General features: G+C 38.8%; 53 protein-coding genes and 1 riboswitch (2 of these 54 running past the window's edge). Of the genes, 29 read left to right on the forward strand and 24 right to left on the reverse strand.

Annotated elements, in window-relative coordinates:
- The 3 genes from AC27GZ_RS01965 to hemL all read left to right on the forward strand — a co-directional run.
- On the forward strand, nt 1-1,996 hold the 3' portion of the coding sequence (locus tag AC27GZ_RS01965; protein ID WP_487093197.1) for a trypsin-like serine protease. It extends 95 nt beyond the left edge of the window; the window shows 1,996 of its 2,091 coding nt (coding positions 96-2,091); the start codon falls outside the window, past its left edge; the stop codon is at nt 1,994-1,996.
- A gap of 120 nt (nt 1,997-2,116) precedes the next feature.
- A complete protein-coding gene (locus tag AC27GZ_RS01970; RefSeq protein WP_487093198.1) occupies nt 2,117-3,127 on the forward strand; it encodes an aspartate carbamoyltransferase in 1,011 nt (336 codons plus the stop codon).
- Between the two features lie 87 nt (nt 3,128-3,214).
- A complete protein-coding gene (gene hemL, locus AC27GZ_RS01975; protein WP_487093199.1) occupies nt 3,215-4,522 on the forward strand; it encodes a glutamate-1-semialdehyde 2,1-aminomutase in 1,308 nt (435 codons plus the stop codon).
- 34 nt (nt 4,523-4,556) lie between these two features.
- Here hemL and AC27GZ_RS01980 read toward each other — a convergent pair whose 3' ends face one another.
- Complete coding sequence (locus AC27GZ_RS01980) at nt 4,557-4,943, reverse strand: hypothetical protein (RefSeq protein ID WP_487093200.1); 387 nt, start codon at nt 4,941-4,943, stop codon at nt 4,557-4,559.
- Nucleotides 4,944-5,054: 111 nt separating this feature from the next.
- Nucleotides 5,055-6,305: a molybdopterin molybdotransferase MoeA gene (gene moeA, locus AC27GZ_RS01985; protein WP_487093201.1), complete on the reverse strand. Its 1,251-nt coding sequence runs from the start codon at nt 6,303-6,305 to the stop codon at nt 5,055-5,057.
- A gap of 187 nt (nt 6,306-6,492) precedes the next feature.
- A riboswitch (molybdenum cofactor riboswitch) is annotated at nt 6,493-6,660 on the forward strand.
- Between moeA and moaA the strand changes: the two genes are divergently transcribed.
- From moaA to AC27GZ_RS02035, 10 genes are all read left to right on the forward strand, one after another.
- Nucleotides 6,647-7,618: a GTP 3',8-cyclase MoaA gene (moaA, locus tag AC27GZ_RS01990; RefSeq protein WP_487093202.1), complete on the forward strand. Its 972-nt coding sequence runs from the start codon at nt 6,647-6,649 to the stop codon at nt 7,616-7,618. (Overlaps the previous riboswitch by 14 nt.)
- Before the next feature lies 1 nt (nt 7,619).
- Nucleotides 7,620-8,249, forward strand: a complete 630-nt coding sequence (mobA, locus tag AC27GZ_RS01995) for a molybdenum cofactor guanylyltransferase (RefSeq protein ID WP_487093203.1) — start codon at nt 7,620-7,622, stop codon at nt 8,247-8,249.
- 21 nt (nt 8,250-8,270) lie between these two features.
- The gene (gene moaB, locus AC27GZ_RS02000) at nt 8,271-8,813 is read left to right on the forward strand and encodes a molybdenum cofactor biosynthesis protein B (protein ID WP_487093204.1); all 543 of its coding nucleotides are present in this window, start codon (nt 8,271-8,273) and stop codon (nt 8,811-8,813) included.
- Nucleotides 8,813-9,316, forward strand: a complete 504-nt coding sequence (gene moaC / locus AC27GZ_RS02005) for a cyclic pyranopterin monophosphate synthase MoaC (RefSeq protein ID WP_487093205.1) — start codon at nt 8,813-8,815, stop codon at nt 9,314-9,316. Before moaB ends, moaC begins: the two co-directional genes overlap by 1 nt.
- 67 nt (nt 9,317-9,383) lie before the next feature.
- Nucleotides 9,384-9,632 carry a molybdopterin converting factor subunit 1 gene (moaD, locus tag AC27GZ_RS02010; protein WP_487093206.1) on the forward strand — a complete coding sequence of 83 codons (249 nt, stop codon included), beginning with the start codon at nt 9,384-9,386 and terminating at the stop codon, nt 9,630-9,632.
- A 19-nt stretch (nt 9,633-9,651) separates the two neighbouring features.
- On the forward strand, nt 9,652-10,116 hold the full coding sequence (gene moaE, locus AC27GZ_RS02015; protein WP_487093207.1) for a molybdopterin synthase catalytic subunit MoaE: 465 nt from the start codon (nt 9,652-9,654) through the stop codon (nt 10,114-10,116).
- A 3-nt stretch (nt 10,117-10,119) separates the two neighbouring features.
- Nucleotides 10,120-10,962, forward strand: coding sequence for a molybdate ABC transporter substrate-binding protein (gene modA, locus AC27GZ_RS02020; protein WP_487093208.1), 843 nt, complete (start codon nt 10,120-10,122; stop codon nt 10,960-10,962).
- Entirely contained in the window at nt 10,959-11,651 is a 693-nt protein-coding gene (modB, locus tag AC27GZ_RS02025) for a molybdate ABC transporter permease subunit (protein ID WP_487093209.1), read from the forward strand. The genes modA and modB overlap by 4 nt, the downstream gene beginning before the upstream one ends.
- On the forward strand, nt 11,641-12,759 hold the full coding sequence (gene modC / locus AC27GZ_RS02030) for a molybdenum ABC transporter ATP-binding protein (protein WP_487093210.1): 1,119 nt from the start codon (nt 11,641-11,643) through the stop codon (nt 12,757-12,759). Before modB ends, modC begins: the two co-directional genes overlap by 11 nt.
- Nucleotides 12,760-12,776: 17 nt before the next feature.
- Complete coding sequence (locus tag AC27GZ_RS02035; RefSeq protein ID WP_487093211.1) at nt 12,777-13,541, forward strand: HesA/MoeB/ThiF family protein; 765 nt, start codon at nt 12,777-12,779, stop codon at nt 13,539-13,541.
- A gap of 147 nt (nt 13,542-13,688) precedes the next feature.
- Here the strand turns inward: AC27GZ_RS02035 and rmf are convergent, their stop codons facing one another.
- Together rmf and AC27GZ_RS02045 are read right to left on the reverse strand one after the other, a co-directional pair.
- The gene (gene rmf / locus AC27GZ_RS02040) at nt 13,689-13,862 is read right to left on the reverse strand and encodes a ribosome modulation factor (protein WP_487093212.1); all 174 of its coding nucleotides are present in this window, start codon (nt 13,860-13,862) and stop codon (nt 13,689-13,691) included.
- Between the two features lie 444 nt (nt 13,863-14,306).
- Nucleotides 14,307-14,531: a DUF3820 family protein gene (locus AC27GZ_RS02045; protein WP_487093213.1), complete on the reverse strand. Its 225-nt coding sequence runs from the start codon at nt 14,529-14,531 to the stop codon at nt 14,307-14,309.
- Between the two features lie 72 nt (nt 14,532-14,603).
- On the opposite strand from AC27GZ_RS02045, the gene AC27GZ_RS02050 reads away from it, so the two are divergent.
- Nucleotides 14,604-15,794 (forward strand): DUF3083 family protein, encoded by a 1,191-nt coding sequence (locus AC27GZ_RS02050; RefSeq protein ID WP_487093214.1) that lies wholly within the window; start codon nt 14,604-14,606, stop codon nt 15,792-15,794.
- Nucleotides 15,795-15,821: 27 nt separating this feature from the next.
- Here the strand turns inward: AC27GZ_RS02050 and AC27GZ_RS02055 are convergent, their stop codons facing one another.
- Nucleotides 15,822-16,355, reverse strand: coding sequence for a response regulator transcription factor (locus AC27GZ_RS02055; protein ID WP_487093215.1), 534 nt, complete (start codon nt 16,353-16,355; stop codon nt 15,822-15,824).
- A gap of 12 nt (nt 16,356-16,367) precedes the next feature.
- Nucleotides 16,368-17,612 (reverse strand): ATP-binding protein, encoded by a 1,245-nt coding sequence (locus AC27GZ_RS02060; protein ID WP_487093216.1) that lies wholly within the window; start codon nt 17,610-17,612, stop codon nt 16,368-16,370.
- A 99-nt stretch (nt 17,613-17,711) separates the two neighbouring features.
- Here AC27GZ_RS02060 and msrA point away from each other — a divergent pair, with 99 nt between their 5' ends.
- A complete protein-coding gene (gene msrA, locus AC27GZ_RS02065; protein ID WP_487093217.1) occupies nt 17,712-18,278 on the forward strand; it encodes a peptide-methionine (S)-S-oxide reductase MsrA in 567 nt (188 codons plus the stop codon).
- Between the two features lie 40 nt (nt 18,279-18,318).
- Here msrA and AC27GZ_RS02070 read toward each other — a convergent pair whose 3' ends face one another.
- The 3 genes from AC27GZ_RS02070 to AC27GZ_RS02080 are packed head-to-tail and all read right to left on the reverse strand — an operon-like array spanning nt 18,319 to nt 20,252.
- On the reverse strand, nt 18,319-18,744 hold the full coding sequence (locus AC27GZ_RS02070; protein ID WP_487093218.1) for a GNAT family N-acetyltransferase: 426 nt from the start codon (nt 18,742-18,744) through the stop codon (nt 18,319-18,321).
- A gap of 58 nt (nt 18,745-18,802) precedes the next feature.
- The gene (nadC, locus tag AC27GZ_RS02075) at nt 18,803-19,678 is read right to left on the reverse strand and encodes a carboxylating nicotinate-nucleotide diphosphorylase (RefSeq protein ID WP_487093817.1); all 876 of its coding nucleotides are present in this window, start codon (nt 19,676-19,678) and stop codon (nt 18,803-18,805) included.
- Between the two features lie 52 nt (nt 19,679-19,730).
- Nucleotides 19,731-20,252: a retropepsin-like aspartic protease family protein gene (locus AC27GZ_RS02080; RefSeq protein WP_487093219.1), complete on the reverse strand. Its 522-nt coding sequence runs from the start codon at nt 20,250-20,252 to the stop codon at nt 19,731-19,733.
- Nucleotides 20,253-20,290: 38 nt separating this feature from the next.
- On the opposite strand from AC27GZ_RS02080, the gene ampD reads away from it, so the two are divergent.
- The 6 genes from ampD (at nt 20,291) to lpdA (ending at nt 29,163) form a co-directional block, all read left to right on the forward strand.
- Nucleotides 20,291-20,908, forward strand: a complete 618-nt coding sequence (gene ampD / locus AC27GZ_RS02085) for a 1,6-anhydro-N-acetylmuramyl-L-alanine amidase AmpD (RefSeq protein WP_487093220.1) — start codon at nt 20,291-20,293, stop codon at nt 20,906-20,908.
- 119 nt (nt 20,909-21,027) lie between these two features.
- Nucleotides 21,028-21,984 (forward strand): beta-lactamase regulator AmpE, encoded by a 957-nt coding sequence (gene ampE / locus AC27GZ_RS02090; RefSeq protein WP_487093221.1) that lies wholly within the window; start codon nt 21,028-21,030, stop codon nt 21,982-21,984.
- Between the two features lie 423 nt (nt 21,985-22,407).
- Nucleotides 22,408-23,154: a pyruvate dehydrogenase complex transcriptional repressor PdhR gene (pdhR, locus tag AC27GZ_RS02095; protein WP_487093818.1), complete on the forward strand. Its 747-nt coding sequence runs from the start codon at nt 22,408-22,410 to the stop codon at nt 23,152-23,154.
- A gap of 106 nt (nt 23,155-23,260) precedes the next feature.
- Nucleotides 23,261-25,936, forward strand: a complete 2,676-nt coding sequence (gene aceE, locus AC27GZ_RS02100) for a pyruvate dehydrogenase (acetyl-transferring), homodimeric type (protein ID WP_487093222.1) — start codon at nt 23,261-23,263, stop codon at nt 25,934-25,936.
- A 24-nt stretch (nt 25,937-25,960) separates the two neighbouring features.
- Nucleotides 25,961-27,628 (forward strand): dihydrolipoyllysine-residue acetyltransferase, encoded by a 1,668-nt coding sequence (gene aceF, locus AC27GZ_RS02105; protein ID WP_487093223.1) that lies wholly within the window; start codon nt 25,961-25,963, stop codon nt 27,626-27,628.
- A 98-nt stretch (nt 27,629-27,726) separates the two neighbouring features.
- The gene (gene lpdA / locus AC27GZ_RS02110) at nt 27,727-29,163 is read left to right on the forward strand and encodes a dihydrolipoyl dehydrogenase (RefSeq protein ID WP_487093224.1); all 1,437 of its coding nucleotides are present in this window, start codon (nt 27,727-27,729) and stop codon (nt 29,161-29,163) included.
- Between the two features lie 107 nt (nt 29,164-29,270).
- Here lpdA and AC27GZ_RS02115 read toward each other — a convergent pair whose 3' ends face one another.
- The 7 genes from AC27GZ_RS02115 to AC27GZ_RS02145 all read right to left on the reverse strand — a co-directional run bounded on the left by AC27GZ_RS02115 (nt 29,271) and on the right by AC27GZ_RS02145 (nt 36,505).
- The gene (locus AC27GZ_RS02115) at nt 29,271-29,873 is read right to left on the reverse strand and encodes a hypothetical protein (RefSeq protein ID WP_487093226.1); all 603 of its coding nucleotides are present in this window, start codon (nt 29,871-29,873) and stop codon (nt 29,271-29,273) included.
- Between the two features lie 157 nt (nt 29,874-30,030).
- Nucleotides 30,031-31,236, reverse strand: a complete 1,206-nt coding sequence (locus tag AC27GZ_RS02120; protein ID WP_487093227.1) for an alginate export family protein — start codon at nt 31,234-31,236, stop codon at nt 30,031-30,033.
- 50 nt (nt 31,237-31,286) lie between these two features.
- Complete coding sequence (locus tag AC27GZ_RS02125) at nt 31,287-32,162, reverse strand: ABC transporter ATP-binding protein (protein WP_487093229.1); 876 nt, start codon at nt 32,160-32,162, stop codon at nt 31,287-31,289.
- A gap of 10 nt (nt 32,163-32,172) precedes the next feature.
- Nucleotides 32,173-33,120, reverse strand: a complete 948-nt coding sequence (locus AC27GZ_RS02130; RefSeq protein ID WP_487093819.1) for an ABC transporter permease — start codon at nt 33,118-33,120, stop codon at nt 32,173-32,175.
- 116 nt (nt 33,121-33,236) lie between these two features.
- Nucleotides 33,237-34,622, reverse strand: coding sequence for a CmpA/NrtA family ABC transporter substrate-binding protein (locus AC27GZ_RS02135; protein ID WP_487093230.1), 1,386 nt, complete (start codon nt 34,620-34,622; stop codon nt 33,237-33,239).
- A 352-nt stretch (nt 34,623-34,974) separates the two neighbouring features.
- On the reverse strand, nt 34,975-35,613 hold the full coding sequence (locus AC27GZ_RS02140) for an ANTAR domain-containing response regulator (protein ID WP_487093231.1): 639 nt from the start codon (nt 35,611-35,613) through the stop codon (nt 34,975-34,977).
- Nucleotides 35,614-35,806: 193 nt separating this feature from the next.
- Nucleotides 35,807-36,505, reverse strand: a complete 699-nt coding sequence (locus AC27GZ_RS02145; protein WP_487093232.1) for a PilZ domain-containing protein — start codon at nt 36,503-36,505, stop codon at nt 35,807-35,809.
- Between the two features lie 301 nt (nt 36,506-36,806).
- Here AC27GZ_RS02145 and AC27GZ_RS02150 point away from each other — a divergent pair, with 301 nt between their 5' ends.
- The gene (locus AC27GZ_RS02150; protein WP_487093233.1) at nt 36,807-37,166 is read left to right on the forward strand and encodes a hypothetical protein; all 360 of its coding nucleotides are present in this window, start codon (nt 36,807-36,809) and stop codon (nt 37,164-37,166) included.
- Between the two features lie 154 nt (nt 37,167-37,320).
- On the opposite strand, the gene AC27GZ_RS02155 is transcribed toward AC27GZ_RS02150, so the two are convergent.
- The gene (locus tag AC27GZ_RS02155; RefSeq protein WP_487093234.1) at nt 37,321-40,134 is read right to left on the reverse strand and encodes a bifunctional aconitate hydratase 2/2-methylisocitrate dehydratase; all 2,814 of its coding nucleotides are present in this window, start codon (nt 40,132-40,134) and stop codon (nt 37,321-37,323) included.
- Between the two features lie 509 nt (nt 40,135-40,643).
- On the opposite strand from AC27GZ_RS02155, the gene trhO reads away from it, so the two are divergent.
- The gene (trhO, locus tag AC27GZ_RS02160; protein WP_487093235.1) at nt 40,644-41,660 is read left to right on the forward strand and encodes an oxygen-dependent tRNA uridine(34) hydroxylase TrhO; all 1,017 of its coding nucleotides are present in this window, start codon (nt 40,644-40,646) and stop codon (nt 41,658-41,660) included.
- Nucleotides 41,661-41,804: 144 nt separating this feature from the next.
- Here the strand turns inward: trhO and AC27GZ_RS02165 are convergent, their stop codons facing one another.
- From AC27GZ_RS02165 to AC27GZ_RS02180, 4 genes are all read right to left on the reverse strand, one after another.
- Complete coding sequence (locus tag AC27GZ_RS02165) at nt 41,805-42,287, reverse strand: potassium channel family protein (protein WP_487093236.1); 483 nt, start codon at nt 42,285-42,287, stop codon at nt 41,805-41,807.
- Nucleotides 42,288-42,375: 88 nt separating this feature from the next.
- Complete coding sequence (locus AC27GZ_RS02170) at nt 42,376-43,128, reverse strand: substrate-binding periplasmic protein (protein ID WP_487093237.1); 753 nt, start codon at nt 43,126-43,128, stop codon at nt 42,376-42,378.
- Nucleotides 43,129-43,199: 71 nt separating this feature from the next.
- The gene (locus AC27GZ_RS02175; protein WP_487093238.1) at nt 43,200-45,122 is read right to left on the reverse strand and encodes a DNA topoisomerase III; all 1,923 of its coding nucleotides are present in this window, start codon (nt 45,120-45,122) and stop codon (nt 43,200-43,202) included.
- 68 nt (nt 45,123-45,190) lie between these two features.
- On the reverse strand, nt 45,191-46,015 hold the full coding sequence (locus AC27GZ_RS02180) for a hypothetical protein (RefSeq protein WP_487093239.1): 825 nt from the start codon (nt 46,013-46,015) through the stop codon (nt 45,191-45,193).
- A 271-nt stretch (nt 46,016-46,286) separates the two neighbouring features.
- On the opposite strand from AC27GZ_RS02180, the gene AC27GZ_RS02185 reads away from it, so the two are divergent.
- The 3 genes from AC27GZ_RS02185 (at nt 46,287) to AC27GZ_RS02195 (ending at nt 50,989) form a co-directional block, all read left to right on the forward strand.
- On the forward strand, nt 46,287-48,491 hold the full coding sequence (locus tag AC27GZ_RS02185; RefSeq protein ID WP_487093240.1) for a molybdopterin oxidoreductase family protein: 2,205 nt from the start codon (nt 46,287-46,289) through the stop codon (nt 48,489-48,491).
- A gap of 89 nt (nt 48,492-48,580) precedes the next feature.
- Nucleotides 48,581-50,503 (forward strand): DmsC/YnfH family molybdoenzyme membrane anchor subunit, encoded by a 1,923-nt coding sequence (locus tag AC27GZ_RS02190; RefSeq protein WP_487093820.1) that lies wholly within the window; start codon nt 48,581-48,583, stop codon nt 50,501-50,503.
- Nucleotides 50,504-50,581: 78 nt separating this feature from the next.
- Nucleotides 50,582-50,989: a hypothetical protein gene (locus tag AC27GZ_RS02195; RefSeq protein WP_487093241.1), complete on the forward strand. Its 408-nt coding sequence runs from the start codon at nt 50,582-50,584 to the stop codon at nt 50,987-50,989.
- A 15-nt stretch (nt 50,990-51,004) separates the two neighbouring features.
- On the opposite strand, the gene AC27GZ_RS02200 is transcribed toward AC27GZ_RS02195, so the two are convergent.
- Nucleotides 51,005-51,382 (reverse strand): HsmA family protein, encoded by a 378-nt coding sequence (locus tag AC27GZ_RS02200; protein WP_487093242.1) that lies wholly within the window; start codon nt 51,380-51,382, stop codon nt 51,005-51,007.
- Nucleotides 51,383-51,423: 41 nt separating this feature from the next.
- Entirely contained in the window at nt 51,424-53,319 is a 1,896-nt protein-coding gene (locus AC27GZ_RS02205) for a beta-ketoacyl synthase (protein WP_487093243.1), read from the reverse strand.
- 151 nt (nt 53,320-53,470) lie between these two features.
- Between AC27GZ_RS02205 and AC27GZ_RS02210 the strand changes: the two genes are divergently transcribed.
- The 3 genes from AC27GZ_RS02210 to AC27GZ_RS02220 all read left to right on the forward strand — a co-directional run bounded on the left by AC27GZ_RS02210 (nt 53,471) and on the right by AC27GZ_RS02220 (nt 56,265).
- On the forward strand, nt 53,471-54,508 hold the full coding sequence (locus AC27GZ_RS02210) for a GlxA family transcriptional regulator (protein WP_487093244.1): 1,038 nt from the start codon (nt 53,471-53,473) through the stop codon (nt 54,506-54,508).
- A gap of 241 nt (nt 54,509-54,749) precedes the next feature.
- Nucleotides 54,750-55,397, forward strand: a complete 648-nt coding sequence (locus AC27GZ_RS02215) for a dUTP diphosphatase (protein ID WP_487093245.1) — start codon at nt 54,750-54,752, stop codon at nt 55,395-55,397.
- Between the two features lie 217 nt (nt 55,398-55,614).
- Complete coding sequence (locus tag AC27GZ_RS02220) at nt 55,615-56,265, forward strand: DUF2726 domain-containing protein (protein WP_487093246.1); 651 nt, start codon at nt 55,615-55,617, stop codon at nt 56,263-56,265.
- 93 nt (nt 56,266-56,358) lie between these two features.
- On the opposite strand, the gene AC27GZ_RS02225 is transcribed toward AC27GZ_RS02220, so the two are convergent.
- Nucleotides 56,359-57,671, reverse strand: partial view of a M13 family metallopeptidase gene (locus AC27GZ_RS02225; RefSeq protein ID WP_487093247.1) — the 3' portion only. It continues 772 nt past the right edge of the window; the window shows 1,313 of its 2,085 coding nt (coding positions 773-2,085); its start codon lies off the right edge, out of view; it ends in the stop codon at nt 56,359-56,361.

Genomic DNA, 57,671 nt, shown 5'->3' on the forward strand with positions numbered 1-57,671 from the left:
GATAAAGCCTAAAATAGTTGGTGGAGAAGCAGCCAACATATCTGCTTGGCCGTGGATGTCTGCATTAGTCTACACCTTTGACGAAATATCTACCTCCCTAACAGTGGCTAATACAAATTATGAATCCCAACCTTTCAGCTATGGCGTAGCAGGCTCTGCTACAGGTGACATTGTTGATTGTGGCATTGGTGATACTGCATGTACCGCTGCTGACCAAAATATTTGTTTGATTGAGCGTGGCGATATTAACTTTTCGGTTAAAGTAGACAATTGCGAAGCTGGCGGCGGCATTGGCGCGATCATATATAATAATGTTGATGGTATTATTAATGGCACCTTAGGAGAAGAATATACCGGCACTATTCCCGTTGTAGCTGTCACTCAAGATGACGGAGCTACTCTGCTCAATTCCATTGGCATGGCAGCAACGGTAACTGTTTCTGAAGCCGTGTCACTTGCCCAAACCCAAACCTGTGGCGGTTCATTTTTAGGTGATAAATGGGTATTAACTGCCGCCCATTGCGTAGACGGTGTCAGTACCAACCAATTAAAAGTTAATGTTGGAGAGTGGGACTTAAGCAATGGTGCTGCCAATGCAATAGCCATTAAACGTATCTACGTTCACAGTGATTATCAAAAAGATATTGAACTTGATAATGATATTGCCCTCATTGAATTAAGTGAAAGTGTTAACAATGAAGCGATTACGCTCGTGGGTTTAGCCGAAACATCACAACTAGCCATAGAAAACAGTACAGCTACGGTCATTGGCTGGGGTGGTAGAGAAGGTTATGATCCCGACAACGGACCAACATCTGATTTCCCCAACATATTGCACCAAGTTGATTTGCAATTGATGACCAACCAAGTTTGTAAGACGACATTAGCGCAATCATATAGCGAAATTTATGAAGGTAATTATTCAGCTAATGCTGTCGGCATTACGGATGCCATGATTTGCGCTGCAGTGCCTGGAGGCAATAAAAGCTCATGCCAAGGAGACAGTGGTGGGCCATTAATGGTAAACACTAATGAAGGCTGGCAACAAATAGGTATTGTCAGCTGGGGTGTTGGGTGTGCTGCCGAAGGATTCCCAGGCGTATATACTCGCTCAGCATTATTTATCGACTGGATAGATCAGATCACCAAAGGAGTTGCTACAGAGCAAAATGTAGATTTTGGCATTCAAGCACAAAGTATCTCTGAAAGTACACAAATCACTTTAGTCAACAATAGTGACTTAACTGCAAATTTAACCTTCAACATTACAGGTAGCAGCCATTTCACTATAACCAATAATGTTTGTTCAATAATAACCGCTGGCAGCACATGTGAGCTTGAAGTGACTTACGATGCTAGACAAGTTGGCAGCCATAGTGCTCAGCTTATTATCACCTCAGATAATACTGACATAGCGACGAGTAGCAGTGCTTTATCTGCCGACACTATTGCGCTATCCAATACGATAAAAACACAACTTACAAGTAATGATGAAGCTTTAACTTGGTATACAGGTGGCAACGCAAGTTGGCAGCTTGACAATACCCAAGCAGCCATTGTCAGTGGCTCTATTTCAGGTGAGCAGCAAAGCGCTGTGATGGTGACCTTTACAGGTGCAGGTGAATTATCCTTCGAGTGGGCTGTGTCTTCTGAAGAAAATACTGAGGATCCAAGTGATCCTTTTGATGCTTTATATGTTTACCTAGACAATGAGTTAATTAACTTTATTTCTGGCGAGGTTGCTTACACAAGTGAAACCATTGAATTTGCCGAAGGTGACCACAAAATAACTTGGGTATATGCTAAAGATCCCTTTGTTTCAGAAGGTGATGATAACGCTCATATTCGCAATATCATTTTTACCCCCACGCAAACAGACGATCCTCAAGATAGCTCACCAAGCACGCCATCGAACGACAACTCAAGTTCAGGAGGTGGCAACATTGCTTGGTTATCATTATGGTTGATTGCATTAATGTTTATTCGTAAAAAGTAAACGGGCTAGATTATGACTAGTCAATGAGGATTAGCTTGATATCCTTATTGGCTAGCATTTTAAAAACTACAATTTTGTGCTATATTCCTGCCAAATTTTCTGCGGAAACTTCTTTTTAAAATGATGACATTTCAAGGCAGCCACATTCTGTCAGTTTCACAATTTGACCGTGATGCAATTGCAAGAATTCTAGATATTTCAGCACAAATGGCTCCTTATGCCGCGAGGAAGAAGCGTTGTTACGTACTCGAAGGCGCAATATTAAGTAACCTATTTTTTGAACCAAGTACTCGAACTCGCGTAAGTTTTGGCACGGCCTTTAACTTGCTCGGCGGCTTTGTTCGTGAAACGGTTGGTCAAGAAAACTCATCCTTGAGTAAAGGTGAATCTCTATTTGATACGGCGCAAGTGATTAGTGGCTATAGCGATGTTATAGCAATGCGACACCCACAAATGCACTCGGTTGAACAATTCGCCCAAGGCAGTACAGTGCCAGTGATCAATGGTGGTGATGGCGCCAATGAACACCCAACGCAAGCCTTACTCGACTTATTCACTATTCAGTCTGAAATGATGCACTATCAAAAAGGACTAGATAACCTTGATATTGTCTTAATGGGTGATCTAAAACATGGCCGTACTGTACACTCATTATCTAAATTATTGAGCCTGTATAACAACGTTAAAGTCACCATGGTTTCGCCACCTGAGCTACAAATGCCTGATGGCGTTGTATCAACATTAGAAAATGCCGGCCATCAAGTGATTATCACAGACACCATGGCTGGTAATTTATCCTGCGATGTGATTTACCAAACCCGTATTCAGCAAGAACGTTTTGCCAGCAAAGATGAAGCAGATTTATATCGTGGTCACTTCAGCTTAAACAGAAGTATCTATAAACAGTATTGCCGTGAAAATACTGTCATCATGCACCCTTTACCTCGAGATTCTCGCCCTGAAGCAAATGAATTAGACATAGATTTAAACGACCTAGACAGCTTAGCTATTTTTAGGCAAGCACAAAATGGTGTTTTAGTCAGAATGGCATTATTTGCATTAACTTTAGGTGTTGAAGATCAATTAACGCAATACGAAAAAGAAGTAAACTGGCACACGAACAAGCGTTAGCTTTCAATCGCCTAATAATAATTTCTGCGCGACACTTGGCTTGATAGTTAATTGAGTAAGCCGCAAACCTAAAAAAGAGTTTTGACTATGAATGGAACAACTAATTTTTCAACCAGTAATTCTGAGCAATTATTCGCTCAAGCAAAAACAATTATCCCTGGTGGCGTAAATTCACCTGTACGAGCATTTAATAGTGTGGGCGGCACACCGTCTTTTATCAAACGCGCACAAGGTGCTTATATTTATGATGCTGATGATAATGCTTACATTGATTATGTTGGCTCTTGGGGGCCAATGATTTTGGGTCATAACCACCCAAGCATTTTAGAAGCGGTTATTAATACCGCTCAAAATGGTCTTAGTTTTGGTGCGCCAACGGAATTAGAAATCACCATGGCTGAGAAAGTACGTGAATTAGTGCCCTCTATGGAATCACTACGCATGGTAAGCTCTGGCACTGAAGCCACCATGAGTGCAATACGTTTAGCTCGAGGTTTTACTGGCCGAGACAAAATATTAAAATTTGAAGGCTGTTATCATGGTCACGCCGACTCATTACTCGTTAAAGCGGGCTCTGGCGCCTTAACCTTAGGTGTGCCAAATTCGCCCGGTATTCCTGCTGACTTTGCAAAACATACATTAACGGTTAGTTATAACAATCTAGAAGAAGTTAAAGAAATTTTTGCAAAATACCCAGATCAAATCGCCTGTATTATTGTTGAGCCTGTAGCGGGTAATATGAACTGTGTACCTCCTGTTAAAGGCTTCCTTGAAGGGCTTCGTGAGGTTTGTGATGAATTTAATTCCGTGCTTATTTTTGATGAAGTAATGACGGGATTTCGCGTTGCTTTAGGCGGTGCACAAGCGCATTACCAAATTAAGCCTGACTTAACCACTTTAGGTAAGGTCATTGGTGGCGGTATGCCTGTTGGTGCATTTGGTGGTAAGCAAGAGATAATGGACTACATTGCGCCTGTAGGGCCAGTTTACCAAGCAGGTACGCTTTCAGGTAACCCTATTGCGATGGCTGCAGGGTTAGCTTCATTAACAGAGTTATCAAAAGGTGAAAAACACCAACAACTTAGTGCTGCCACTGAAAAACTTGCGATGGGTTTAAAAGCCGCAGCAGAGCGTCACGGCATTAACCTAACAATTAATTATGTAGGTGCAATGTTTGGCTTCTTCTTCACTAATGATGAAGGACCTATTACTAGCTTTGAACAAGTTATGGCGTGTGATAGTGACAAATTTAAACGCTTCTTCCACTTGATGTTAGAGCAAGGTGTTTACTTAGCACCTTCAGCGTTTGAGGCGGGCTTTTTATCTACTGCACATACGGATGAAATTATTGAGGAAACGTTAGAAGCTGCAGCGAAGTGCTTTGCGCAACTTTAATGTATTAATGAAATAAAATGCAACAAAAGAACTATCACTCACTTGATAGTTCTTTTGTTAACCAATCAAACCCTTGCTGCCAGCCCAGCTCTAAGCCCGCAAATGTTTTCATATTCAAATCATCCATTTCTCGTAGTGAGGCTATGCGTTTACTTTGCTTAACACCAGCATCATGATAATTAATCACAGCAATGGCTTTAAGTTTTTCATGAGAACCCATAGTTAACTTAGCTTCATAGCTATATTGATAACTATTAACTTTATTGACTAAAAGACCAAAACTGTCAAAAAAGTGCTCCGAAAAAAATTGTTCACATTCTTCAACCATTTCTAAGGTCATTTCAATATTTTTATTAATGATAACTTCGGCAATGTTGTTATTATAAATTTTAATATTACCGAAACTAAGTTGATGCTTCATAGTCTGTTCCTATCTAAGATAATTTCAGTCTAGTTCAACATTTTTATTTTGTAAATGATTCTCATTTAAAATCATTTACACTACAAATTTATTACATTTTGTTTACACATTTCATTGCAAAAATTGATCAAACAATTGTACAGTCACGGTTTCTCCTGCACTGACTCTCCCTTGCTCAGCCGCCAGTACAATAAAACAATTAGCATTGGCTAAACTGGATAAAATACCTGAGCCTTGAGCTCCTGTAGATGAAACAACATTTTCACCCTGCTCATTTATCATTAATATGCCGCGCTGAAAATCCATACGGCCAGGTGATTTTTTTAGGTCATGAATACATTTAACCTGTAAATGAGTTCGCTTTAACGCAGCAGCATTTTGCATTTTAGTTAATGCGACAATAGCTAACTGATGAAAAGTGACTAAGGCGGACACAGGGTTACCTGGCAATCCGAAAAAGACACTGTTCGATAACTTACCAAAAGCAAAGGGCTTACCTGGTTTCATGGCTATTTTCCAAAAACCTATTTCACCCAGTTCATCCAATACAGTTTTCGTATAATCAGCATCGCCTACAGATACACCACCAGATGAAATAACAGCATCCGCTTGACTATCAGCACTTACAAAAGCGGCTTTTATAGCTTCAAAGTCATCTTTGATAATGCCAAAGTTGATCACCTCAATATGTAATTTTTCCAGCATTGCTTGTAAGACAAAGCTGTTACTTTCGTAGATATCACCTGAATTAAGTGTTTGACCCGGCATTTTTAATTCATCACCAGTGGCAATTAACGCTACTTTTAATCGACGAAAAACGCTCACTTCACTTACGCCAAGTGAGGCTAAAATGCCAATATCAACGGCTGATAATTTCTGCCCGCGACTTAACACTGGCTGACCAAGTTTAATATCTTCACCTGCTTTACGCACATGAGAGCCTAACTGCCTTTCTTTGAAACTTTTTCCAGCCGAAAAAGTAATTTGATCTGCCTCAACTTCTACATTTTCTTGCATTTCAACACTATCACAACAAGCTGGCATTTTTGCGCCAGTCATAATACGAATGCATTCACCTGACTTACACTCGCCCTGAAAAGGCGCACCAGCCATAGAGCGCCCTACCAAAGTTAAGGTATTGCTTTGAGATAAGCTATCTAGTGCAAAAGCGTACCCGTCCATAGCAGAGTTATCATGATTTGGTACATTCAAGGGGCTAGCAATATCTTGCGCTAAAACATAATCTAACGCTTGTGTAATCGGTAAGGTTAAGGTTTCTACTACCGGCGTTATTTGGGACAGCATTTTTTCTAACGCACTGTCAAAGGGCAACAGTCCTGGAGCAGAACAACAATCAGACATGGCAAACTCGCTTAATTTTTTTCTAAAAACTCAAAAGGTGAATGGCGTTATTATTACTTAAATAAAGGCGTTAGTGATAGTCATTTAATCTGACATTTATAGATATATATCAAGTATTGATAAATCAAAAAAATGATACTATCACTCTCATAAAATGATATATACTTAGAAGAAGCCATTTGGTTTTAAAAGTATTTTACACCGAGCTGGAATAACTAACGCACTGTTTTTTACTAAACAGCTATGTTATTTCAAGCCGTAGCAACTGTGTTATGAAAAAACGCTTTGCTGCCAGGGTTAACAAGGAAACGCGTTAGCCTCCCGACATTTGGAAAGGTGATATGTTAACAGACAACTACGGCCGTAGGTTTTATTACCTGCGTCTATCTATTACTGACGTTTGCAATTTTAAGTGCAACTACTGCTTGCCTGACGGTTATCAATGTGATCAACCTCGCGACTTTTTGTCGCTTGCTGAAATTAAGCGAGTTACGTCAGCCTTTGCCAGTCTTGGCACAGAAAAAATTCGAATTACCGGTGGTGAGCCTTCCCTTCGTAAAGACTTACCTGAAATAATTGCGGCATGTAAGCAAACCCAAGGCATTAAGAAGGTTGCAATAACCAGCAATGGTTATAAATTACCTGAGCACCTTCCTCACTGGTTAGATGCAGGTATTGATGCAATAAACATCAGCATAGACAGTTTAGATCCAAGACAGTTTCTTGCCATTACAGGTCACAACAAGCTTGATACAATTTTAAAAGGCGTTGATATGGCCTTAGCTGATGGCCGACCAAGTATCAAAATTAATACCGTGTTAATGCGTGAATATAGCGGTAAAGATATTCAAAGCTATTTAGACTGGTTAAAAGACACACCAGTAACATTACGCTTTATAGAATTGATGCAAACTGGCGATAACCAAGCCTTCTTTGATGCTCAACACGTGCAAGGCTCTCGTATCAAACAAAACTTAATTTTAGATGGCTGGCTGCCTGTTATTCAAGACAAAGCTGCTGGTCCTGCACAAGAGTTTTACCATCCAGACTATCAAGGCAGAATCGGTTTAATCATGCCTTACTCAAAAGATTTTTGTGACAGCTGCAATAGATTACGAGTTAGCTCTTCAGGTAAATTGCATTTATGCTTATTCGGTGACAGTGGTTTATCGTTACGTGAACAATTGCAATGTGATGATATTGAACCGTTACAAGCTAAAATTTTATCTTTGCTTGGCGATAAGAAAGCTTCACATTTTCTGCATGATAAACTTACTGGCGGCACTAAGCACTTGGCAATGCTAGGCGGTTAATATGACGACCTTATCAATTCATGACTCATTTAGCGATGACTGTTTAGGTGTTGTACTTGCTGGCGGTTTATCGTCACGAATGGGGGAAAATAAAGCCTCCTTGACCCGTAACCATACTTCTATGCTTGAATTTTCTAAACAATTATTAGCAGATTCAGGTATTCAGCATATTGTTGTCAGCGGTGATGATTATGACGTAGCTGATCAAATCAAAGACGCTGGCCCAGTTGGTGGCATTCTGAGTGTTTTATCACGTTTTCCTCAAGCTAAGTCACTATTAATTTTACCGGTCGACTTACCTTGCATGACGGTACAAGCGTTAACTGAGTTACGCTTAAAAGGGGAATTAAGCCAAAAAGCAACACACTTTACCGGCCATAATATTCCATTGTATTTACCGAACAACGCTTATTTAGAGCTGTTTTTACAGCAAGCTTTTAATCAAGCAGTTTCAACAGAAGCAGAGTCAGCAAAAGCCAAAAGCACTCGATTTAAAAACAAAGGGCCATCAATAAACAGTTTATTAAAACAAGTCCCCCATCAAGCCATTAACATAGCAGATGAGCAGGCACTTTTTAACACCAATACGCCCGAACAATGGCAACAAGCAAAACAGTTATTCAGTCAATAAATATTTTTCAAAGGAACAATTATGTCAGCACACGGCGGCAAAACTTTTACCCCTTTAAACATAGCAGTACTAACAGTGTCAGATACTCGCACTGAAGAAAACGATACCTCAGGTCAGGCATTAGTTGAGCGTCTCACTGACACTGGTCACAACTTAGCTGATAAAGCGATTGTTATTGATGACGTGTATCAACTACGAGCAAAAGTATCTCAATGGATAGCTGATGATAGTATTAACGTCATTATTTCAACAGGTGGCACAGGTTTTACTGCCCGTGACAATACCCCTGAAGCTTTAATGCCTTTGTTTGATAAAAATATCGAAGGTTTTGGTGAAATATTTCGCCATATATCGCTCACTGAAATAGGCACTTCTACCATTCAATCACGTGCCTTTGGCGGTATTGCCAACAAAACCGTAGTGCTGTGTGTGCCAGGATCAACCAATGCTTGTAAAACCGCTTGGGATAAAGTGATTAAAGAACAACTAGATGCCAGTCACAGGCCGTGCAATTTTGTCCCGCATTTAAACCTCCGTGCTGAGCAATGTGAGACTCGCAGCTAATGACAGATTCAACAAACGCTACACAATCACCGACGCTAAGCCACTTGAATCAGCAAGGTGAAGCCAATATGGTTGATGTCACTGAAAAAGCCATGACATCCCGCACCGCAACAGCGCAAGGTTTTATTAAAATGAATGCGGCAACCTTTGAGCTCATCACTACAGGTAAGCATAAAAAAGGGGATGTTTTTGCTGTAGCACGTATTGCCGGTATTCAAGCAGCGAAAAAATGCAGCGACTTGATCCCGCTATGTCACCCATTGATGTTAAGTAAGGTACAAGTTGACTTCACACTTGATGAAGAAAACACACAAGTGAAGGTTACAAGCCTATGTCGTTTGACTGGTCAAACTGGCGTTGAAATGGAAGCCTTAACGGCTGTTTCAGTGGCTTGTTTAACGTTATTTGATATGTGTAAAGCCGCTGATCCCGCGATGGAAATTCACGGTATTAAAGTACTCACCAAAGAAGGTGGCAAATCAGGCAGTTGGCAATCAGCATAGAAACGAATCGAAACGAATGACTGGTGTGCATCTCCATTAGCTCATTTTTAAACAAGAGAAAATTATCATGATCAAAGTTGTTTTTTTTGCCGCATTACGAGAGCAGTTAGCCTGCAGTGAATTATCAATTGATAATGACAAGATTGACACAGTTGCTGATTTAAAAGCTTTGCTTGCCAGTAAAAGCAAAAATTGGCAGCAAGTGTTTGCAAACAACGCACTATTAGCGGCAGTCAATCACGATATGGTGGGTAGTGAGCAAACGATTAATTCAGGTGACGAAGTGGCATTTTTCCCACCTGTTACCGGCGGATAAACCTTCGGCTAAAGCTATTATGACAACAAATCATCACCCAGAAATATCGATACAAACCGCAGACTTTAGCTTAGCTGATGAAGTTGCTTTACTTGAGCAAGACAACGCCATAGACGGTGCTGTAGTGACCTTTACCGGCCGGGTACGAAATAAAAATGAAGGTAAACATGTCACCAGTTTAACGCTGGAGCACTACCCAGGTATGACAGAAAAGTCATTAGCCAAAATAATTAACACTGCCAAAGAGCGATGGCGTATTAACCGTGTAAAAGTGATACATCGCGTAGGTGAATTAAATATTGGTGAACAAATCGTCTTTGTGGGCGTTACCAGTATGCATCGTCAAGATGCTTTTGCCGCCAATGAGTTCATTATGGATTATTTAAAAGTTCAGGCGCCTTTTTGGAAAAAAGAAGCCAGTGAAGATGGCTCAAATTGGCTTGATGCCAAAGCCAGTGACGAAAATAAAGCAGCTAAGTGGTAATTTATGCAGCTAGGCTTTTCAACTGAATCAACTGCTAAATCAGCCACTAAAGTCACTATTTTTTGGCTTGTAACCGCTTTGCTGTTTGCAAGTGCGGTTTTTAGCGAACAAGCCTTAAGTAAAGTTAAACAAGTTGATCAGCCTTTACGCATTGCAGTCGCCTCAAATTTCACTCCCGTATTAAAAAAATTATTGGTGGAGTTTCATCAACAAAGCCAAATTAGCACGCAAATTATCAGCGGTGCTACTGGCGCATTATTTCTACAAATTAACCATGGCGCACCTTTTGACATTTTTATTGCCGCCGACACCACAAGACCTAAACAGCTTGAGCAGCAAGGATTAATTGTTAGCAATAGTCGGAAAACCTATGCCCATGGCCAGTTAGCTTTATTCTCTATAAGCAAAAAAGCAACATTACAAGATTTACAATCTCAGCTAAACAACACACCAGCACATTTGGCTATTGCTAACCCTGATATTGCCCCTTACGGAAAAGCTGCTAAACAAACCCTTGAAAATTTAGGCTTGTGGCAACAATATCAAGCAAACCTTATTCAAGGCATCAATGTTACTCAAACCTTTACCCAAGTGCGCAGTCAGGCAGTCAACTTAGGATTAGTCGCTAATAGTCAATTAGTGTTAAATGACTTAACTGGGACAATTATTCCAGCAAATTATCATGACCCTATTGCTCAGCAATTGGTGATCATAAAAAACAGCAACAATAAAAACAAAGCTCAAAAGCTAAGTGACTACTTACTTTCAAAAAGTACTCAACAACGTATCATTGACTTTGGTTATGCAAATGTTCAAGCAGCATCAACAAGCGTGGGGACAGAATGAACCCTGACTTACTTGCCTTAACCACCACACTAAAAATGGCGGCCTTAACCACCATTATTTTACTGTTAATTGGCACGCCACTGGCGTGGTTCCTTGCCAAAATGCAAAGCCGTTTTAAAGTCGTGATAGAAGCAGTTGTTGCCCTACCACTCGTGCTACCGCCAACCGTATTAGGTTTTTATTTACTCATTGCTTTCTCCCCGCAATATTTACCAGGGCAACTATGGCAACAAGCCACTGGGCAACAACTTGCATTTAGTTTTTCAGCTATTGTTATCGGCTCTGTGCTCTACTCTATGCCTTTTGTTGTACAACCTCTGCAAAAAGCGTTTGAGCAATTAGGCGAGCCATTACTTGAAGCGGGCGCTATGTTAGGCGCTACACCTTTAGATAGATTCTTTAATATTGTTTTTCCGATGACAAAAGCAAGCTTTATCACCGCAGCCAGTCTAGGTTTTGCTCACACTGTCGGTGAATTTGGCGTAATTTTAATGATTGGTGGTAATATTCCCGGTGAAACTCGGGTGCTATCTATTGCCCTGTTTGATCATGTTGAAGCTTTCGATTATGCCAAGGCTCATGTGCTCGCCATCAGTTTATTGATCGGTTCAATGATACTTTTATCGGCTATTTACCTCCTTAATAAACCAAAGCTAAGTTTAGCTAAGCGAGTAAATAGTGACGCTTAATCTAGATATAAAAATAGACTTTAACTCGTTTACTTTAGCGGTGCAGCAAGCACTCACATTAAAGGGTATAACAGGTATTTTTGGTCATTCAGGCTCAGGAAAATCAACGTTATTAAGAGCTATCGCGGGATTAACAAAAAACATTACTGGCGAAATAACGCTTGATGAGACCTGCTTAGTCAATAGCAAAACTGGCCACTTCATCAAAGCCGAACACAGAAAAATAGGCTTAGTATTTCAAGACACCCGCTTATTTCCACATTTAACCGTACTCGAAAACTTAACATTTGCAGTTAAACGATGTAGAAACCGCCAGTTAAATTTTGAGGAAATAATTCAGTTAACTGAGCTAGGCTCCTTACTCCACAAACATATTGATGAACTGTCTGGCGGACAGAAACAACGTGTGGCTTTAGCCAGAGCTATATTAGCCGAGCCAAAATTATTATTGCTTGATGAGCCACTATGTGCGTTGGATAGACAAGCAAAAAGCAAACTACTTAAGTTATTACTAAAAATACAGCAGGAGCTAAAACTGCCTATGCTGTATGTTAGCCACTCGCTTGATGAATTACAGCAAGTTTGCGATAAATTGTTGGTGTTATCACAAGGAAAAGTGGTGGGTTATGATGATATTCACTCTATGATTCACCAGTTAAACTACAACCAAAACCAAACAAATTCTGGTGATATTATTCACCAACAAACCAGCTTGTCATTAGCCATTAGTACGTTAGATAATGGTCATGGTTTAGCCGTTTTAAAACTCAGTGAACAGCAAGATATATATTTACCTGCGCTTACAAACGCTGAGCAAAATAATCCGCAGGATAAACTGCGTTGTTTTATTTTAGCGCGTGATATCAGCATATCTTTAACCGAGCCTGTGAACTCATCTATTGTCAATCACCTTACTGCAACTATCACCACTATTGATTGCATTGATAATAAAGTCCTCATTACAGCAGCAGTGTCAACCACTGCCAGCAATAAGCAAACGTTTTTTGTCAATATCAGTACCTTTTCACAGCAAAAATTAGCACTTACAATAAATAAAACTATCTACTTACAGTTTAAAGCGAGCGCAGTACGCACTTACCTTTACTGAAAAAAACAGGAAATATTGTGTTAACAAACCAAGAGCAACTTAAATATTCACGCCAAATAATAATGAATAAAATTGGTGAACAAGGGCAACTAGCTTTACGTAATGCCAAAGTATTGATTGTAGGTGTGGGTGGTTTGGGTAATCCGGCAAGTTTATATCTAGCAGCAGCAGGAATCGGAACCCTGTATTTAGCTGATGGTGATAGTATTGAAATCAGTAACTTACCTAGGCAAATTCAATTTAGCCCAGAAAATATTGGGGAAAATAAAGCCGATGTGGCGGCAGAGAAACTAGCGGCTCAATTTCCTGATACAGAGATTGAAGCAATTGATGAAATGTTAGATCAAGAGCTATGCGATTATTACCTGCCACAAGTCGATTTAGTCCTCGATTGCTCAGACAATATCAAAACGCGCTATTTAATCAATCATGCCTGTATTAACCATAAAACTCCTTTAGTTGTCGGCGCAGCCACAGGGTTTGATGGCCAACAATTGGTTGTCGATCCAAGGGATGAAAGCAGTGCTTGCTATCATTGCTTATTTCCCGCAACTGAAAAAGCACCAGCAAATAATTGTCAAACTATCGGAGTTTTAGGGCCTGTACTTGCCATTGTTGCAGGTATGCAGTCTTTACAAGCGATAAAGCTACTCACGGGTAATGACGCACAAGTTAATCAGTTAAATTTATTTGATGGTTTATCAAATCAGTGGCAACAGTTTACAATGAAAAAGCAGCAAAACTGCTCAGTGTGCGGAAACAAAAAAAGTGTCAATAATTAGTGTGATTAGATGAAGTGTAATAATGAAGTGTAATGATGAAAGGCGATAACGGATAATACGGTAAGAAACAATAATCTTCTGGTAAAGCACAATGCTACAAGCAAATACTTGAACAAAGTAGCATTGCGCTAAACATCAACGACAACCTTATTTAAATAAGCCCATATTTCGATCACTAACAGCTTCTCGCCACCCCCCTAACCATTGCGATTTAGTATCAACATTTTCATAAGGGCAATTGTCTTTCGATTTCCCGCTCAGGCCTGCTTGGTAGCCATTTGAATGCGCTCTTCCTAGTTTATCTCTTTTCTGTCTTCTCATTTCCAAAACACCTCGTAACTTTAAATACCATTTTAAACAAGTAGTTAACTGTGGTTATCAGTCAACAACTAATACTACGTAGTGGCCAGCCTTATCAAATAACTTATCGCTAACAACTTAGCTAAGAGCCTAACGGCTGACTATTTCATTTAAGAAGATTTAGACCCGTGATGCAAGTATAAAAACACACTCAGTTAGTGACAAAAATCACAGTGGAAAGCTACGACATTCTTGTATAAATTTCAGACAAAAACTTCTATTAAAAAAACAATTCTTTATAAAATAGCAACTCCTTTTTTATAGAATAAGACGCTATAAAAATTAAAATCATTAGCGTAAATTAATTTAAAAGAAGTATGTGGAAGATTGATACTTTCTAGTTAGGTTAAGAAAGTTGTTCATGCTTTTTTTCAAAAAACAAAAGCGAAAAAGAACTCACCACATTTATGAGTTTTCTTGTAATAAAGGCTTAAGCATTCCTTCTAAGCCATTAAGTTTTATTTCATACATTAACGCCAGTTGTTCCCCCAGTTTACCTTCTGGAAAACCTTTGCTATGAAACCAAACTAAATAAGGCTCAGGTAATTGTAATAATTTTCTACCGGCGTATTTGCCAAATGGCATCGTTGTATTTACCGCTGAAATTAACGCCTGCTGTTCTGCTAACAAATTATAATCCTTAGTTTTTAACCTACTTATAAAAAATATATCACAAATATTTTATCTAATCCTGACATAAAAATGTCATCTTCACCCCCTACAATGACACGCATTAACATTTCTGATGAACCTAACACAAAACCTATGTCAATTATCCGAAAGCGCAGTGCAGCACACAAAAGCTATATTCCAAGCAATGCCCGTGACAATCAGTATATTTTAGCCGAATTCGCTATTACAGACGATCTCTTAGCAAGGTTTTCATCGCACACAGATACCGAATATAACAGCCCGTATTATGCTTTTTATCAAACCTTAGCTGAGATATTTTTTGAGCATGGTGATAGGTATGAAATAGAAAACTGTCAGTTTATCGCCAATGATAAATTAGCCCGCGTCCGTTTTAATCAAGAAATGCATCAATGGCAAACTAATCAACAAATTTTGTTCTACTATGATCCTGAAAATCATCAATTACAAAAATCATTTTTTGATGTCAATAAACGCGCCAAAAAAATCGCCTTGTTGTTTTTAACTTCAGGGACAGACATTAGGAATAATTCCGCGAGATTTCACTCACAAGTGTCTCAATTAATAAAAAGCTACGCCAAAGAGCTTGCCATTGATTGCTGTGATATTCGCCTGCGCGATCATCAGCACATTACTTATGATTTATTTGCCAAGCATAAACCAAACAATGCGGATAACAGTTTAACAAGTCAGGCGCACAAATTACGCCCCATTGCCCAACGATATGCCAGTATGCATGTCAACTTACCTGAGCATCATTCGGCAATGACCTATGTGGTAATTAATTTACCCGTTTCAAATAGGTTGTTAAATATGGTGGAGGTTGACCCTCATTCTGATGATCCTTATAACCCTTTATATACGTATATCACCGACACTTTTACTCAGGCAGCTAAACATTATAATTTAAATAATGGCGCCATCATTGCGAATGGTTTAGTGCCCATAGTGCGCTTTAGTTTGCATGATATTGTTTCACGTATTGGCGAGCTGCAAATGCTAGGCTATAACCCAGCACAAAATCCATGCGGCATAATTAGTAAATGGGATGCCAATGAGTTAGTTGATAATATCCAATTGGTATTTGTTGCGACCAACAAAAATCAAACAGAGTATGGTTTTGGCCGATTTTTAAATCAAATAGAGCAAGCATTACGTTTAATGGCAACTGAATTAGAAATGGAACCCGTTAAAGAAGAAGTGACTATTAGATTTCATCAACATGTCGCCTATAACTTTTAGTTAACCTTAACTCAGCCTTAACTCGGTTTAATTCGCAGGCCTTTTTTGTAGCTTTCTTTGTAAAGTTCGCCTATGCATAGAAAGCTGACGTGCGGTAGCAGAAATATTACCGTCATTGGCTTTTAACACTTGTTGAATATGCTGCCACTGAGCTTGCTCTGCCGATAAGGTGTCACCATCAATAACAGTATCTGTTGTGATACCAGAAGCCTTTTCTTCATTCAAAGCCGCTAATAAGGTTTGCGTATCAAGAGGTTTAGTTAAGTAATCATCAGCCCCTAATTTAATGGCGTCTACAGCGGTTGCTATACTGGCAAAACCCGTCAGTAAAATAATACGGCTATTAGGTAAAGATTGACGTATCGGCGTGATGATATTAAGCGTAGTCTCTTGTGCAAGTTTCATATCTAACAATACAACATCAGGCTTTAAGCGCTGACAGGTCAATAGTGCCTCTGAGTTTGTTTCAACATGCTGACAAACAAAACCATGCTTGGTTAGTCGTCGCATCAAGGTGTTGGCAAAAATAATATCATCTTCAACCAATAATAATTTTTTCATTATTTACTTCCGTTAAATAGGTAAACTCAAGGTGACTAGCGCACCACCTTCTTGATGGTTGGTTAAGGCTAACTTACCACCAAGGCGTTCTAAACTGGCATGGCTTAATAATACTGCCATACCCAAACCTTGTTCACTGCTAACCGGTTTAATACCTAGTTGCTTTAACTTTTCAAGGGTAAAGCCTAAGCCATAATCACGAATAGTAAACTGCCAATTATTGCCTCTGACCTCACTCGTTAAATTTATATTGTTCGCTGCATTCATTTTCGTTGCTCTGATCGCGTTATTAATTAAATTTAAAATGGCAGGCAATAGCGCAGCATCAGCGACAACATTAACATCTTCTTGATGCAATTTATTCAGTGCCACCTTTATATCCGGATAATTAACACCTAAGTTTTCAAGAATTTCATCAAGTAACTGATTAATACTCACTTGTGTACTCTCTTGCTCTTTTATTGAAAAGACCATAGTACGAAAGGTGTCTAAACTATCAGTGCAACGCTTAAGTTGGTTTTGCATTTCGGTAATGACATTATTATCAGGAAAATCTTCTTCCAGTTCATCAGCTAATAATTGCACCGTCGCAATCGGCGTTGCTAATTGATGCGTGACTTGCGCTGATGCGACACCTAATGAGGTGACTTGCTCTTGTTTTAATAAATTTTCTCGATAGGCGGCAATTGCAAGTTCTCGTTGATTAATACTGCGTGCCATATTACCTACAACCACAGCAACCACGAGAGCAGAAAATAAAAAGTTAATCCCCATGCCTATAAAATGCCCTTGCATATTTCCGTGCATAACACTCATGGGTAAAAACCAAAGCAACATGCTATAAGAAGCCATAGCTAACAAAGCCACCAATGCTAATAAACGAGGGGAAAGTGTGACAGCGGCAATGGCAATAGGCAGTAATAGTAGCGATACAAAAGCATTGGTTGCACCACCACTGAAAAATAACAGCAGCGACAAAAATAAAATATCCGCACAAATTTGCACTAACAAAGCTGATTGACTGATTTCCTGTCGGTTACGATAAAAAATAAAACTAACTAGCGTAAAGATAAGTTCTAAACCAATCACACTAAACAGTGGTGTCCAAGGTAAGTCATAATTTAACCCTATATTGACGAACAGAATTAAAAAAAACTGCACGACAATTGCAGCACTTCGTAAAGCGAGCACAAGCTGAATTTGCTTATTAGAGATTAAGTTTGTGGTTAAATGATTGATTTTAAAAAATGGCGACATAAATTGATGATCTATTGAGTCTATTTAACTTCATCTAAATATTATATTATTCCTATACTATCTCTATTTTTATCTTATGTAATGAGTGAAATCATAAAAATGTCAATTAATCCTACAGATAAAAGCACCAACAAATCGCCACAAATCGCCACCCTAGCTGGTGGTTGCTTTTGGTGTATTGAAGGAGCATTTTCACAACTGAAAGGTATTTCATCAGCCGTATCTGGTTACATGGGAGGCGAAACAACCGAGCCTACCTACAAAGCGGTATGTACAGGAACAACAGGCCATGCTGAAGTGGTACAGCTGACTTTTGATCCTAGCATAATTAGTTATCAAGAAATCTTAGAGATATTTTTTACCCTGCACGATCCAACTCAGTTAAACCGTCAAGGAAACGATATAGGTACACAATACCGCTCCGCCATTTTTTATCATGATGATAAACAACAACAAGCAGCCAATAAGATTATTGACGAGATGACAGCTGCGAATATGTTTTCTGATGCGATAGTCACGCAAGTTACTGGAGCCGTTACTTTCTACTCAGGCGAAAACTATCATCAAGATTACTTTAATAACAACCCTGAAAATCAATATTGTCAGGCTGTCGTTTCACCTAAGTTAGCCAAATTTCGAAAAACTTTTGTGAGTAAATTAAAGTAAGCGTTACGTAAGTAGCAAAAATTATCGCCTCAATGTTCCGCTAAACAAACTTACACATGCCATGCCCTAGTGAAGCAGTAGGCCTTTCTAGGTAGGCATAACGTTTATAGAATGCTTCTTTACCTTGTGCAGCTAACAGGCCAATCGTTGCACCTTGTTTAGCTGTAGTAGCTAGGTAGTGTTCAATATGCTCCATCACCAGTGTACCCAAACCTTTACCCTGAAAAGTTGGCGCGACAACTACGTCTTGAATATAAAAATAGAGTGCGCCATCGCCAACCAATCGACCCATAGCCACTAGCTGTTTATCTTCATAAACAGCTACATGAAATAAACTATTTTGCAAACTAGTGAGTACTTGCGCCTTGCTAGCATTAGACCAGCCAACTTGTGCTCTTAAGCTGATAAATTCAGAGGCACTTGGGCTATCAAACTTAACCTGATATTGACTGGCTATGTTGGTCATAAAAAGTATTCACCTTTAATAAAATGCCTTAAAACCAGTGAAGTATTAAAGCCAGCAATTATTTAAAACGCATCGATAGATCAATCGCTTGCACGTGTTTAGTCAGTGCACCAGACGAGATAAAATCTACCCCTGCCTTGGTGTACTCTTGTAGAATTTCTAGCGTCATGTTGCCTGATACCTCTAGCTTTGCTTTGCCACGCGTTGCAGTAACGGCAAGTTCAATCATAGCTGGTGTGAAGTTATCAAGCATGATGATGTCAGCACCTGCATCAAGGGCTTGTTCAAGTTCAGCCATTGATTCCACTTCAACCTCTACCGTTTTGTCACTATGGTTTTTCTTTGCTGTAGCAACAGCTTGAGCAATGCCACCACAAGCGGCAATATGGTTCTCTTTAATAAGAAAGGCATCAAACAAACCAATTCTATGATTTACACCACCACCACAAAGCACGGCATATTTTTGGGCGCTTCGCAAACCTGGTAATGTTTTGCGTGTATCTAACAATTTTGTGTTTGAACCAGATAACGCTTTCACATAAGTGCTTGTTAAAGTCGCCGTCCCTGATAAGGTTTGTAAAAAGTTAAGTGCCGTACGCTCACCAGTAAGTAATGTTCTGGCATTACCCTGCAATTCAAATAATGTGGTGTTTGCTTTCACCATTTGACCATCATTCACAAACCAAGTGATTTTTGTATCAGCTACGTCCTTTTGGGCAGCATCTAATTGAGCGAACACTTCATTTACCCAAGCAACACCACAAACGATGCAATCTTCACGGGTGATTACCGTCGCAATTGCTTGCTCATGCTCTGGAATCAACATGGCAGTAATATCTTGCTCTGTGCTTGGAGACTGCCCATCAACAACACCTAAATCTTCTTTAAGTGCCCAAGAAACAGTTGCAGCAATATCATGTTGTAGTGTCGACATCTCGTCGGAAAGTAGTTCAGAAGTAGCCATTGGTTTATCCAGTTATGTGCTGTTAAGGGTATTCACGTAAAGTAAGTTGCTTGCCGGTTTGGCTAAACTCTACTTTTTTTAACGCACTCATCCCCAATAAAATAGCATCACTTTTCATGCCTGGGTTGATATGCGCGGCAACATTATATAGGAAAATATTTCCAATGCTAAGTTGATCTATTTGCGTTTTATAAACGGTCACTGTGCCATTCGCAGTTTGCACTGGATAACTACCAAAACTTTCTAGGTGTAAGCTATCGGCAATATGAGCGGGTATGGAGACCTGTGTTGCCCCCGTATCAAGTAAAAACGTGACTGGCGACTCATTGATCAATCCTTTTGCAACATAATGCCCTTGCCTATTTTGTTTTAAAATAACTTCAGCTTGACCTGAACTGGTTAAGTTAACTTCTGGGCGAGTGTTTGGGTTATATTGCTCATCAAGTACATCTTGGAAAACAAACATCAATAATGCCAGTGCCATAATCCAGGCCAACCAGACAAATGTTTTACCTATTTTGTTTGTTGAGTTATCTTCAGTCATAATGAGAAATATAAATAATAGAAACTAACATTCATTGTATGTCGTTAAGCAAACAGAAAAAAGCCAAAAAAAGTAATAATTTACTACCAAGATTTGTCATCGAGCAAGGTTGGCTGCTAGAAGCAAAAAAAATAAATTCTGACTTTTTTACCCCTCGAGATATGCACGACAAAATAAGCTTGTTGGTTGTCCACAATATTTCTTTGCCTGCAGGCCATTTTGGTGGTGATCATATAACTCAGTTATTTATGGGTAATTTAGATGCCAATGCACACCCAAGTTTTGCTGATATTGTTAATTTACAAGTATCTGCCCATTGCTTAATTAGACGAAATGGCAGTATTATTCAATATGTTAGCTTTAACGATAAAGCATGGCATGCTGGTGTCTCTTGTTTTGAAGGGCAAGAAAAGTGTAATGACTTTTCTATTGGTATTGAGCTCGAAGGAACTGATGATATTCCGTATGAAACAGTGCAGTACCAACAATTAGCAAAACTTACGGCAAGTTTACAAAGCCAATACCCATTGATATCGAAAAAAAATATCGTAGGTCATTGTGATATTGCCCCAGGTAGAAAAACAGATCCTGGACAGGCATTTAATTGGCCGCTTTTTCATACCGAGCTTGAAAAAGTGAAGCAACTTAAAGCATAGGCTTTATGCTATACAAACAGGTATAGACACTACTTTAAACTAAATAGTTACAGTACAATAGCGCATCCGAGCTGCTATGCAGCAGCCAGGGGCATACTAATTAATAATCAGGTTAACACATGAGTCTACTAAGTTTACTAATAGCACTTGCTGCTGAAAGATCATTATCTTCATCTTATTGGCGCTTTGAATTTTACTATCAACAATACGCGCGCTTTTTTCATGATAATGCAATGTTATCGCAGTTAAAAAATCGCAACCTTAGTTATAGCCTGTTTATTCTATTACCTGTGGCTATTGTATATGGCGTATTATCCTTAGTTGAAAACGGCTTATTGCATTTCATCATTTCAACCTTAGTGCTGATAGTAAGCTTTGGTTGTATCAATATTAGAGATATTTATAAACATTACTTGCAATCGGCTTTTCGTGGCGAAGAAACCACCGCTGAGTTATACCACCAACAACTATTACAAGATAAAAACTTACCTAGTATGGGATTTGGGCAAGCACTCATTTGGCTTAATTACCGCTACTATATTGCCATCATGTTGTTTTTTGTATTCTTTGGCGCTGCAGGTGTGGTTTTTTACCGTTTACTGACAACAGTAATTGAGCAAGAAAATAGATCTAGTTCAACAGAAGGTTTAGATGAAGAACAGAGCGACAGTGTAAACGAGAAAACTGAAAGCGAAACACTGCAAGCATCTTTGAAGGAAGAAGATAGTTCCACAGTAACTGACGAACATCAACCACCAAACATTGCCTCTGGTTGTCAAAATTATCAAGATGTATTGTTTTATCTTGACTGGTTACCAGTAAGAATTACCTCTTTTGGCTATATGTTAGTAGGCCACTTTTCAAGAGCACTGCCTGTCTGGTTAGAAAACTTATTCGACGGTAAAAAATCAGCACATCAAATATTAACCGACGTTGCAGAAAAATCTGAAGATATTGTCGTCGATAAAGATGACTGCACTGCAGAGCCCTGCCTATTAGTGCGCTTAGCTAAACGCAATCTACTACTATTGCTTTCTGTACTTTCAATCCTGATATTGACTGGCGTTATAAATTAACCACTAAGTTATTATAAATTCAATTAATAGGTTATTGTTGTTAACCGCAACAATAACCTTACTTCCTCATAAAACTCCCTCTACTCTTCGCATAAAACCAATCAAAATAGTGCTTCACACTACTCGAAATATCACACAACCATATTGGTAAGACCATTAAATTTAAACACACAAATAAAACAAGCGTTTCAAGTTTTAACTCTATAAAATTTGCTTTTTTTAACAGAAAAGCTCCTTGCTTTAATCGCTATCTTCTACTAAATTACATTGCAAATAGGGCATTTGTTTGCTATTTTATTGTCCTTCTTTTTAATGGTATTACCAATTTACCATTAAAAATCAGAGCAAAAAATATACGTGAAACGTTTGAAATATTCATTATAAGAAAAGTAAACAAAGGCTCAATAATTCATGTTAAACCCTTTGAAACAACAACTTAAGCCACAGAAGTTATCGGACATTATTCTAGCGCAGCTAGAAAACATGATAATTGAAGGGAGTTTACAGCCAGGTGAAAAGCTATTACCTGAACGTGAACTGGCGAAGCAATTTGAAGTTTCAAGGCCTTCATTACGAGAAGCCGTGCAAAAGTTAGAAGCAAAAGGCTTAGTGGTTCGTAAACAAGGTGGTGGTACCTTTGTTACTAAAACATTAATGAAATCTTTTGAAGATCCATTATTTGATTTAATGGCGAACAGCAACGAATCACAATTCGATCTGTTAGAGTTTCGCCATGGTATGGAAGGCATGGCCTCATATTATGCGGCAATGCGTGGGACAAGCGCTGATTTTGAGCTTATTCAAGAAAAGCATGATCTCATTGGTAGTAGTCAATTAGAAGATGACTTTCATCTTGAAGCACAAGCAGTATATGAATTTTATATGGCCATATGCGCAGCATCGCATAACGCAGTGATATTACATACAGCTCGCAGCATGGCGACATTGCTGATAGATAACATAGAACAAAACTTAACAGTTTTAGCTAAACGACCTGATATCTTTAGCAAAATAACAGATTATAGAAAAAATTTGCTTGATGCTATTACTAGCGGACAGCCTAAAAAAGCTTGGGGGGCAAGTCATCGCCACCTTGCTTTTATTGAAGAAGTGCTATTAAAGCTCACTCAAGAGAATAGTCGCATGGAACGTTCCATGAGGCGAATGTAATAAAAAGTTAATGTAAACGGATACAAGTATTATGCGTATAGCCTTGTCTATACGTTGTTGATTAAAAAATTATTAAATAAACAAATAATATTGGAGACAATGCAATATGTCAGATCTACCAAATATCGATATTGATTCAGCAGAAACCCAAGAGTGGTTAGAGTCATTAGAGTCAGTATTAGAAAATGAAGGCCCTGAGCGTGCGCATCAGTTATTAGAAACATTAATTGATAGAGCTCGTCGTGGTGGTACTCACTTACCATTTAATGCAACAACGGCTTACGTCAATACTATTCCTCCAGGGCAAGAGCCGCACATGCCGGCAGATCAAACCATTGAATCTCGCATTCGTGCCGCTATTCGTTGGAATGCTTTAGTACTTGTTTTACGTGCTTCTAAAAAAGACTTAGAGCTAGGTGGCCACATTGGTAGCTTCGCTTCTTCTTCAACCTTATACGATGTTGGTTTTAACCACTTCTTTAAAGCAGCAACGCCAGAAAACGGCGGCGACTTTATTTTTGCACAAGGTCATATTTCACCGGGTATTTATTCTCGTGCGTTTATGGAAGGTCGATTAACTGAAGAGCAAATGAATAACTTCCGTCAAGAGTGTGATGGTAAAGGTTTATCTTCTTACCCACATCCACACTTAATGCAAGACTTCTGGCAGTTCCCAACAGTTTCTATGGGCTTAGGTCCACTACAAGCTATTTACACTGCACGCTTCTTAAAATACTTAACAGACCGTGGCATTAAAGATTGTTCTGGTCAACGAGTTTACGCCTTCCTAGGTGATGGTGAGTGTGATGAGCCAGAATCATTAGGTGCTATTGGTTTAGCCGCGCGTGAAGGTTTAGATAACTTATGTTTCGTTATCAACTGTAACTTACAGCGTTTAGATGGCCCTGTTCGTGGTAACGGTAAAATTATCCAAGAACTTGAAGGTACTTTCCGTGGCGCAGGCTGGGAAGTAAATAAAGTTATTTGGGGTTCATACTGGGATGCTTTATTAGCCCGTGATACTTCTGGCAAATTACTACAGCTTATGAACGAAACAGTTGATGGTGAATACCAGAACTGTAAAGCGAAAGGTGGTAAGTACACTCGCGAAAACTTCTTTAACAAGTACCCTGAAACAGCAGCTATGGTTGCAAACATGTCAGACGAAGATATCTGGCGTTTAAACCGTGGTGGCCATGATCCAGTTAAAGTTTACGCTGCTTTTGATAAAGCTATTAAAACCAAAGGTCGTCCTACCGTAATCCTTGCTAAAACAGTTAAAGGTTTTGGTTTAGGTGCATCAGGTGAAGCATTAAACATTGCACATAACGTTAAGAAAATGGACGTTGAGTCAATTAAACACTACCGTGATCGTTTCAATATCCCAGTAAAAGATGAAGATATCGCAGACTTACCTTTCTACAAGTTCCCTGAAGACAGTGAAGAATACAAGTACATGAAGGCACGTCGTGAAGCGTTAGGTGGTTCATTACCAGCGCGTCGTGAACAAGCTGAAGAATCATTAGAAATCCCAGCATTAAAAACTTTTGATGCAATCTTAAAGGGTTCTGGAGAGCGTGAAGTTTCTTCAACAATGACTTTTGTTCGTGTATTAAACAGCTTATTAAAAGATAAGAAAATTGGTAAGCGTATCGTACCAATCATCCCTGATGAAGCACGTACCTTTGGTATGGAAGGTTTATTCCGCCAAGTGGGTATTTATGCCAACGAAGGTCAAAAATATGTACCTCAAGATGCTGACCAAGTTGCTTACTACCGCGAAGACAAGAAAGGTCAAGTACTTCAAGAAGGTATTAATGAGCTAGGTGCAATGGCATCTTGGGTAGCTTCAGGTACGTCTTACTCTACTTGTAACGCAACAACAATTCCGTTCTACATTTACTACTCAATGTTTGGCTTCCAACGTGTTGGTGATTTAGCATGGGCAGCGGGTGATAGCCAAGCACGTGGTTTCTTATTAGGTGCTACTGCTGGTCGTACTACGCTTAATGGTGAAGGTCTACAGCATCAAGATGGCCATTCACATGTTCAAGCAGGTTTAATCCCTAACTGTGTAACTTACGATCCAACTTACGGTTATGAGATTGCTGTAATCGTACGTGAAGGTTTACGTCGCATGTACGAAGAAAATGAAAACATCTTCTTCTACTTAACCTTAATGAACGAAAACTATCAGCACCCAGCAATGCCTGAGAGCAAAGAAGTTGAAGAGCAAATCATTAAAGGTATTTACCAACTAGATCAAGTTGCACCGAAAAAAGCGGTAGCGAATGTTCAATTACTTGGTTCAGGTACTATCTTAGAGAAAGTTCGTGAAGCAGCTAAAATCTTAAGTGATGATTACAATATCTCAAGTGATGTTTACTCTGTAACGTCATTCAATGAACTAGGTCGTGATGGTCAAGATGTAACTCGTTGGAACATGCTTCACCCTGAAAGTGAGCAACGTGTACCTTACATCGCACAAGTAATCACTAAAGAAGCGGGCCCTGCAATTGCAGCAACCGATTACATTAAAAACTACTCAGACCAAGTTCGTGCCTTCATTGACACAGAGTACCGTTGTTTAGGTACTGATGGTTTTGGTCGTAGTGATAGCCGTGCAAATTTACGTACTCACTTTGAAGTAAGTGCAGAGTACGTTGTAGTGGCTTCTTTATATGAATTAGCAAACCGTGGTGATGTTGAACACAGTGTTGTTACTGAAGCAATTAAACGCTTTAATATCGATACTGAAAAACTTAACCCACTTTACGCTTAATACTGACTAGAGAAGGAAAATATAATGTCTATTGAAAAAGTTCTAGTCCCTGATGTTGGTGGCGATGAAGTTGAAGTTATTGAAATTTGTTTTGCTGCTGGTGACACATTAGAAGCAGACGAAGGGATTTTAACCGTTGAAACTGATAAAGCATCAATGGATATCCCAGCACCATTTGCCGGTAAGCTTGTTAGCTTAGCGGTAAGTGTTGGCGATAAAATTAAAGAAGGTGATGTGATTGCCGAAATGGAAAGTGCTGAAACGGAAGCAGCTTCACCTGCTCCGGCTGAAGAAGCACCAGCAACACCTGTAGCTGAGACCCCAATCGCTCCTGCACCTGCTGTAGAGGCTGCTCCAGTAGCAGCACCAGTTGAAGCTGCTGCATCAGAAATTATTGATATTGCAGTACCAGATATTGGTGAAGATGGCGAAGTTGATTGTATCGAAGTATTAGTTAGTGTTGGTGACGTTATCGAAGAAGAAGATGGCCTAATCACTTTAGAAACTGATAAAGCGACAATGGATGTACCATCAACACATGCTGGTACCGTTAAAGAAGTTTTTGTGAACACTGGCGATAAGGTTAAAGAAGGCTCTTTAGTTATCAAACTTGAAACTGCAGGAAGCGCGGCTCCAGTAGCTGAAACGCCAGCAGCGCCAGTTGCAGCACCTGCTCCTGCACCAGCGGCAACAGTTGCATCAACCACTGCTCCTAAGGCAGCACCAGTACCTCATCATCCACAAGCGGGTAATGTCAGTAAAGGCACTATCTACGCATCACCAGCAATTCGTCGTTTAGCACGTGAATTTGGTGTTGATTTAACACTTGTTAAAGGTACTGGCCGTAAAGCACGTATCTTGAAAGAAGATGTGCAATCATACGTTAAATATGAACTGTCTCGTCCAAAAGCCAATGCAGGTAGTAATGTTGGTGGCAGTACAGGTGGCTTACAAGTTGTTGCTAGCAAGCCGATCGATTTCTCTAAGTTTGGTGAAATTGAAACTAAAGAATTATCTCGTATTCAAAAGATCTCTGGTCCGTTCTTACACAAAAACTGGGTAACTATTCCACATGTTACTCAATTTGATGAAGCTGATATCACCAATGTTGAAGCATTCCGTAAAGAGCAGAATGTTGTTTGCGAAAAGCAAAAACTTGGTTTTAAAATCACGCCATTGGTTTTCATTCTTAAAGCTGCTGCTGACGCATTACGCGCTTACCCAACCTTTAACTCAAGCTTGAGTGAAGACGGTGAAAGCTTAATTTTGAAAAAGTACATCCATATTGGTGTGGCAGTTGATACGCCTAATGGTTTAGTAGTTCCAGTTGTACGTGATGTTGATAAGAAAGGTATTCATGAGCTATCTCGTGAGCTACTTGAAATCAGTATTAAGGCGCGTGAAGGCAAGCTAAAAGCAGCTGATATGCAAGGTGGCTGTTTCACTATTTCAAGCTTAGGTGGCATTGGTGGTACTGCGTTTACTCCAATTGTAAATGCTCCTGAAGTGGCTATTTTAGGTGTTTCAAAATCTGAAATGAAACCTAAGTGGAATGGTAAAGAGTTTGAACCTAAGCTAATGTTGCCATTATCTATGTCATATGACCATCGTGTTATTGACGGAGCCCTAGCTGCTCGCTTTACCGTACATCTAGCTAGCGTTATGTCTGACATTCGTAAATTAATACTTTAGTCAGATATTAGTAATTAATATTGGCGAAACTCTCTAGATAAGCGTAGAATTTCGCCAAAGATATTTTCAACCAATAAATAAGGTTAACGAGGAAAATTATGAGTGATATCAAAACTCAAGTTGTCGTTTTAGGATCAGGCCCTGGTGGTTATTCAGCCGCTTTTCGCGCAGCAGATTTAGGCTTAGATGTTGTATTAGTAGAAAAATACGAATCTTTAGGCGGTGTTTGTTTAAATGTTGGCTGTATCCCATCAAAAGCATTATTACATGTTGCTAAAGTAATTGATGATGCAAAAGATATGGAAGCTCATGGTGTTACTTTCGGTGAGCCAAAAATTGACTTAGAAAAAATTCGTCAATGGAAAGACAAAGATGTTGTAGGTAAGCTTACGCAAGGTGTTGGCGGTATGGCCAAAATGCGTAAAGTGAAAACAGTTACTGGTTACGGTAAATTTGCTTCAGATAAAACCATTGAAGTTGAAGGCGCTGACTGTAAAACAACTACAATCACGTTTGATAATGCGATTATCGCCTGTGGTTCATCAGTTGTTGACCTACCATTTATTCCAAAAGAAGATCCACGTGTTATTGACTCAACTGGCGCACTTGAACTTAAAGACGTTCCGGGTGAAATGCTAGTACTAGGTGGCGGTATCATTGGTTTAGAAATGGGTACAGTTTATAGCTCATTAGGCTCAAACGTAAGCGTTGTTGAGTTTGCTGACCAACTAGTTCCTGCTGCTGATGCTGATATTGTTAAAATTTACACTAAGCACAATAAGCCACGTTTCAAGTCAGTTATGCTGTCAACTAAAGTTGTAGCTGTTGATGCGAAAGATGACGGTTTATATGTTACTTTTGAAGGTAAAAATGCACCTGCTGAGCAAGTTCGTTACGACAAAATTTTAGTGGCTGTTGGCCGTAAGCCAAATGGACATTTAGTAGCTGCTGACAAAGCTGGCGTAAATGTTGATGAACGCGGTTTTATCAATGTTTCTAAAGAAATGCGTACTAATGTACCTCACATCTTCGCTATCGGTGATGTAGTTGGTCAACCTATGCTAGCCCATAAAGCAGTTCATGAAGCACATTGTGCTGCAGAAGTTATTTCTGGTAAGAAACATGAGTTTGACCCACGTTGTATTCCTTCAATTGCTTATACTGATCCAGAAATGGCTTGGGTTGGTGTTACTGAACGTGAAGCGAAAGAGCAAGGTTTAAACATTGAAGTGGCAAACTTCCCATGGTCTGCCTCAGGCCGTGCTATTGCTTCTGCTCGTACTGAAGGTAAAACTAAGCTTATTTTTGATAAAGACAGTGGCCGTATCTTAGGTGGTGCACTTGTTGGTATCAATGCAGGTGAGTTGTTAGGTGAAATTTGTTTAGCCGTTGAAATGGGCGCTGATGCAGAAGATATTGGTTTAACCATTCACGCACACCCAACGTTAAACGAATCAATTGGTTTAGCCGCTGAAATCTTTGAAGGCTCTATCACTGATTTACCTAACGCCAAAGCAGTGAAAAAGAAAAAATAACTGAAGCTAAATAAATTATAGCCTCAGTTAACTGAACCTAAAAAAGCCAATCGTAATTTTACGATTGGCTTTTTTGTTGTCTAAAATTTAATATCTGTTAAATATATTTAATCAGTATAACCCCATGGGGTTACCGGCTGACTAACAGTGTTGGTTAGATCAAAATCAACCTGAAATTCACGGCCAGGTCGTGTGAGACGGTAGGTAAATTTATCTGGGTATATATACATCTGCCAGGTATTTTCCATTGATTTGGGGATAGCTAAAGTGACAAATAATTCTTTAGAATACTGATCGGCTGGAAATGATTGCACTTGTGGCCAACCCCTATCAACTGTATGGCCTCCATACATAGTAGATTCATCGCTTGAACCATCTTTATGGCGATGATCATGCTTTAAGCTTAATCCGCTACCTGTTTTGGTGATAATCCAAGTACGTGATGCGTTATCTCCCACATGAAAGGGTATTTGTAGCTCTGTCTCTGTGCACTTTCGTATATGCATGACTAACTTGCTGGTAGTAAAATCACTTGGCGGTGCATTATCAACGATAATTTTACCTTCAAAAGATTTACCACAAAGAGCTTTTAAACTGTTAAAAAAAGCATCTTGGCTTGGTATGGACACTAAGGGGGCTTGTGCAAATATGCTATTTGAAGCCAAGATTAAAGCCGCAAATATTGTTTTTCTGAAGTTAAAAATTTTCATAACATGCCTATCAAAGTCACTAAAATAAAAAAGTGGATACAGGTAACTTACCTATATCCACCATAGTGACATGACTTTACTCAAAGATTAAATAATTTACTAGTGAGTAGAGGGATTTACCCACGCGTAAACCTTCATGTAAAGTGTTTAGTTGTCATTAAAACTTAACAGTACCCCATACCCAAAGCTTATCAGTGTCTACTTTACCTGCACCAGCATCACCAGCAGAGTATGAAGCGAACTTAATACCTGCAGAGTAGTTCTTAGTAAAGCTCTTTGTATATACGGCATTAATTTCAGAGCCTAAATCATCAACAGTTGCTGATGATTCATCAGCATCAAATTTGTGATAAATAACAGACCACTTACCACCACCAAGTTTACCGCCAACGCTTGCGTATAAATCTGCTAAACCTTCTTTAGGTGTTGCTAAAAATTGGTCACTCCAACCGTTGAATTTATGAAGTGTCGCTAATGGTGTAGAAAAACCGTACATGCCATCATCTGAGCCTAGTAATTCATAACCAAGTTTGATACCTATGCCTGAAAAAGCAGTACCTACTTCAGCAGAAAGGTAATCAGCAGTATAACTGGTTGTCGCACTGTCAGAGTCTTGCGTTGCATACTCTATGCGGTAAGAAAGTTTGCTCTCACCTATAGATGCTGAACCATCAAAGCTTAAACCGTATGTGTCTAAACCATTTTCAACACCGTTATCCACTTCTAATAGGTAGCTATAAGCAACAATTTTACCAACAGAAGTTTTATATGAAGCATTAATCAAGTGATCTTTAGAATCGATATCTTTAGCTTCAGCAAAGATTCTATTACGCTTGGTGAGGTAACCATATTGTAAGCTTAAGTTTTTGATTGGCTCATAGGCAAACGTTACACCATCAAACGTTTGTCTATCTTGACGCCAGCCAACATGACCCACGTACCTATGGTTGTCCATAGTAATCACTTGACGACCTGCTTTAGCGGCAAAACCACCGTTTTTATACTTTAAGAAGAATTGATCAAATTCTGTAGTTTCTGGATCGGCAATAACAGAGTGATCGGTATTTTTACCTAACGTATTGTTGTAATCATCAATACCTAATACATTACGTGAATCTTCAAATTCAACTAATGAAGAAAAGCCTGCAACACTGCCTGTAGTGTAAGTTAAACGTGTACGCAACGTGAAAGCATCAGCGTCTTTTAACGCGTTATCTTGAGATACTGTTTCGTAACGTAAGTTTAAATTAGCACTGGTTTTACCGTTGATTAGCGCTTCTGTAATTGACTCAGCTGATGCGAGTGAAGAACAAGTTCCTGCTAACACAGTAGCCAGACATAAAGCGATTTTCTTAGGTGTCATAAGTTAATTTCCTTAATATTTAATGTTATAAAATGCGTTATTAATGTTTGCTAAACTTGGTTAGCAATTTGTTTTTGTTGTTTTGTTGTTGTCACTTTCTTTTCTGAAATATTTTCTACTTTACGTTGTTTCTCATAGAGGAAGGTTAAAACCTCAGAACGTAAGCGGTTATATTCCGTATCTTTCGCCAGTGCTAACCTGTTACGAGGACGCTCAAGGTTAACATCAAGAATTTCACCAATAGTTGCCTCTGGACCATTGGTCATCATCACAATTCGATCTGAAAGCAATACCGCTTCATCAACATCATGCGTGATCATAATTACCGTGTTATTTAGTTCATTTTGAATTTCCATTAATGAATCTTGCATATGAGCACGTGTTAATGCGTCCAATGCACCAAAAGGTTCATCCATTAATAGCACTTCTGGTTGCATAGCTAGTGCGCGAGCAATACCAACACGCTGCTTCATACCACCAGATATTTCATCAGGGCGCTTGTGCATCGCATGATCCATATGAACTAGTTTTAAATTGTGCTCAATCCAGTCTTTCATTTCAGCTTTTGACATGGTTTTGTTGAAAACCTGTTTCACTGCAAGCTCGACATTTTGATACGCCGTTAACCATGGCAATAATGAGTGGTTTTGAAACACTACGGCACGTTCAGGGCCAGGTTCATTAACTTCCTTATTTTTAAGTAGTACACCACCTGTTGTTGCTTGATGAAGACCGGCAACAATGTTTAAAACCGTTGACTTACCACAACCTGAGTGACCAATCAGTGAAATGAACTCACCCTTTTGTATCTGTAGATCAACTTCTTTAAGTGCGGTAAAGCCACCTGTAGGGGTTGGGAATACCATGTCGATTTGGCTGATGTTTAAAAATGCGTGTTCTGCGTTATCTGTGATTATTGAAGTCATAATTATTTCCTTAAGCGTTTACGCTTGATTTATCCCAAGAGACTTGTTTCTGTAGTAACAACATAAGTCTGTCTAATAAAAAGCCAATAAAACCGATAACGATAACTGCTGCCATAATTCTCGCTAGTGAATCAGAGCTGCCGTTTTGAAACTCATCCCAAACAAACTTTCCTAAACCAGGGTTTTGTGCCAACATTTCTGCTGCAATTAATACCATCCAAGCAACACCAAACGATAAGCGCATACCGGTAAATATCATAGGAATTGAAGCAGGTAAGACAATTTTTTGAATATGTTTTAATGTTGGTAATCTCAATACTTTACTTACATTAAGTAAATCACTGTCGATAGACGCAACACCAATTGAGGTGTTAATAACCATTGGCCATAAGCTACATAAGCTCACGGTGATCATCGAGGTTAAAAATGATTTCGATACCATAGGATCATCAGATACATACAATGCACTGACCACCATAGTAACTAACGGTAACCAAGCCAAAGGTGAAACCGGTTTAAATACTTGTACTATAGGGTTAAAGGCTGAATTTAATCGTTTACTTAAGCCCATCCAGATACCTAATGGAATAGCGATAACTGCGGCGACTAAAAATCCTGCGGTCACGGTAAACAAACTAGTAAATATTTGATCTACAAATGTTTCCTTACCAGTATACGCTCTGATTTTTGCTACATAATCAGGGTTTTTAGCTATTTTAGCTGCATTTCTTTTTTCCTGACGCTCATAAAATGCCTCAGCTTTTTCTCTTTCTGTGACATGCTCGTCATATAAAGAAGAGAACTGTTCAACAACAGCTTTTGGCCCGGGAAAATCACCTAAAGAGGTATGGATACTTTGTGCGGTAATTGTCCATAAAAACAAAAATATTGTGATACCTATAGCTGGAAGTAGCATCAAATCTGTGATTTTAAGAACTGTACTTTTAAGTGCTTTCATTGTCCGCTCAGTGATTGTTGAATGAGTTATGTTTACTGTTGTTGAGTTCATCTTCTTTTTCCTTTAATGGTCACCAGTTGGTGATACCAGCCCAACTAAGGGCTGGTATACATACCCTAAAGCTTTTGTCCTTTTTTCAAACCGATATCAAATTTCTCTATGTATGCATTTGGTTTTGTACCGTCATAAACAATATCGTCGATAAAGTGTTTTTGAGGGGCTTTAAAACCAGTTTCAGTTGCAAAATCAGGGAATTCGTTAGCTGGAATAATTTTCTCTGCGATAAGTGATTTAGCTGCTTTTGTGTAGATATCTGGGCGATATACTTTGGCTGCTAAGTCTTTGTACCATTGGTCGCTTTTATCTTCAGAGATTTGGCCCCAACGACGCATTTGCGTTAAGTACCAGATAGCATCTGAGTAGTATGGGTAAGTCGCGTTGTAACGGAAGAATACATTGAAATCAGGTACTTCACGCTTATCACCTTTTTCATATTCAAAGGTACCCGTCATTGAGTTAGCAATTACGTCGTAATCTGCACCAACATAGTTAGATTGAGAAAGGATTTTTACAGCTGCAGGACGGTTAGCATTGTTATTTTCATCTAACCATTTAGCTGCACGAATCATAGCGCGAGTTAAACGAATCGTTGTGTTTGGATATTTTTCTGCAAATTCAGCAGTAATACCAAATACTTTTTCAGGGTTGTCTTTCCAAATTTCATAATCGGTAACAACCGGTACACCAATACCTTTAAATACGGCTTGTTGGTTCCATGGTTCACCTACACAATAACCGCTAATAGTACCGGCTTCCATGGTTGAAGGCATTTGTGGTGGAGGTGTTACAGATAATAATGCATCAGCATCAATTTGACCTGAGCTATCACCTTTGTGTGGTGCGTAATAACCTGGGTGAATACCACCAGCAGCTAACCAATAACGTAATTCATAGTTATGTGTTGATACTGGAAATACCATACCCATTTTAAATGGCTTACCTTCAGCTTTTAATTCATCAATAACTGGTTTTAATGAATCTGCTTTAATTGGATGAACAGGTCTGCCATCAGCCATTTTAGGAATGTTAGGCTTCATTTTCTTCCAAACTTCGTTTGATACGGTAATACCGTTACCATTTAAGTCCATTGAAAATGGCGTAATGATATGTGCTTTAGTACCGTAACCCATGGTTGCTGCAATAGGTTGACCCGCTAACATGTGCGCGCCATCTAAAGAACCATCAATTACACCGTTTAATAATACTTTCCAGTTCGCTTGTGCTTCGATGGTTACATATAGACCTTCGTCTTCGAAGTAACCATTCTCATAAGCAATAGCAATAGGTGCCATATCCGTTAATTTAATGAAACCAAATTTTAGTTCTTCTTTTTCTGGCTCACCCAACTCTTCACTCAAGGCAACACTGCTTGCTGACAAGGCAACTGCAATACTGAGAGAAGCACATTTCAACACAGAAGTGATTGATTTTGTCCAATTCATTATTAATTCCTTATAGGTATTGATAAAAGTTAAAAAAATTCAAAAAAAAACGCCCACCAAATTTCTACCCAACTGGGTAGATTTTTAGTGAGCGCCATTGCTCTTTAATGCTTAACATATTGTTTTGCATTATCTAGCAGCGCCGTTGCTGCTAGGTTTGTATTCGGGTACTTTTATCGCCGTTGATAAAAATAACTATTTGCTTACATGCTCTTTACATTTAATGTGCCAACTTTCAAAGTTATTGTTTTATATGGCTTTTTTAATATTTATTCATTTAACTCAAATAAATAATCAACCAATTGATGCACAAAAATAATCAAATGCACTATTTGAGTTCATACTCTATTAATTAGTTAGTTGATAACATGGTATGCACTTCAATAATGCTTTTTGCTACTTCTACCAATGGGTTACCTTGGTTCATAGCCATTTTCCGTATTAAGTCATACGACTGCTGCTCTGAAAGCTGCTTCTGCTCCATGATAATGCCTTTGGCTTTATCAATATACTTCCTGCTTTCAAGTTGATCTTTAGTGCGCTTTAACTCTTTTCGTAAAGATTGCTCTGCTTTAAAGCGCTCATTGGCTACAGAAATAATGCTTTTCAAGCGCTGAGGAATCATTTCACTGACGACATAAGCACTGACGCCTGACTCTATAGCGTGTTTGATCAAGTTTGGGGAATCATTTTCAGCAATTATAATGATAGGCAGTGGTAATAACTTATTGATATCAGCAAGTGTTGCTAGCATTTTTTCACTAGGTAAATCAGTGGCTAGAACCAAAACATTAGGCTGGAAAAATGTTATTTTATCAATAATATCAACATCTAAAGTTGCATGATGAACAATATTATAACCAAACCCAATTAAGGTTTTTTTTAACAAGGAACTACTAGTCGCACGTGATTCGATTAAAAGTACATCACCAAGTGTCTTTTCTTGGTCGATATGACTAGTGTCATTAGTTTTCCCTTTTGAAAAACTCATTTTCTTTAACCTAAGCCTTTTTATTCAGACCGAAATCATTTAATGAATATGACAATACAAAATTCAAGCCAAAAAGAAATACACCTATATAACAATAACTTAATATATTTATTGGCTGTTATTTTGGAGAGTTTGCACTAAATCAGAAAAACTCGCGTGCAAAAGTGATCGAATCAGGGCATTAACGGCATTATTACAAGCATTCAATAAACAAATGCACTAACAAACGCTCAACGTCGGTAGAGCTAGTAATAAATTGATTGCCCAGGGTCATTTTGCCATTTTCATAACGCTGATTACATACACGTGCAGCTATTTCTAACTCCCCTTCTATCGGGCTTTGTATGGTTAACGTTAGCGCTTGATTATCGAGGTTTGAAAGCTGTTCATCGGTTTTAAATGAAAAGCCACAACCGCGTGGTGAAATATCAACAATAATGCCGTTAAATTCCGGCAGTATGCTGAGTAAATCTGTACCTGCAAATTTTAATTTAGTAGGTATATGTGCTTGAGTCCGAGGATAGCGACGTAGTTGTCGATTATAAATATGTAATGGGTATTCAATGACAAGGCACTTTTCAGGAAAGTCCGCAATGGCCTTAATGGTTGAATCAAAAGAAAGACACTCTCCCTGCTCTTCTTCACCTTCCTCTGCAGGTTTTGTATAGCGAATAAAAACCGACTTACCAACGGCTAACGCTTCACTGTAGTCATGGGTTCTAATACCTACTGGGAACTTTAAAATAATATATTGACCAAAGGCATAACCGATAAGAGGCAGTTTTAAGCGGACATTATCTAATTGAGCAAGTTGCACGTCGAGCAATTGACCCGGCAACAATTCAAAAATATTCGTTGCCTGTGTATCTTTTTTAAGTGAAGTGCTAGTCATAATATCCATATATTACAAAAGGTAAGTACCCAGAATACTAAACAAGTCAGTGCATAATGGCAAATTGTGTTGATTGTTCCATTATCGAGTTTACTTATCATTTTAACCATATTGATTATGTCAATTATCTGAAGAGATAATGTAAAAGTATTGATTCAACAATAAGAAGATAAACCTTGTGTGCGTATTAAAAATAAATTGTCGTTATAATTGTCTAACTATAAAAGCTATACTTGAATAAGGGCAAAGGCATTGCTCTTAAATAGCGTTAAAGAATAGCGTTAATGTAATTGGAGTATTTATGAACAGAGTCACTCATTTGGCTATATTTTCTTTCTTATCACTCTCTCTGTTCAGCTGTAGCAGCTTGACCAACACAGAAAGCAAAAATAATGATACTAGCTGGGATTTCGATCATCAGCTTCAGTTTAAACAATCTACTCTTGCTGATAAACACTATCAATTAGAAGTGATCCCCAATAACAAAATTGGCTTTCAACGACTTGCCACTTTTTTACTGCGAAAATCTTATAACCTCTGTGGTAGCTATTATTATAAACTTGAAATGATTCAAGGTATTGAAGGCTTTGACGACAAACGTGCCATGCCCAATTATATACATCCTTCGCTCATTGCTAAGGTGGAATGTCAGAAGGATTAGGGCGTTTTAGCTAGAGGGAAACTAGCAGAGAAAAAGTTAAGCTGAAACCAACTGTATTAGATAACAAATCATTAAATATAAGAAAGGGTTACTATATTTCATAGTAACCCTTTTTTGATATCAGTTTTTTATATAACTATTTGAAGTAAATCGCTTAGCTAGGATCGGCAATTTTAACAGCAGCGGCTTGAGAAGCCGGTGTTGTCATCGCTGTCGTAGGTGGCGCAAAACGAGTTAAATCAATGCCATCAACTGCAGAAGCGTACTCATCCATAGTAGGGAAGCGACCTAGAATTGTAGAAAGTACTACAAGCGGCGTAGAACCAAGTAAAGACTCACCTTTCTTCTCAGCACTATCTGCAACAACACGACCTTGGAATAAGCGCGTTGAGGTAGCTAATACTGTATCACCTGGTTCTGCTTTTTCTTGGTTACCCATACACAAGTTACAGCCTGGACGTTCTAGGTATAAAATGTTTTCGTATTTAGTACGAGCTTCACCTTTCGGGTTAGTATCGTCGAATACGAAACCTGAGTATTTAGATAAAATGTCCCAATCGCCTTCAGCTTTTAACTCATCAACAATGTTGTATGTTGGTGGAGCAACAACTAATGGTGCATTAAACTCGATTGAACCATTTTGTTTTTCAAGGTTACGGAACATTTGCGCAATAATTTGCATGTCACCTTTGTGAACCATACAAGAACCAACAAAACCTAAATCTACCGGACGGTCTTTATAGTATGAAACTGGGCGAATTACATCGTGCGTGTAACGCTTAGAAACGTCTTCGTTGTTTACATCCGGATCAGCAATCATAGGTTCAACAATTGTGTCTAAGTCAACAACCACTTCTGCGTAGTACTTAGCGTTTTCATCTGGTGCTAATGCTGGCTCTTCACCAGACTTAATACCTGCAATACGCTTATCAGCAAGTGCAATTAAGCCAGCTAATGTACCTGCTTCATTTTCCATACCCTTGTCGATCATAATTTGGATACGGCTCTTAGCAAGCTCGATAGACTCAATTAAGGTTTCGTCATTTGAAATACAAACAGACGCTTTTGCTTTCATTTCAGCAGACCAGTCAGTGAATGTGAATGCTTGGTCAGCTAATAAAGTACCAATATGCACTTCAATTACACGGCCTTGGAAAACGTTCTCACCTTCAAATTGCTTAAGCATTTGTGCTTGTGTCGCGTGAACAATATCGCGGAAATCCATGTGCTCAGCCATTTCACCTTTGAAGGTAACTTTTACTGATTCTGGAATTGGCATTGCAGACTCACCTGTTGCCAGTGCAATTGCTACCGTACCTGAGTCAGCACCAAAAGCAACACCCTTAGACATACGTGTATGTGAATCACCACCGATAATAATCGCACGGTCATCAACTGTAATGTCGTTAAGTACCTTGTGAATAACGTCAGTCATTGAGTGATAAACACCTTTTGGATCACGAGCAGTGATAAGACCAAAAGCGTTCATGAATGCCATTAACTTAGGTGTGTTTGCTTTCGCTTTGCTATCCCAAACAGATGCTGTATGACAACCTGATTGGAATGCACCGTCAACAAGTGGTGAAATTGTAGAAGCTGCCATTGCCTCAAGCTCTTGGCACGTCATAGGGCCCGTAGTATCTTGAGAGCCTACAATATTGACTTTAACACGTACGTTAGAGCCAGCGTGTAGAGAAGCTTCTGACGCAACACCCACAGCATTACGGTTGAAGATTTTCTCAACAGCCGTTAAACCTTGGCCTTCGTGTGAAATTTCTTTTGATGCTGCATAAACCACTGGAGCTTCAATACCTAAAGCTTGTGCCGCAAACGTTTGTAATTTCTTACCGAAGGTTACTGCATATGAACCACCAGCTTTCATAAATTCTTGTTTTTGCGGTGTGAAAGCCGAAGATACGTCAACAAGTTCTTTGTCGCCGTTGTATAGTTTCTTAGCCTTAGTATCGATAGTTAAAACAGTACCTGTTGCTACAGAGTATGCTTCTTCTAATACTGGGTCGCCATTAGCGTCAGTAACAGTATTGCCGTTTGCGTCTACTTTCTTAACCCAGTTTTTAAGGTCAAGACCAATACCACCAGTTACGTCAACTGTTGTTAAGAAGATAGGTGCGATACCGTTAGTACCAGCAACTACAGGTGCAATGTTGATGAATGGAACATAAGGACTTGCTTGTTTACCAGCCCAAAGTGCAACGTTGTTAACACCAGACATACGTGATGAACCAACACCCATAGTACCTTTTTCAGCGATAAGCATTACTTTCGCATTCGGGTGCTTAGCTTGAAGCGCTTGAATTTCTTCTTGTGCTTCTGGTGTGATCATACATTTACCGTGTAATTCACGGTCAGCACGAGAATGAGATTGATGACCAGGAGAAAGTAAATCAGTTGAGATATCGCCTTCACCAGCGATATAAGTAACTACTTCAATTTTTTCTTCAATTTCCGGTAATTTAGTGAAGAATTCAGCATTGGCATAGCTTTCTAGCAGATCTTTAGCAACTGCATTACCAGCTTTGTATGCTGCTTCTAAGCGGCTTGTGTCAGCATCGTATAAAAACACTTGAGTTTTTAATACGTCAGACGCAGGTGATGAAACTGCAGCATCATCGCTTAATGCAAGGTCAAGCAGTACTTCAATAGAAGGACCACCTTTCATATGAGAAAGTAATTCAAAAGCAAACTCAACTGAAATTTCTGCAACAGTTTCTTGACCTAAGATGATTTCTTTTAAAAATTTAGCCTTTTCACCTGCAGCACTTGTGGTACCCGGTAAAGTGTTATAGATAAAGAAGTTAAGCGACGCTTCTCGCTCTGCATTGTCTTTATCTTTAATTTGTTCGATGATTTCTGCTAATAGCTCAGCGCTATCAATAGGCTTTGGAGCTAAACCTAGCTCCGTTTTGCGGTTTTCAATTTCCGCTAAATATTCTGAATACAGGCTCATTTGATACTCTCTCTTGCTAGTGAAGATGCTAATAACAGGGTATTAGCTGGATAATACTTTTGCGCCCATTCTACCTGATTTTCAATTCACTACTAATCATTAGATTAAATAAGCACTATTCATGTAAGTTATGGGAAATAGAAGCAATAGTTATAGTGCTTATACCAGTTGTATTTCTTTGCTATAACTGGCAGCTAGAACGATTCTATTTTCCATAACCTTTTTATCGTTATAAAGTCTAGCTGGTTAGTTCTCTATTGCCAGCTATATTCTCGACTATCTATTAACGTCAATAACTATATGAAATCTTTTCATTTCGATAAATAATTAAATAAACTTCTGTGCAATTAGCATTTCTAATTAGTTAGGTATTACTGTAGTTGAAATAACATCATTAACCACAGTGTCGGGTCTTTTTCTTATCATTTGGCTCATAATTCTGTTAGAATCCGCGCCTTATTAATCTACAGCACTGGATTTACGTTCCAGTTCGTTCAATGGAGAACATAATGACATTAGCAGAACAAAACTCAACTCAAACAAATGATACTGATAATATTGTTGTTTGTGCCCTATATAAATTCGTTCGTTTACCGCACTTTGAAGCGCTACGTGATCCTTTACTGACTAAGATGACCAGTCTTGACGTTAAAGGAACACTATTGTTAGCAGAAGAAGGTATTAACGGCACGATTGCTGGTTCAAAAGAAGGTATAGAACAAGTGTTACACTTTCTTGCTGAAGAGCCAAATTTAGATACTATTTCCTATAAGTTATCTTATAACGCAGAAAATCCTTTTCACCGAACTAAGGTAAAGCTTAAGAAAGAAATTGTTACCATGGGTGTTGAGGGCATAGATCCAAACCATGTCGTTGGAACCTACGTAAAACCAAAAGATTGGAATGCCCTAATTTCAGATCCCGAAGTATTACTGGTTGATACACGTAATGATTACGAAGTAGAAATAGGCACGTTTAAACACGCAGTAAACCCCAATACAGAAACATTTCGCGAGTTCCCTGACTACGTCAAAAATAACCTAGATAAAAACAAGCATAAAAAAGTTGCTATGTTTTGTACGGGTGGTATCCGCTGCGAAAAGTCTACCGCTTATTTAAAAGAGCAAGGGTTTGAAGAGGTTTATCACCTAGAAGGCGGTATTTTAAAATACTTGGAAGAAGTACCTAGCGAAGAAACCTTATGGCAAGGTGAGTGTTTTGTTTTTGATGGTCGCGTTGCTGTTAATCATGACTTAGAGCAAGGCCAATACGATCAATGTTACGCCTGTCGTTTTCCAATTACTGAAGAAGAAAAGCAAAGTGAGCACTATGTGAAAGGCGTGAGTTGTCATCGTTGCCACGATAAGGTAACAGAGCAACAACGTCAACGCTACCAAGAGCGTCAGCGCCAAATTGACTTAGCTGAAAAACGTGGTGAAAAACACATTGGCGGTGAAATAAAAACGTTAATCAAAGAACGTCGTCAAATCAAGTCTGAGGTAAAAGCTAAGCAAAGTAATCAGTAGACTCACTGCTATTTGCTATTTACTATTTACATCATTTGTTATGGCTTATTGCTCTCAAGCAGTAAGTCATAACCTATAATCATTTATCCCTATCAGCACTGCATTTTCTGCATTTAGTTTCAATATCATTAGTTAATATACAATTTATTTAGCCGTAGAAAGTGCTGTTAATTTTTCTTCAAGTTGTTTTAATTGCAATTGAATTTTTTCATTTTGAGCAATGATTTCATCATTTTGCTTACGCAGCTCTCTATTTTTAATATTGGTATCAGCAAAGCCAAATATTTTATTGGCAAAAATAGCGCCTGCGCCCCCTAAAATACCTACCCCTAAAATAAACATCACAAACACGGCTATACGGCCAATTAATGTGATTGGATAGACATCACCAAATCCTATCGTTGAAGAAGACATAATCATCAACCAAACAGCATCAGCATAGCTTTGTACCGGTGAGGAAACGGCTTCAACTTCGGCTATATAAGCGATATAGCCAAGACTTAGGTTAAGTGCTGTAAATACTACAAAGGAGAGAAATGCTATTGTTCTGTATTTGTAGTTTTTAATACCAAACTCATCAATATGATAAAGATTACTTTTATCCATCGTATTTCGCAGTAATATCATGTTATTGCTCTTTGTGTTAAATAAAATTGATTATACGTTTTCATCACAAAGAATAAATAGCATTCCATTTCAAAATACCATGCGTAAACTATTGTTCCAGTCGTTTTCTTTGAATTGAGCCTATGACACCGCTTTCTCTTAATCTAATCAGCGCCTCAGCTATTTTTTCTTTGTAATTGATAATGTTAGCGTTTTTGGCGATAGCAATGTAACTATTCACCGCTTTGCTGTATTGGTAATCTGCCAAGGAAAGTTTTTGGGCATATTCTTCAGTAGTTAATAAAGGAGTAATAGACTCTTCCCGCTCCAAAAAAGTATCAATACGACCTCTCAGTAACATTTGCACTAATTGCTCTCGAGAGGTTACCGCTATTTTTGTTAATGAGCTGTCATTATCAAAACGTTCAAAGTAACTTGTTCCGCGAATAGTGCCTACCGTTAAGTGCTGTAAATCTTCAAAACGATTAATTGTTAATTTTTTCGATGATAAGGTGAAAAACCTAAGTGGAAGTTGTTGAGTATAATACGGAGGCTCTATGAAAAATAAATGTTTTTCACGCTCAGGTAACTTTTTAATCCCAATCACCATATCCGCCTTCCCTTGACTGACCAACGATAAACAACGAGCAAAAGGACAGCGAATAAAGCTAGGGGCTAACTCTACAGATTTCGCCAATAAATTAGCGACTTCAATGATTTCACCCTTAAATTTACCCTGCTCAATACTGGCATATGGCGGTTCAATATATGTGGCTACTTTTAACTCCGCTTTACTTTCAAATGCATAAGAATTAAAGCAAAGCATTGTCATGAATAAGGTGAGAAAATATTTCATATTCATCAGTATAACTCACTTCATGAGTATGTCATTTATTCGTTTTTATACCGACACTAATGACTGCTTCACAGCTATTAAGCGGCAGACTTTTTCTTTGCTCTTTTTTTAGTAAATTTTCGTTTAAAATCAACCTTAGGTAAACCATTAAAAGTGATAGCTTTTATATCGGTAACCAGTTGCACTAAATTTTGCTCTACCCTTGATATAAAAGATTGATAACTTAAGGTCTTAACACTGATAGATTCAAGTTGAGACTCCCATAAAGCCGTTCTATCGGGTAATGATATTTGCGCTGGAAGGTGGTTTATTAACTCAGTGCCAATAGTAGTAGCCCGGATAGTTTTTCCTTTTCTTGTTAGAAAATCGCGCTTAAATAACAAATCTATAATACCGGCTCTTGTTGCATCAGTACCTAATCCGTCAGTATCTTTTAAAATTTTACGAATACTGTTATCACTGACGAAACGTGAAATTCCCGTCATAGCACTTAATAAGCTAGCATCGGTAAAAGACTCTGGAGGTGAGGTGTGCTTTTCAATTAACTCTGCTACATGGGTATGCAACACTTGTCCTTCTTTGAGGTGAGGAAGCTTTTCATGACTTTTTGCTAAGTTCTCTTCACTTAAAAACAATACTTTCCAACCCTGTTGTTGAACGACTTTTGCTGACGTAGTAAATAACCCACCAGCAATTTTCACCATAACTTTAGTCTGCTGATAGGTATGAACAGGATAAAACTGAGCTAAATATTGACGCACTATTAATAAGTAAACATTTTTTTCAAAAGGGTTTAATGTAATGTTATTAGCCGATTTTTCGGTTGGAATAATGGCATGATGAGCAGTAATTTTTTTATTATTCCACGCTTTACTTTTTATACTGTCATCAGCACTTCTCGCCTGTTTGCTACAAGGTAAATCGGTATCAATCAGGGTTTTGATAATAGCCTTTGCTTGTTTATATTGATCCTCTGGTAAGTAACGACAATCCGATCGTGGGTAAGTAATTAATTTATGTTTTTCATATAACGCCTGGCACACATCAAGCACTAACTTTGCATTCATAGAAAATTGTTTGGCTGCTGAAATTTGCAAACTTGATAAATTAAACGGTAAAGGTTGATTTTGCTGCTTTGACTCAGTAGTAATACTTTCTACAATTGCCGCTTGATGAGTAATTCTTGTCACGACATTTTCAGCTAACCCTTTAACTAAAACCCGTCCTTCTTCATCACAATATGGTTGGCATGCCTCACTAGGCTGCCACTTTACGGTAAATGAGTCTTGATGTTCTGCTTGTTCTTTATCTGCGCTTAAATGCGCAAGTACCTGATAAAAAGGCTTTGAAACAAAATGAGCAATTTCTTGCTCCCGCCTAACCACCAACCCTAGTACCGGAGTTTGCACTCGACCAATAGATAGCACATTATGATACCCCTGCTTTTGCCCCTGCAAAGTGCATACTCGGGTTAAATTAATGCCATAAAGCCAATCTGCCCTTGAACGTGCTAATGCCGAAATTGATAACGGCATAAAGTCTTGATTGCTTTTCAATGATTTAAGTGAACGTTTCACGGCTGGCAAATTTAAGTCGCTAATCAATAGACGCTTAATGTTAGCCTTTTTACTTTTTGAAACTTTAAAATAATCAATCACCTCATCAATTAGTAACTGACCTTCGCGATCAGGATCACCCGCATGAATGATCTCATCAGCTTGTTTTACTAATTTGCGTAGCGCCGATAATTGCGCTCGGGTTTTACTGATTGGCTTTAACTGCCATTTTTCAGGAATAATGGGTAAAGGGGCTAACGACCATTTTTTAAGATTAATATCATAATCTTGCGGATCGGCTTGCGCTAAAATGTGTCCAATACACCAACTCACTACATCGCCATTAGCAAGTTCAATATGCGTTTTATGATTTTTATGCGGTTTCGGTAATGCTGCAGCAATAGCACGACCCAAACTAGGCTTTTCCGCTATGTATAATTTCAATACGAGTTTTTATTTACTAAACATGAGATAAAGCATAGCTCAAACACTGTTTTTATGTACAGTATAATTTATCGTTTTTTTACTTGTACAGGTAATACTTTCTCCTGAACCCTTTTCATATGTTCACGAAAACTGCGATCAAACTTACTTTCACCACACGCAAAACCTGAACTTGAAGCCTCTACAGGGCTCCCTAAAAACTGTTTACGCTCAATTGTGCAATAGCCATTGTCATATTTAGTGATGGAAATGCTATCTGAGGATTTCGTTGTTCTTTTTTCTTTTTCTTGCTCAGGTGTTAACTGAACGTTAGAGTGCGGCACAGGTATTTGCTCGCCATGCATCACTGAAGGAGATCTAAACTGTTGCAGGGTTGATAGCTCTTGAGCAATGCTTTTTTCACTAATTGAAGTTTTCAAATTTTCAAGTTGCTGATACGCTGAAAAACTTGCGCTAACTGGCGCTTTCACTTCGGAATCAGGTTGAGCTTTTGACGGTGGCAACGAATTTAATAATGCTGAGGTTTGTAGTTTTTTTTGTGTATTTTTAACAGCGACTTTTTGTTTTGTTTTCGTTGTTGATGTGACATTATCATGCTTGCCTACTTCTAATTTTTTTTCTGTATTTTCAGTGACTTCTGCAACTGGCTTAGTTACCTCAATCGATTTTTTCGGCAGTTGATATAAATAACTTTTGATTGCTTTTGTAGGCGTATCAAGTTGAGAAATTTTCGGGCTTTGAGACATAAAAAGTAGCGCAATAACTAAAAATAAATGCACAACAAGAGACAAAAAAATAGTTAAGGAATGTTTTTTAAAGCGTAGAGATTTATTCTCAACGGGTATATCCCTTAAAACATCCCTTTCAGCCACCATTCCATCTAACACAAACATACAACCTTTTAGTTTAAATTCGACGTTAAACCTTTATTGATAAGGTGATAAATAGACACTGCTTAATTGAATTGGTTCAGCTGCAAATTTAAAAGCATGCGCACCAAAATAGAGCGATTATACTATACTAGAGCAAAGCTGTTTGTTCCAACCACACCAAACGATTGAAATAATTATAAAAATTAGTTGGACTGAATATTGCTTGAATAAAGAAAAAATATAAATAACGTTTAGTTAAATTTACTTAAAACCATTAGAGAAAGGCTCGTCTATGTTGTTTGGACGCAAAAATCGTAAACCTATTACAATCCCAAGCAAAAAAGTGCAAGAATGGAAATATACAACTTGTAATTATTGCTCTACTGGCTGCTCGATTGAGATTGGTTTAAACGAAGATAAAAAAATTGTCACCACTCGTGGTCATGCGGGTGCTGATGTTAACCGTGGTAAACTTTGTATAAAAGGCTTATTAGAGCATGAGCTTTTTGAAAGTCCTGGCCGTGGCACCGATCCACTTATCCGTGACAAACACTACGATAAGTTTGAAAAGACCACTTGGGATAACGCCCTAGATACGACAGCGAATAAAATCAAAGAAATCCAAGCTAAATACGGCCGAGATTCATTCGCTATTATCTCAACAGGTCAGCTATTAACCGAAGAGTTTTACACCCTAGGTAAACTAGCACGTGGTTGTATTGGCACAAATAACTACGATGGCAACACAACCTTATGTATGGCGTCTGCTGTCAGTGGTTATAAGCGCTCATTTGGTAGTGATGGCCCTCCAGGTTGTTACGATGACTTTGAACACACTCATTGTTTTATGGCCTTTGGTTCAAACTTACCTGAGCAGCATCCTATTATTTACTGGCGCTTAAAAGAAGCGTTAGAAAAACGTAAATTCCCATTAATTGTGGTTGATCCGCGTGTCACCATGTTAGCGCAATTTGCTGATATACACTTACCAATTACTCCTGGTACAGATTGTGTTTTAATTAACGCTATGATGCACGTAATCATCAATGAAGGCTTACAAGATCAAGCCTATATTGACGCACACACTCAAGGCTTTGAAGAAGTAAAAGCTTTAGTGCAAGATTATGATCCAAAATCAGCACAACATATTTGTGGTATCGACGAAGATAAAATTCGCACTGTTGCACGCCTTTATGCGAAAGCACCTGCAGCAATGAGTATTTGGACCATGGGTATTAATCAGTCAACTCACGGCTCTGACGGTGTGGCTAACATTAATAACCTCAACCTAATTACCGGTAATATTGGTAAACCAGGTGGTACTTCGTTATCTATCACGGGTCAATGTAATGCCATGGGTACTCGTGAATGGTCATCTTGTTCAGGTTTACCTGGCTATCGCTATTTAGAAAACGAAAATGACAGACAAGAAATTGCTGACTTTTGGGGCATAGATCCTGAGTTTTTCCCGAAAAAACGTGGTTTAGCCGAAACAGATATCTTCCCTGCTATCGAAACAGGTGAAGTTAAAGGTTTATGGATTGTCGCAACCAACCCAATGACTTCAATGCCGAATACGCCTCGTATTCGTAAAGCACTTGAAAAGCTCGATTTCTTAGTTGTGCAAGATGTTTACGAAGACGTAGAAATGAACCAGTATTCACATGTTTATTTCCCTGCGTCAGTATGGGCGGAAAAGCAAGGCTGTCATACCAACACTGAGCGCCGTGTAAACCTAATTGATCGCGTATTACCCCCTTATGCTAACTCAAAGCCTGATTTTGATATTTTCAATGAAATGTCAAAACGCTTTGATAATGGTCAACTGATAAATTTCCCTGAAGAGCCTGAAGAAGCCTTTAATGAAATGAAGCAGTTATCTAAAGGCAAAAACGCTTACGGTAATGAAAGAACCTTAGATATTTCAGGCATGAGCTACGAAAAAATCATCAAACAACGTGGTATTCAATGGCCATACCGTGATGATGCCGAAGACTCAAAAGGTGATCCGCGTTTGTATACTGATGGTCAATTCCAAACACCATCAGGTAAAGCTAATCTGATCCCTATTAAGTTTTTCAACAATAATGAGCAACCTTGTCAAGACTATCCATTTTGGTTAAACAGTGGCCGTGTTGTTGAACATTTCCATACCCGTACTCGTACCGGTAAAATTGGAAATTGTAATAAATTTAGCCCAACGCCTTATATGGAAATGAACCCTGATGCGGCTGCCGAACTAGGTATTGAACATCAAACTTACGTTCGTTTAACCAGTCGCCGAGGTGATGCGGTTGTACTCGTGCAACTAACGCAGCGTGTACCTCGCAACATGGTATTTATTCCATTCCACTTCCATGACTGTGTGAACCGTTTAACCTTGGGTTTATTAGACCCGCATTCTCGCCAGCCTGCTTTCAAACAATGTGCAACCCGCATTGAAAAAGTAGATCAAGAAGAGGCCGCCCGTTTAAATGTTGAACGTCGCGAATATTAATACGGCAGATAAGGTAGTAAAAGATTATGAGTAATGAAATAAAAAACGATTCAGCCGTTCAAGATGTACAAAGCTTTGATCCATCAACTATGTCGATAGGAACAGAGCAAGAAGGTCGTTCTAACCACTGGGAAGTACGTACTCAAGAGCAAGAGTATGCTTACTTGCCGGATACTGAAATTAAAGAAACAAATCGCTATGGGCAATTAATTGATCTTGTTGATTTAACCGGTCAAGAAAAAGATCGCCCTATGTTTATTAACGAAAACCCTGAGGTTGGCTCTAACCCTAATCGTAATAAACAACATGGTTTCTTCTTCACTGCAGACAACTGTATTGGTTGTCATGCCTGTGAAGCTGCTTGTTCAGAGAAGAACGAAAACCCCTCTCATTTAGCTTTTCGAAGCGTAGGTTATGTGGAAGGTGGTTCATACCCTGACTACAAGCGTATGAACATTTCTATGGCATGTAACCACTGTGATGATCCTGTCTGTTTAAAAGGCTGTCCTACGCGTGCTTATACTAAACACGTAGAATATGGTGCAGTTTTACAAGATCCTGAAACTTGTTTTGGTTGTGGTTACTGTACTTGGGTTTGCCCATATAACGCACCACAACTAGACCCAGTAAAAGGTCAAGTGTCTAAATGTAATATGTGTGTTGACCGTTTAGAGGTTGGCTTAAAACCAGCTTGTGTATCAGCTTGTGTGGGTAACGCGCTTGATTTTGGTGTTATTGAAAATACCCCAAAAAATCGTGAACAATGTAAAACAGAAATTCCGGGCTTCCCAACACCAGAAATCACTCATCCAAATATTCGTTTCCAACAAACGAAAACCATGCCGGATGAAATGAAGCGTACTGACTCTATGCCGGTTAAATACCACAAAGATAGTGAAGGTAATTACAAACCAGTAATCGATCAAAAAGCTGGAAAAGCAAAACATTGGAATTTCTCACGCTTAAACTCGCGTGAAAACCCATTAGTATTATTCACGCTATTTGCTCAAGCAGCGTTAGGCACTTTTGCTATTCCGTTTATCGGCGCATTATTTGGTATTGAATCATTCACTCGTTTTGTGAGTTCTGATATGTTTTTACCACTGGCGGTTATCGCGTTAGTAATGACCAGCTTTGCGTTATTAATGAGTGTGACTCACTTAGGTAAGCCAATGCGTTTTTATAGAGGCTTTAATAACTTACGATATTCACCTATGGCACGCGAAGGTTTTGGCTTAGCCATGTTCAGTGCAGGCTGTGGTTTAACCGCTTTATTTGCCCTACCAAGTAATACTTGGGCTGTTGAGTTTATTCAGCAGTCTGTTGGCTTAAATATCGCAGAAATGACGGCAGGGTTGCCTTTATCAGGCTTAGTAATGGCTGCCGGTATTTTTGCACTGATTGCAGGCGCTGGTGGTTTATATTACATGAATAAGTGTTACCAAATTAAGGCCAGACCTTTTTGGAATCATTTACAAACAGCCACAGCCTTCGTAGGGAATAGTTTATCATTAGGTTCATTTGTAGCGAGTGTAGTAGTACTTAGTACACTTACTGTTATGGATATTGCCATCACTGAAGCGGCACTGGTATTTGCAAGCACATTTACTTTAGGCTTAGTCATAGAAGCTATTGGTTTAATCATTCATAATCACGACTTAAACCGTAGTGAAAATGAAGGCGGAGCTGCGCATTACGTTCAATGCACAACCTTTGGTAAAACCTACTTGTTCCGTAATTGGTTATTAGCAGTTAATATTGTTGCAGCTGGCGCTTTATTAGCACTTCAAATCGCTGGTTATGCTAGCACTACCTTGGTATTTGCTTGGTTAACAATCGCACTATTGAGCTGTTTTACCGCCATGATAGGTCGCGCATTGTTTTATATTTTAGTGATACCTACTACAATGCCGGGTGCATTCTTCTGGAAAAACAAAAGTTTTGAAGAACATGCGCGTGATACTGGTTTAGCAGATAACCCTGCGACAGGTGTTGCACCACTAGCACATTAATTATTAAGATAAACTCATACAACTATACTCAGTTATACCTTGTATAACTGAGTATTTTTTTAACCTGAAAATAACATCATGCTAAATTCAATCAATGACACTTTAAACAAAACCTGCTTAATTGGTTTAACGTATTTTACTGAACAAGGTGAGCAGCTAAAACAAAATATTCTCGCAGGCCGCGTGATCAGCGTTGATAGTGAAATGGGCATCACATTAGCGCTTGCTAACAGTGATGAATCACCATCAAAAGAAGCCGCTAATTTTATTTTGCCTACCAATTTATCTTGCTGGTTTAATGCCCCAAAAGGTGAGTTTCATACCAGTCAGAAAGGGGTAAAAATCGTCAACCCTGACTATTTAGTAACTTGGGATATATACCAAAGTAAAACACCGCAAGGGGATGTAGGAAAAGCACAATCTACCGATGGTGAACAACAATGGTGGCAGTGGTATCCTAGAACAGAGCCACCTAATGTCGGCTAATTAGATCTAAAAAAATTAAAGGCGTGAAATGCCTAAATATAAACCTGAGACATAAGAAATCATCCAGAAGCTCCACACTATAACGCTAAAACGGTGGAAATTTCTTTGCAGGTTAACATCATCTTTCCACATCGCCCAAAACGCCCAGCAAAAGTGGAAAATCATTAAAAATAACCCAAGAAACCCTGAAATAGAGTGCGCGGTGAAAATAAGGTGACCAACATGCAAATACATTAGTAATGTGCCTAGCGTGTCGGTAATTACACCAATGCCAAACATCACCAAATGCCATTTTTTCAGTGTTTTATGTTTAAAGTCATCCCATATACCAATTGAATAAAAGATCAGCGCCACAGTAAAGAAAATGGCGCCCCAGAAAATTAATGGTGTCATAAGATAAATAAATTATTTAAAGAAAAAATACAGTAACTAAACTACACCATATCAGTAAATGGATTGCTCGTTGGTAGAGCAACGGTGTGCTTAAATTCAGCAAACGATAATTGACCATCATTAATATCAATAGCTGACTCATCGACTAAACCATCGCCAAACTTGTAAATAATATCAAACTGGCCGTTATTGGCGTTTGCTCGATAAGCATTTTGCGCCTGTTCCACTATCGCTAATTTTTCTTGGTAGGCTTGCATTGCGGCTTCACCATAACGTTTAGTCATCATGGCTAATGTGACTTTCGGTGAAAAAACAGCGGCCGTTGCGTTATTACCACCAAAGCCTTTTGAATTAATAAAGGCCACATCCATGTCATGACAATGCCAATGATCGGTAGCGATATTTAAACGGTCACCGTATACATCATCCGCTACTTTATCTATGGTGGTAACGCCCGGCATAATATTGTCATTAAAAATACCTAATGCCATGGCCATTTGATCGCCACTCGCTGGACCGATGGTGTGACCAACAAAGGCTTTTGGTGCAGCAACAGGCCAGTCATTAATATCAAAGCTAGTGGCAATGCGATCATAAATTAACGATTCAGTTACACGGTTTTGCGGTGTACTTGAGCCATGTGCTAATACAAAACTGCGCTTTTGTAGTGCTTCTTTACCTAAAACACTCTGCGCTAAAGACACCGATTTCGCCATGGTAATATAGTTACCCGGTCCAGGTGCGGTAATTGATTTTTTATAGCCATCTGCATTAACAAAAACATCTGGAACAGAAGCCATAATATTGGCTCCCATCTCTAATGCTAAGGCATCATCCATCAAAACAACAAATTGTGCACCTTCACCAATGGTAAAGCCACAGTTGTCACCAAATGGGCGACTGGTACGGCGGTGATCAGCGGTGTCACTATTGTCTAATTTCTTTAAAGCTTCTTCATTGGCTAAAGCACTCATATTACCAAAGCCTTCGATGACTTCTGGCGTGATAGGGGCTTCTGCACTACCCACTACGGCGACACGAATTCTGCCCGCTTGTATATCTTGTACAGCTGAACGTAAGTTATATAGAAACGTTGCACAGGCACCTGATGAAGAAAATGTAGTACCGACATTACCCGTAACATAGGCATTAATAAAATCAGTCGACATAGTGTTTAAGCCTAGTGCTAGCTGCTTAGTGCTAACACGCGAGCCCGCTAATCGACTTTTTAATAGACCACCTAAGCCTTCTTGCTGCATTTGACCAGCAACCGAGGCTGAGTATGTTCCTACTTCATCGGGACTAATTATGTCTAAAATAGTGTCCCATTCAATGCCTGTTGAACGAATGGCATCCGTCGCTGCAAAAATGGTAGCTTGTAAACCACGAGGTTGATAACGGCTGTTATACAAGGCACCCGGCTCAAAACCTGTAGGCATTTGTCCTGCCGCTTTAATTGGGTTATCACGATAGGCATCATGAGAAATAGTTAAATGCTCAGGTATTTCAACATTCACTTTACCGTTACCTAAGTCAGTAACTTGCCAAGCATGAGGCAGTGGGTGTGGTAATTCTTTGGCACGTAATTCAAAAGAGATATTTTTATCGATCGGCGTTACATGCATTTTTTGATGCCAATGCGTTGCATCAACATCAAAGTGATTTTTCTCTATTTTGCGAATTAAGGTCCCATCGAGTATTTGCTGGCCAAACTTTGCTTCAATGTCTTTGGCTGCAACAATATCACCATGTTGATCAACTAATTGACCCTCTTGCAAAGACACGAGTTTCATCAAACTTGCTAAACCGACAAAAGTTTCTTCACGCGCTTGTGCATTAATTTTATCAATAACAATACGGCGAAAACCTTGGTGAAATGAAGTGCGGCCAGCGGCATTAATACCACCCATACCGATAACAACAGGTAATGAAGTCATGCAAAAAACCCTAAATACAGTGTTACTAACGTAACAAAACAGTGAACAATAAATCTAATAAGGCCATTCTATAGCGAAGAAAACAAAAATAATAAGCCAAAACAGCCACAAAATATGCCATAATAGCCAAAAATAGTTATTTATATCACTTATGGCAAAAGATAAAAGCGAAGAAGCTCAATCCCAGCAATTGCGTGTAGGATTAATTATTTATCAACATGTATTAGCGACAGGATTAACCCTGCCGTTAGAAATGTTATTAGCAGGTGAAGCATTCGCACGCCGTTACGAAAGATCGGCCATCAGGCTAAACACGCAATTTATCAGTCAAAATAACAAAACGGTTACCTCTCGTGCTGGCTTACATTTTTTACCTGATATCACCTTAGATAATTTTGATGATTCTGAGCATGACTTACCTGACATTATTTTGGTGCCAAGCTTATGGCGAAACCCTAGGCCGGTACTGAAGAAGCATACTAAGCTTATCAAGTGGTTAAAGCATTGTTGGCAACAAGGATCAACCTTATTGGCTGTTGGTACTGGCGTTTGTTTTTTAGCAGAATCGGGCTTACTTGATAACCACAGCGCCACAACGCATTGGCATTATGTTGAACAATTCAAGCGAGACTATCCAAAAGTTGAGCTCAAACCTGACTTTTTCATCACACAATCTGAGCGAATTTACTGCGCTGCCAGTTTAAATGCTTTGGCTGATATTATCGTCCACATCATTAGCCAAACATATGGCCGAGCCGCAGCACAAAATGTTGAACGTAATTTCTCTCATGAAATAAGAAAACCTTATGAAGAACAACGTTACTTAGAAGGTGCTGTAGACAGGCATCCTGATGAGCTTATTGCCCAAATTCAATTTTGGCTACGCACTAATTTAAACAGTGATATCAGCTTAGCTGAATTAGCCGAGCAGTTTGGTTTAAGTCAGCGTTCCTTTAGTCGCCGCTTTAAAGTTGCCACAGGTATTCGTGCTACTGAATATTGGCAACAACTTAGAATAGAAGCGGCAAAAGATTTATTAGCATCAAGTAATCTATCAATACAAGAGATATCTGATCATGTAGGCTACCAAGATCAGGGACATTTAACGCGTTTATTTAAAAAAAGCTTATCTTTAACACCAAAAGATTATCGCGCTATGGTACGTAAAAAACTCTTTAGTCAAGCATAAGTTCAAAAGTTATGATCAATACCTGCAATCATTACCTACAAACAAGGCCTTGCTTTTCTTTGCATAGCATCTTTTTAATACTCGCAGAATGAGTAACTTTTTATTTCAATTAGTCTAACAACTCGCTTTAAAAACTGACGTTAAAAATAAACGATAAAAAATGACTAAATGCTTGTTAGTTCTCTACAGCTACGGCAAAATAACCGTGATCGAAATAAACAATCAGAGACCAGAGACAATAATGAGCGAACAACTTTCTACAGCCCTATCTATTGCCGAAAAGCAAATTAATCAAATGTTAACTATGCAAGATGCAATGAATTCTCGAGTCAGTGAAACATGGCGAGATAATGGTTACGAGTGGTATCGCGCTATTTGGGTAGAATGTGCTGAGATGCTTGATCACCATGGCTGGAAATGGTGGAAACATCAAGAAATTGATGTTGCTCAAGTACAACTTGAACTAGTTGATATTTTTCACTTTGGTTTAAGTTTACGCTTAATGACAGGTGACAATGTTGAGAGCATTTCTCGTGGCTTAGCCAAAGAATTACATCAAGGTACCGCTGAAGATGATTTTAAAATTGCTTTGGAGAATTTAGCGTCTGCTGCTGTTACTAATAAAGCCTTTGATGCTAAAGCGCTAGCTGATTGCATGTCTTTAATGGGTATGGATTTAAACGAATTATTCCGTCAGTATGTTGGTAAAAACACCTTAAATTTCTTCCGTCAAGATCATGGCTATAAAGATGGTAGTTATATTAAAGTATGGCATGGCAAAGAAGATAACGAAGTATTAGCTGACTTAGTAACTCGCCTAGACGCCTCTGCTGACGACTTTCAGCAACAGCTTTATAATGCTTTAGAAGCAGAATACCCAAGCGCTTAATCATCATTGGTTTAAGTTAGTTTACGTGGTGATAACTGCTCTATAGTACTAAAATCACCACGTTGTGCTTAGCTAATCACATTTTTTATCTTTCTATTTTTATCACTACAAGCCTCCTTGCTTTCTTTGGCACAAATTCTGCTTATTCAACAATAAGTCGACGTTTTACTTCCACAATCGAATAAAGCGTCAAGAATTTGAATCGTCGGAGATGCTTATGGAACTTATTTTATTTGCTTTAATCAGCCTAATTGTCATTGTTGGTGTTTTAGCAAGCCGTTTAAATGACAACAGTTTTCCTTTTCCTTTTGACAGTAAACAGTCAGTTTTTACGCCCGCTGAAAAAAACTTTCAAAACTTAGTTGAGCAAGCTATGGGAAATAAATACCGCATTATCAACCGTGTTAAATTAGCCGATATTGTCACTATTCGACAAGGTGTTTCTAGCCGAGCCAGCCAAAGTGCGGCTACGAATGCCGAAGGGAAGTATTTAGACTTTGTCATTTGTGATCGCAACTCGATGAAACTATTAGGGGCGATTGATTTAGTTGATACCCAAGGTAGAGGCTATAAAATCAAAAAAGATTGGTTTGTCAGTGGCGCACTTGAAGCAGCAGCAATTCCACATCTACGTATCAAAGTAAAAGCAAACTATACGTTAGACGAGATTCGCGCTTGTATTCACTCTAGATTACTGGGTAACCGCTCTCCTCTACCTAAAGTTAAAGGAAAGGTTATTCCTGCCCCACTGGTAAAAGCCAGACCAAAAAGTGTTGGCGCTTTAACACCTGCAGCCGCTCAAGCAGAGTTAGCTCAGCAAATGCCGCCACAACTTTCGGGTCAAAATATCGCAGCACTACCGCATTAATAGCCTGATATTTTACTGACAACCAATAGTTAATAAAAAACCAGCAAAATTGCTGGTTTTTTTATGGCTTAAATAGCAAGTTTTTAAATTCAATTACCAGATTTTAACACGCTCTTCTTCAGGTAAATATAAAGCATCACCTTCTTTAATATCAAACAAGGTATAAAATTCAGGTATATTTCTTACTACCCCATTCACTCTAAATTTTGCCGGTGAGTGAGGATCTGTTTTTACTTGAACTCTTAACGCTTCATCACGCATTATTTTTTGCCATGATTTACCCCAAGACAAAAGTACTCTTTGCTCACCCGTAAAGCCATCCATCGATGGAGATTCTTCCCCCGATAAAGATTTTTTATAAGCCGCTAGCGCGATACTTAAACCACCTAAATCACCAATATTTTCACCTAAAGTAAAAGTACCATTAACATGCAAATCATCAAAAACTTGGAAGCTATCATACTGAGCAACTAATCGATTAGTTCTTTGCTTAAATTTTTCTTTATCTTCGTCTGTCCACCAATTACGTAAAACACCATCGCCATCAAAAGTAGCGCCACTATCATCGAAGCCGTGACCAATTTCGTGACCAATAATCGCACCTATAGCGCCGTAATTCACCGCATCTTCAGCATTTAAGTCAAAATAAGGTGGTTGCAATATAGCAGCAGGAAAGACTATTTCATTCATAGGAGGATTGTAATAGGCATTAACCGTTTGTGGTGTCATTGCCCACTCATGTTTTTGTACTGGGCCATGTTGTTTAGCTAAATTTTGTTGATATACCACCAAATTAGCTCGCTCAATATTGCCGACAAGATCATCACGCGCTACTGTTAAGCCGCTATAGTCTTTCCAAATATCAGGATAACCAATTTTAGGCGTAAATTTAGAGAGTTTATCTAATGCTTGTATTTTGGTTTCTTCACTCATCCAGTCCAACTGCTTAATACTGTCTTCATAAGCGGCGAGCAAGTTATCAACTAACTTGAGCATTTTCTCTTTCGCTTGTGGTGGAAAATGACGTTTAACATACACTTTACCAACCACTTCGCCTAAATGATTATTCACTATCGACACACCACGACGCCAATCAGGTAAAGGTGCTTCAATACCTCTTAACTCTTTAGAATAAAAAGCAAAATGCTCATCATCTATCGCTTGACTTAATGAGGTTGAGTTCGCATTAAGTGCTCCCCACTTAAGAAATATTTGCCAGTCTTTAAGATCGGTTGAGGTGATAATCTCATTAAGTGCTTTTTGATAGTCAAGTTGCGTGATCACCAAACCATCAATATCGGCGATGCCTGCTTCTGCTAAATAACCTTGCCAATTAAACGTTGGCATAATGGTTTTTAACTCGGTTAATGGAATCTTATTGTATAGGGCAACCATATCGCGGGTTT

Source organism: Colwellia sp. SU-HH00943 (assembly GCF_057546125.1).

Coding starts and splice junctions, on each gene's coding strand:
- AC27GZ_RS01970 (WP_487093198.1), top strand. CDS start 2,117: ATGATGACATTTCAAGGCAGCCACATTCTGTCAGTTTCACAATTTGAC.
- hemL (WP_487093199.1), top strand. CDS start 3,215: ATGAATGGAACAACTAATTTTTCAACCAGTAATTCTGAGCAATTATTC.
- AC27GZ_RS01980 (WP_487093200.1), bottom strand. CDS start 4,943: ATGAAGCATCAACTTAGTTTCGGTAATATTAAAATTTATAATAACAAC.
- moeA (WP_487093201.1), bottom strand. CDS start 6,305: ATGTCTGATTGTTGTTCTGCTCCAGGACTGTTGCCCTTTGACAGTGCG.
- moaA (WP_487093202.1), top strand. CDS start 6,647: ATGTTAACAGACAACTACGGCCGTAGGTTTTATTACCTGCGTCTATCT.
- mobA (WP_487093203.1), top strand. CDS start 7,620: ATGACGACCTTATCAATTCATGACTCATTTAGCGATGACTGTTTAGGT.
- moaB (WP_487093204.1), top strand. CDS start 8,271: ATGTCAGCACACGGCGGCAAAACTTTTACCCCTTTAAACATAGCAGTA.
- moaC (WP_487093205.1), top strand. CDS start 8,813: ATGACAGATTCAACAAACGCTACACAATCACCGACGCTAAGCCACTTG.
- moaD (WP_487093206.1), top strand. CDS start 9,384: ATGATCAAAGTTGTTTTTTTTGCCGCATTACGAGAGCAGTTAGCCTGC.
- moaE (WP_487093207.1), top strand. CDS start 9,652: ATGACAACAAATCATCACCCAGAAATATCGATACAAACCGCAGACTTT.
- modA (WP_487093208.1), top strand. CDS start 10,120: ATGCAGCTAGGCTTTTCAACTGAATCAACTGCTAAATCAGCCACTAAA.
- modB (WP_487093209.1), top strand. CDS start 10,959: ATGAACCCTGACTTACTTGCCTTAACCACCACACTAAAAATGGCGGCC.
- rmf (WP_487093212.1), bottom strand. CDS start 13,862: ATGAGAAGACAGAAAAGAGATAAACTAGGAAGAGCGCATTCAAATGGC.
- AC27GZ_RS02050 (WP_487093214.1), top strand. CDS start 14,604: ATGTCATCTTCACCCCCTACAATGACACGCATTAACATTTCTGATGAA.
- AC27GZ_RS02055 (WP_487093215.1), bottom strand. CDS start 16,355: ATGAAAAAATTATTATTGGTTGAAGATGATATTATTTTTGCCAACACC.
- AC27GZ_RS02060 (WP_487093216.1), bottom strand. CDS start 17,612: ATGTCGCCATTTTTTAAAATCAATCATTTAACCACAAACTTAATCTCT.
- msrA (WP_487093217.1), top strand. CDS start 17,712: ATGTCAATTAATCCTACAGATAAAAGCACCAACAAATCGCCACAAATC.
- AC27GZ_RS02070 (WP_487093218.1), bottom strand. CDS start 18,744: ATGACCAACATAGCCAGTCAATATCAGGTTAAGTTTGATAGCCCAAGT.
- nadC (WP_487093817.1), bottom strand. CDS start 19,678: ATGTCGACACTACAACATGATATTGCTGCAACTGTTTCTTGGGCACTT.
- AC27GZ_RS02080 (WP_487093219.1), bottom strand. CDS start 20,252: ATGACTGAAGATAACTCAACAAACAAAATAGGTAAAACATTTGTCTGG.
- ampD (WP_487093220.1), top strand. CDS start 20,291: ATGTCGTTAAGCAAACAGAAAAAAGCCAAAAAAAGTAATAATTTACTA.
- ampE (WP_487093221.1), top strand. CDS start 21,028: ATGAGTCTACTAAGTTTACTAATAGCACTTGCTGCTGAAAGATCATTA.
- aceE (WP_487093222.1), top strand. CDS start 23,261: ATGTCAGATCTACCAAATATCGATATTGATTCAGCAGAAACCCAAGAG.
- aceF (WP_487093223.1), top strand. CDS start 25,961: ATGTCTATTGAAAAAGTTCTAGTCCCTGATGTTGGTGGCGATGAAGTT.
- lpdA (WP_487093224.1), top strand. CDS start 27,727: ATGAGTGATATCAAAACTCAAGTTGTCGTTTTAGGATCAGGCCCTGGT.
- AC27GZ_RS02115 (WP_487093226.1), bottom strand. CDS start 29,873: ATGAAAATTTTTAACTTCAGAAAAACAATATTTGCGGCTTTAATCTTG.
- AC27GZ_RS02120 (WP_487093227.1), bottom strand. CDS start 31,236: ATGACACCTAAGAAAATCGCTTTATGTCTGGCTACTGTGTTAGCAGGA.
- AC27GZ_RS02125 (WP_487093229.1), bottom strand. CDS start 32,162: ATGACTTCAATAATCACAGATAACGCAGAACACGCATTTTTAAACATC.
- AC27GZ_RS02130 (WP_487093819.1), bottom strand. CDS start 33,120: ATGAAAGCACTTAAAAGTACAGTTCTTAAAATCACAGATTTGATGCTA.
- AC27GZ_RS02135 (WP_487093230.1), bottom strand. CDS start 34,622: ATGAATTGGACAAAATCAATCACTTCTGTGTTGAAATGTGCTTCTCTC.
- AC27GZ_RS02140 (WP_487093231.1), bottom strand. CDS start 35,613: ATGAGTTTTTCAAAAGGGAAAACTAATGACACTAGTCATATCGACCAA.
- AC27GZ_RS02145 (WP_487093232.1), bottom strand. CDS start 36,505: ATGACTAGCACTTCACTTAAAAAAGATACACAGGCAACGAATATTTTT.
- AC27GZ_RS02150 (WP_487093233.1), top strand. CDS start 36,807: ATGAACAGAGTCACTCATTTGGCTATATTTTCTTTCTTATCACTCTCT.
- AC27GZ_RS02155 (WP_487093234.1), bottom strand. CDS start 40,134: ATGAGCCTGTATTCAGAATATTTAGCGGAAATTGAAAACCGCAAAACG.
- trhO (WP_487093235.1), top strand. CDS start 40,644: ATGACATTAGCAGAACAAAACTCAACTCAAACAAATGATACTGATAAT.
- AC27GZ_RS02165 (WP_487093236.1), bottom strand. CDS start 42,287: ATGATATTACTGCGAAATACGATGGATAAAAGTAATCTTTATCATATT.
- AC27GZ_RS02170 (WP_487093237.1), bottom strand. CDS start 43,128: ATGAATATGAAATATTTTCTCACCTTATTCATGACAATGCTTTGCTTT.
- AC27GZ_RS02180 (WP_487093239.1), bottom strand. CDS start 46,015: ATGTTTGTGTTAGATGGAATGGTGGCTGAAAGGGATGTTTTAAGGGAT.
- AC27GZ_RS02185 (WP_487093240.1), top strand. CDS start 46,287: ATGTTGTTTGGACGCAAAAATCGTAAACCTATTACAATCCCAAGCAAA.
- AC27GZ_RS02190 (WP_487093820.1), top strand. CDS start 48,581: ATGTCGATAGGAACAGAGCAAGAAGGTCGTTCTAACCACTGGGAAGTA.
- AC27GZ_RS02195 (WP_487093241.1), top strand. CDS start 50,582: ATGCTAAATTCAATCAATGACACTTTAAACAAAACCTGCTTAATTGGT.
- AC27GZ_RS02200 (WP_487093242.1), bottom strand. CDS start 51,382: ATGACACCATTAATTTTCTGGGGCGCCATTTTCTTTACTGTGGCGCTG.
- AC27GZ_RS02205 (WP_487093243.1), bottom strand. CDS start 53,319: ATGACTTCATTACCTGTTGTTATCGGTATGGGTGGTATTAATGCCGCT.
- AC27GZ_RS02210 (WP_487093244.1), top strand. CDS start 53,471: ATGGCAAAAGATAAAAGCGAAGAAGCTCAATCCCAGCAATTGCGTGTA.
- AC27GZ_RS02215 (WP_487093245.1), top strand. CDS start 54,750: ATGAGCGAACAACTTTCTACAGCCCTATCTATTGCCGAAAAGCAAATT.
- AC27GZ_RS02220 (WP_487093246.1), top strand. CDS start 55,615: ATGGAACTTATTTTATTTGCTTTAATCAGCCTAATTGTCATTGTTGGT.